The organism is Rhodococcus sp. NPDC057297 (genome assembly GCF_042667435.1).
In the GTDB taxonomy this organism is placed as follows: Bacteria; Actinomycetota; Actinomycetes; order Mycobacteriales; family Mycobacteriaceae; genus Rhodococcoides.
This window is the reverse complement of sequence record NZ_JBHUZE010000003.1, coordinates 563,524-619,398: the sequence shown is the minus strand read 5'-3', so window position 1 is coordinate 619,398 and position 55,875 is coordinate 563,524. Positions and strand designations below refer to the sequence as shown.

56 protein-coding genes (1 of these 56 only partly in view) are annotated in these 55,875 nt (G+C 64.3%); 20 read left to right on the top strand and 36 right to left on the bottom strand.

Going from position 1 to position 55,875, the window contains the following annotated elements; translation table 11 throughout:
- Nucleotides 1-51: 51 nt before the first annotated feature.
- Together aceA and ACFULT_RS12960 are read right to left on the bottom strand one after the other, a co-directional pair.
- Entirely contained in the window at nt 52-1,341 is a 1,290-nt protein-coding gene (gene aceA, locus ACFULT_RS12965) for an isocitrate lyase (RefSeq protein ID WP_037114069.1), read from the bottom strand.
- Between the two features lie 434 nt (nt 1,342-1,775).
- The gene (locus ACFULT_RS12960) at nt 1,776-2,174 is read right to left on the bottom strand and encodes a hypothetical protein (protein WP_037114066.1); all 399 of its coding nucleotides are present in this window, start codon (nt 2,172-2,174) and stop codon (nt 1,776-1,778) included.
- 173 nt (nt 2,175-2,347) lie between these two features.
- Between ACFULT_RS12960 and ramB the strand changes: the two genes are divergently transcribed.
- The gene (gene ramB, locus ACFULT_RS12955; RefSeq protein ID WP_037114063.1) at nt 2,348-3,760 is read left to right on the top strand and encodes an acetate metabolism transcriptional regulator RamB; all 1,413 of its coding nucleotides are present in this window, start codon (nt 2,348-2,350) and stop codon (nt 3,758-3,760) included.
- A gap of 25 nt (nt 3,761-3,785) precedes the next feature.
- On the opposite strand, the gene ACFULT_RS12950 is transcribed toward ramB, so the two are convergent.
- From ACFULT_RS12950 to ACFULT_RS12925, 6 genes are read right to left on the bottom strand one after another with little or no spacing between them, the layout of a single operon-like run.
- A complete protein-coding gene (locus ACFULT_RS12950; RefSeq protein WP_378481641.1) occupies nt 3,786-4,916 on the bottom strand; it encodes an LLM class flavin-dependent oxidoreductase in 1,131 nt (376 codons plus the stop codon).
- A gap of 16 nt (nt 4,917-4,932) precedes the next feature.
- On the bottom strand, nt 4,933-5,751 hold the full coding sequence (locus tag ACFULT_RS12945; RefSeq protein ID WP_378481640.1) for an NADPH-dependent oxidoreductase: 819 nt from the start codon (nt 5,749-5,751) through the stop codon (nt 4,933-4,935).
- Between the two features lie 45 nt (nt 5,752-5,796).
- A complete protein-coding gene (locus tag ACFULT_RS12940) occupies nt 5,797-6,786 on the bottom strand; it encodes an MBL fold metallo-hydrolase (RefSeq protein WP_378481639.1) in 990 nt (329 codons plus the stop codon).
- A 22-nt stretch (nt 6,787-6,808) separates the two neighbouring features.
- A complete protein-coding gene (locus ACFULT_RS12935) occupies nt 6,809-7,294 on the bottom strand; it encodes a hypothetical protein (protein ID WP_037114056.1) in 486 nt (161 codons plus the stop codon).
- Nucleotides 7,291-7,815, bottom strand: a complete 525-nt coding sequence (locus ACFULT_RS12930) for a hypothetical protein (RefSeq protein WP_020112556.1) — start codon at nt 7,813-7,815, stop codon at nt 7,291-7,293. Before ACFULT_RS12930 ends, ACFULT_RS12935 begins: the two co-directional genes overlap by 4 nt.
- 2 nt (nt 7,816-7,817) lie before the next feature.
- Nucleotides 7,818-8,042: a helix-turn-helix transcriptional regulator gene (locus ACFULT_RS12925; RefSeq protein WP_037114054.1), complete on the bottom strand. Its 225-nt coding sequence runs from the start codon at nt 8,040-8,042 to the stop codon at nt 7,818-7,820.
- Nucleotides 8,043-8,230: 188 nt separating this feature from the next.
- Here ACFULT_RS12925 and urtA point away from each other — a divergent pair, with 188 nt between their 5' ends.
- From urtA to ACFULT_RS12895, 6 genes are all read left to right on the top strand, one after another.
- Nucleotides 8,231-9,505, top strand: a complete 1,275-nt coding sequence (urtA, locus tag ACFULT_RS12920; protein WP_378481638.1) for an urea ABC transporter substrate-binding protein — start codon at nt 8,231-8,233, stop codon at nt 9,503-9,505.
- 79 nt (nt 9,506-9,584) lie between these two features.
- Nucleotides 9,585-10,469: an urea ABC transporter permease subunit UrtB gene (gene urtB, locus ACFULT_RS12915; RefSeq protein WP_037114051.1), complete on the top strand. Its 885-nt coding sequence runs from the start codon at nt 9,585-9,587 to the stop codon at nt 10,467-10,469.
- Nucleotides 10,466-11,554: an urea ABC transporter permease subunit UrtC gene (gene urtC / locus ACFULT_RS12910; protein WP_378481637.1), complete on the top strand. Its 1,089-nt coding sequence runs from the start codon at nt 10,466-10,468 to the stop codon at nt 11,552-11,554. The genes urtB and urtC overlap by 4 nt, the downstream gene beginning before the upstream one ends.
- A complete protein-coding gene (urtD, locus tag ACFULT_RS12905) occupies nt 11,551-12,381 on the top strand; it encodes an urea ABC transporter ATP-binding protein UrtD (protein ID WP_378481636.1) in 831 nt (276 codons plus the stop codon). The genes urtC and urtD overlap by 4 nt, the downstream gene beginning before the upstream one ends.
- The gene (urtE, locus tag ACFULT_RS12900; protein WP_020112559.1) at nt 12,374-13,066 is read left to right on the top strand and encodes an urea ABC transporter ATP-binding subunit UrtE; all 693 of its coding nucleotides are present in this window, start codon (nt 12,374-12,376) and stop codon (nt 13,064-13,066) included. Before urtD ends, urtE begins: the two co-directional genes overlap by 8 nt.
- Before the next feature lie 15 nt (nt 13,067-13,081).
- Nucleotides 13,082-13,786 carry a GntR family transcriptional regulator gene (locus ACFULT_RS12895; protein WP_378481635.1) on the top strand — a complete coding sequence of 235 codons (705 nt, stop codon included), beginning with the start codon at nt 13,082-13,084 and terminating at the stop codon, nt 13,784-13,786.
- A gap of 13 nt (nt 13,787-13,799) precedes the next feature.
- Here ACFULT_RS12895 and ACFULT_RS12890 read toward each other — a convergent pair whose 3' ends face one another.
- Genes ACFULT_RS12890 through prpD form a run of 3 tightly spaced genes read right to left on the bottom strand, consistent with a single transcriptional unit; the run spans nt 13,800 to nt 17,355 of the window.
- Nucleotides 13,800-14,945 (bottom strand): bifunctional 2-methylcitrate synthase/citrate synthase, encoded by a 1,146-nt coding sequence (locus tag ACFULT_RS12890; RefSeq protein ID WP_020112560.1) that lies wholly within the window; start codon nt 14,943-14,945, stop codon nt 13,800-13,802.
- A complete protein-coding gene (prpB, locus tag ACFULT_RS12885) occupies nt 14,942-15,853 on the bottom strand; it encodes a methylisocitrate lyase (protein ID WP_019666582.1) in 912 nt (303 codons plus the stop codon). Before prpB ends, ACFULT_RS12890 begins: the two co-directional genes overlap by 4 nt.
- Nucleotides 15,850-17,355, bottom strand: coding sequence for a 2-methylcitrate dehydratase PrpD (prpD, locus tag ACFULT_RS12880; RefSeq protein WP_019666583.1), 1,506 nt, complete (start codon nt 17,353-17,355; stop codon nt 15,850-15,852). Before prpD ends, prpB begins: the two co-directional genes overlap by 4 nt.
- A 166-nt stretch (nt 17,356-17,521) precedes the next feature.
- Between prpD and ACFULT_RS12875 the strand changes: the two genes are divergently transcribed.
- Nucleotides 17,522-18,991 (top strand): short-chain fatty acyl-CoA regulator family protein, encoded by a 1,470-nt coding sequence (locus ACFULT_RS12875; RefSeq protein ID WP_378481689.1) that lies wholly within the window; start codon nt 17,522-17,524, stop codon nt 18,989-18,991.
- A gap of 6 nt (nt 18,992-18,997) precedes the next feature.
- Here ACFULT_RS12875 and ACFULT_RS12870 read toward each other — a convergent pair whose 3' ends face one another.
- Nucleotides 18,998-19,939, bottom strand: a complete 942-nt coding sequence (locus ACFULT_RS12870; RefSeq protein ID WP_378481634.1) for an ABC transporter substrate-binding protein — start codon at nt 19,937-19,939, stop codon at nt 18,998-19,000.
- A 132-nt stretch (nt 19,940-20,071) separates the two neighbouring features.
- Here ACFULT_RS12870 and ACFULT_RS12865 point away from each other — a divergent pair, with 132 nt between their 5' ends.
- Together ACFULT_RS12865 and ACFULT_RS12860 are read left to right on the top strand one after the other, a co-directional pair.
- The gene (locus ACFULT_RS12865) at nt 20,072-21,121 is read left to right on the top strand and encodes a M48 family metallopeptidase (RefSeq protein WP_019666586.1); all 1,050 of its coding nucleotides are present in this window, start codon (nt 20,072-20,074) and stop codon (nt 21,119-21,121) included.
- Nucleotides 21,122-21,187: 66 nt separating this feature from the next.
- Entirely contained in the window at nt 21,188-21,736 is a 549-nt protein-coding gene (locus tag ACFULT_RS12860; RefSeq protein ID WP_037114034.1) for a carboxymuconolactone decarboxylase family protein, read from the top strand.
- 88 nt (nt 21,737-21,824) lie between these two features.
- On the opposite strand, the gene lpdA is transcribed toward ACFULT_RS12860, so the two are convergent.
- The 3 genes from lpdA to ACFULT_RS12845 are packed head-to-tail and all read right to left on the bottom strand — an operon-like array spanning nt 21,825 to nt 24,911.
- Complete coding sequence (gene lpdA / locus ACFULT_RS12855; protein ID WP_019666588.1) at nt 21,825-23,240, bottom strand: dihydrolipoyl dehydrogenase; 1,416 nt, start codon at nt 23,238-23,240, stop codon at nt 21,825-21,827.
- Between the two features lie 49 nt (nt 23,241-23,289).
- Nucleotides 23,290-24,270: a dipeptidase gene (locus ACFULT_RS12850; RefSeq protein ID WP_378481633.1), complete on the bottom strand. Its 981-nt coding sequence runs from the start codon at nt 24,268-24,270 to the stop codon at nt 23,290-23,292.
- Nucleotides 24,267-24,911, bottom strand: coding sequence for a GAP family protein (locus tag ACFULT_RS12845; protein WP_378481632.1), 645 nt, complete (start codon nt 24,909-24,911; stop codon nt 24,267-24,269). The genes ACFULT_RS12850 and ACFULT_RS12845 overlap by 4 nt, the downstream gene beginning before the upstream one ends.
- Nucleotides 24,912-24,949: 38 nt before the next feature.
- Here ACFULT_RS12845 and ACFULT_RS12840 point away from each other — a divergent pair, with 38 nt between their 5' ends.
- The gene (locus ACFULT_RS12840) at nt 24,950-26,977 is read left to right on the top strand and encodes a prolyl oligopeptidase family protein (protein WP_378481631.1); all 2,028 of its coding nucleotides are present in this window, start codon (nt 24,950-24,952) and stop codon (nt 26,975-26,977) included.
- Here ACFULT_RS12840 and ACFULT_RS12835 read toward each other — a convergent pair.
- The 4 genes from ACFULT_RS12835 to ppk2 all read right to left on the bottom strand — a co-directional run bounded on the left by ACFULT_RS12835 (nt 26,967) and on the right by ppk2 (nt 29,808).
- Nucleotides 26,967-27,803, bottom strand: a complete 837-nt coding sequence (locus tag ACFULT_RS12835) for an alpha/beta fold hydrolase (RefSeq protein ID WP_037114022.1) — start codon at nt 27,801-27,803, stop codon at nt 26,967-26,969. The two genes, ACFULT_RS12840 and ACFULT_RS12835, sit on opposite strands and share 11 nt — an antisense overlap.
- Before the next feature lie 79 nt (nt 27,804-27,882).
- A complete protein-coding gene (locus ACFULT_RS12830) occupies nt 27,883-28,005 on the bottom strand; it encodes a hypothetical protein (protein ID WP_254924961.1) in 123 nt (40 codons plus the stop codon).
- Between the two features lie 274 nt (nt 28,006-28,279).
- Nucleotides 28,280-28,408 carry a hypothetical protein gene (locus tag ACFULT_RS12825; protein WP_020112566.1) on the bottom strand — a complete coding sequence of 43 codons (129 nt, stop codon included), beginning with the start codon at nt 28,406-28,408 and terminating at the stop codon, nt 28,280-28,282.
- Nucleotides 28,409-28,896: 488 nt separating this feature from the next.
- Nucleotides 28,897-29,808, bottom strand: a complete 912-nt coding sequence (gene ppk2 / locus ACFULT_RS12820; protein ID WP_019666596.1) for a polyphosphate kinase 2 — start codon at nt 29,806-29,808, stop codon at nt 28,897-28,899.
- A gap of 160 nt (nt 29,809-29,968) precedes the next feature.
- Here ppk2 and ACFULT_RS12815 point away from each other — a divergent pair, with 160 nt between their 5' ends.
- Complete coding sequence (locus tag ACFULT_RS12815; RefSeq protein WP_378481630.1) at nt 29,969-30,169, top strand: PspC domain-containing protein; 201 nt, start codon at nt 29,969-29,971, stop codon at nt 30,167-30,169.
- Between the two features lie 20 nt (nt 30,170-30,189).
- On the opposite strand, the gene ACFULT_RS12810 is transcribed toward ACFULT_RS12815, so the two are convergent.
- Nucleotides 30,190-31,593, bottom strand: a complete 1,404-nt coding sequence (locus tag ACFULT_RS12810; RefSeq protein WP_037114019.1) for a glucose-6-phosphate dehydrogenase (NADP(+)) — start codon at nt 31,591-31,593, stop codon at nt 30,190-30,192.
- A 48-nt stretch (nt 31,594-31,641) separates the two neighbouring features.
- Here ACFULT_RS12810 and ACFULT_RS12805 point away from each other — a divergent pair, with 48 nt between their 5' ends.
- On the top strand, nt 31,642-32,244 hold the full coding sequence (locus tag ACFULT_RS12805; RefSeq protein ID WP_037114017.1) for a hypothetical protein: 603 nt from the start codon (nt 31,642-31,644) through the stop codon (nt 32,242-32,244).
- Here ACFULT_RS12805 and ACFULT_RS12800 read toward each other — a convergent pair.
- Nucleotides 32,241-32,813 carry an isochorismatase family protein gene (locus tag ACFULT_RS12800; RefSeq protein WP_378481629.1) on the bottom strand — a complete coding sequence of 191 codons (573 nt, stop codon included), beginning with the start codon at nt 32,811-32,813 and terminating at the stop codon, nt 32,241-32,243. The two genes, ACFULT_RS12805 and ACFULT_RS12800, sit on opposite strands and share 4 nt — an antisense overlap.
- A 22-nt stretch (nt 32,814-32,835) precedes the next feature.
- On the opposite strand from ACFULT_RS12800, the gene ACFULT_RS12795 reads away from it, so the two are divergent.
- Complete coding sequence (locus ACFULT_RS12795; protein WP_378481628.1) at nt 32,836-33,663, top strand: MOSC domain-containing protein; 828 nt, start codon at nt 32,836-32,838, stop codon at nt 33,661-33,663.
- Between the two features lie 69 nt (nt 33,664-33,732).
- Here the strand turns inward: ACFULT_RS12795 and ACFULT_RS12790 are convergent, their stop codons facing one another.
- The 3 genes from ACFULT_RS12790 to aspA are packed head-to-tail and all read right to left on the bottom strand — an operon-like array spanning nt 33,733 to nt 37,453.
- Nucleotides 33,733-34,584: an asparaginase gene (locus tag ACFULT_RS12790; protein WP_037114010.1), complete on the bottom strand. Its 852-nt coding sequence runs from the start codon at nt 34,582-34,584 to the stop codon at nt 33,733-33,735.
- Nucleotides 34,585-34,588: 4 nt separating this feature from the next.
- Nucleotides 34,589-36,007, bottom strand: coding sequence for an amino acid permease (locus tag ACFULT_RS12785; RefSeq protein ID WP_020112573.1), 1,419 nt, complete (start codon nt 36,005-36,007; stop codon nt 34,589-34,591).
- A 6-nt stretch (nt 36,008-36,013) separates the two neighbouring features.
- Nucleotides 36,014-37,453: an aspartate ammonia-lyase gene (aspA, locus tag ACFULT_RS12780; RefSeq protein ID WP_094720715.1), complete on the bottom strand. Its 1,440-nt coding sequence runs from the start codon at nt 37,451-37,453 to the stop codon at nt 36,014-36,016.
- 121 nt (nt 37,454-37,574) lie between these two features.
- Between aspA and ACFULT_RS12775 the strand changes: the two genes are divergently transcribed.
- Nucleotides 37,575-38,270: a FadR/GntR family transcriptional regulator gene (locus tag ACFULT_RS12775; RefSeq protein WP_094720714.1), complete on the top strand. Its 696-nt coding sequence runs from the start codon at nt 37,575-37,577 to the stop codon at nt 38,268-38,270.
- Here ACFULT_RS12775 and ACFULT_RS12770 read toward each other — a convergent pair.
- The 3 genes from ACFULT_RS12770 to groL all read right to left on the bottom strand — a co-directional run bounded on the left by ACFULT_RS12770 (nt 38,267) and on the right by groL (nt 41,805).
- Nucleotides 38,267-38,947 (bottom strand): hypothetical protein, encoded by a 681-nt coding sequence (locus tag ACFULT_RS12770; protein ID WP_378481627.1) that lies wholly within the window; start codon nt 38,945-38,947, stop codon nt 38,267-38,269. The two genes, ACFULT_RS12775 and ACFULT_RS12770, sit on opposite strands and share 4 nt — an antisense overlap.
- Nucleotides 38,948-39,056: 109 nt before the next feature.
- A complete protein-coding gene (ligD, locus tag ACFULT_RS12765) occupies nt 39,057-40,010 on the bottom strand; it encodes a non-homologous end-joining DNA ligase (RefSeq protein WP_037114001.1) in 954 nt (317 codons plus the stop codon).
- 169 nt (nt 40,011-40,179) lie between these two features.
- Nucleotides 40,180-41,805 carry a chaperonin GroEL gene (gene groL / locus ACFULT_RS12760; RefSeq protein ID WP_026348058.1) on the bottom strand — a complete coding sequence of 542 codons (1,626 nt, stop codon included), beginning with the start codon at nt 41,803-41,805 and terminating at the stop codon, nt 40,180-40,182.
- Nucleotides 41,806-42,236: 431 nt separating this feature from the next.
- Here groL and ACFULT_RS12755 point away from each other — a divergent pair, with 431 nt between their 5' ends.
- Entirely contained in the window at nt 42,237-43,724 is a 1,488-nt protein-coding gene (locus ACFULT_RS12755) for an amino acid permease (RefSeq protein WP_378481626.1), read from the top strand.
- A gap of 12 nt (nt 43,725-43,736) precedes the next feature.
- Here ACFULT_RS12755 and ACFULT_RS12750 read toward each other — a convergent pair whose 3' ends face one another.
- Both ACFULT_RS12750 and ACFULT_RS12745 read right to left on the bottom strand, forming a co-directional pair.
- On the bottom strand, nt 43,737-44,633 hold the full coding sequence (locus tag ACFULT_RS12750; RefSeq protein WP_037113997.1) for a serine/threonine-protein kinase: 897 nt from the start codon (nt 44,631-44,633) through the stop codon (nt 43,737-43,739).
- A complete protein-coding gene (locus ACFULT_RS12745; RefSeq protein WP_378481625.1) occupies nt 44,630-45,505 on the bottom strand; it encodes a DMT family transporter in 876 nt (291 codons plus the stop codon). Before ACFULT_RS12745 ends, ACFULT_RS12750 begins: the two co-directional genes overlap by 4 nt.
- A gap of 210 nt (nt 45,506-45,715) precedes the next feature.
- Here ACFULT_RS12745 and ACFULT_RS12740 point away from each other — a divergent pair, with 210 nt between their 5' ends.
- Both ACFULT_RS12740 and ACFULT_RS12735 read left to right on the top strand, forming a co-directional pair.
- Nucleotides 45,716-47,584: a BCCT family transporter gene (locus ACFULT_RS12740; RefSeq protein WP_037113992.1), complete on the top strand. Its 1,869-nt coding sequence runs from the start codon at nt 45,716-45,718 to the stop codon at nt 47,582-47,584.
- Between the two features lie 163 nt (nt 47,585-47,747).
- Nucleotides 47,748-48,158, top strand: a complete 411-nt coding sequence (locus ACFULT_RS12735) for a DoxX family protein (protein ID WP_230595777.1) — start codon at nt 47,748-47,750, stop codon at nt 48,156-48,158.
- Here the strand turns inward: ACFULT_RS12735 and ACFULT_RS12730 are convergent.
- Genes ACFULT_RS12730 through ACFULT_RS12705 form a run of 6 tightly spaced genes read right to left on the bottom strand, consistent with a single transcriptional unit; the run spans nt 48,144 to nt 53,340 of the window.
- Entirely contained in the window at nt 48,144-48,737 is a 594-nt protein-coding gene (locus ACFULT_RS12730; RefSeq protein ID WP_019666614.1) for a DJ-1/PfpI family protein, read from the bottom strand. The two genes, ACFULT_RS12735 and ACFULT_RS12730, sit on opposite strands and share 15 nt — an antisense overlap.
- A 33-nt stretch (nt 48,738-48,770) precedes the next feature.
- Nucleotides 48,771-49,445 (bottom strand): GPP34 family phosphoprotein, encoded by a 675-nt coding sequence (locus ACFULT_RS12725; RefSeq protein WP_019666615.1) that lies wholly within the window; start codon nt 49,443-49,445, stop codon nt 48,771-48,773.
- Complete coding sequence (locus tag ACFULT_RS12720; RefSeq protein ID WP_019666616.1) at nt 49,442-49,861, bottom strand: DUF1801 domain-containing protein; 420 nt, start codon at nt 49,859-49,861, stop codon at nt 49,442-49,444. The genes ACFULT_RS12725 and ACFULT_RS12720 overlap by 4 nt, the downstream gene beginning before the upstream one ends.
- 1 nt (nt 49,862) lies before the next feature.
- Nucleotides 49,863-50,213 carry a UBP-type zinc finger domain-containing protein gene (locus ACFULT_RS12715; protein WP_037113984.1) on the bottom strand — a complete coding sequence of 117 codons (351 nt, stop codon included), beginning with the start codon at nt 50,211-50,213 and terminating at the stop codon, nt 49,863-49,865.
- The gene (locus ACFULT_RS12710) at nt 50,210-51,688 is read right to left on the bottom strand and encodes an ATP-binding protein (RefSeq protein ID WP_378481624.1); all 1,479 of its coding nucleotides are present in this window, start codon (nt 51,686-51,688) and stop codon (nt 50,210-50,212) included. The genes ACFULT_RS12715 and ACFULT_RS12710 overlap by 4 nt, the downstream gene beginning before the upstream one ends.
- Entirely contained in the window at nt 51,685-53,340 is a 1,656-nt protein-coding gene (locus tag ACFULT_RS12705) for an FAD-dependent oxidoreductase (protein WP_378481623.1), read from the bottom strand. The genes ACFULT_RS12710 and ACFULT_RS12705 overlap by 4 nt, the downstream gene beginning before the upstream one ends.
- Nucleotides 53,341-53,758: 418 nt before the next feature.
- Here ACFULT_RS12705 and ACFULT_RS12700 point away from each other — a divergent pair, with 418 nt between their 5' ends.
- Nucleotides 53,759-54,550, top strand: a complete 792-nt coding sequence (locus tag ACFULT_RS12700) for a DUF1206 domain-containing protein (RefSeq protein WP_037113975.1) — start codon at nt 53,759-53,761, stop codon at nt 54,548-54,550.
- Nucleotides 54,551-54,555: 5 nt separating this feature from the next.
- On the opposite strand, the gene ACFULT_RS12695 is transcribed toward ACFULT_RS12700, so the two are convergent.
- Nucleotides 54,556-55,497 carry a YafY family protein gene (locus ACFULT_RS12695; RefSeq protein WP_094720702.1) on the bottom strand — a complete coding sequence of 314 codons (942 nt, stop codon included), beginning with the start codon at nt 55,495-55,497 and terminating at the stop codon, nt 54,556-54,558.
- A gap of 86 nt (nt 55,498-55,583) precedes the next feature.
- On the opposite strand from ACFULT_RS12695, the gene ACFULT_RS12690 reads away from it, so the two are divergent.
- On the top strand, nt 55,584-55,875 hold the 5' portion of the coding sequence (locus tag ACFULT_RS12690; RefSeq protein ID WP_037113971.1) for a VOC family protein. The gene runs 113 nt beyond the window's last position; 292 of the gene's 405 nt are visible here — the first part of the coding sequence; its start codon is at nt 55,584-55,586; its stop codon lies beyond the right edge, outside the window.

Here is a 55,875-nt window from a genome sequence, read left to right as displayed (position 1 = left end):
ACGCTGGGACCGCCTGACTGGTGCGCTGACTATCCGGGGAGGCGGACTAGCTCAGTGGAACTGGCCCTCTTCGGTGGAGCCCTTCAGCGCTGCGGTCGAGGTGTTGGGGTCGACCGTGGTGGCGATGGAGTCGAAGTAGCCTGCGCCGACCTCACGCTGGTGCTTGATGGCGGTGAAGCCACGCTCTGCTGCAGCCTTGAACTCGCGCTCCTGCAGGTCGACGAACGCGGTCATGCCTTCGCGGGCATAGCCGTGTGCCAGGTCGAACATGCCGTAGTTGAGCGAGTGGAAGCCCGCGAGGGTGATGAACTGGAACTTGAAGCCCATCGCTCCGAGCTCACGCTGGAACTTCGCGATGGTCGCGTCGTCCAGGTGCTGCTTCCAGTTGAAGGACGGCGAGCAGTTGTACGCCAGGAGCTGGTCCGGGAACTCCGAGCGAACCGACTCCGAGAAGTGCTTGGCGACCTCGAGGTCCGGCACGCCGGTCTCCATCCAGATGAGGTCTGCGTACGGCGCGTAAGCCTTGGCGCGCGCGATGCAGGGCTCGACACCGTTCTTGATGCCGTAGAAGCCTTCTGCTGTGCGGGTGCCGTCGAGGAACGGCTGGTCGCGCTCGTCGACGTCGGACGTCAGAAGCGTGGCGGCCTCGGCGTCGGTGCGGGCGATGACGACGGTCGGAACGTCCGCGACGTCGGCAGCAAGACGCGCCGAGGTCAGCGTGCGGATGTGCTGCTGGGTCGGGATGAGCACCTTGCCACCGAGGTGGCCGCACTTCTTCTCCGAGGCGAGCTGGTCCTCCCAGTGCGATCCGGCGACGCCGGCCGCGATCATGGCCTTCTGCAGCTCGTACACGTTGAGGGCACCACCGAAGCCGGCTTCGCCGTCGGCGACGATCGGAGCGAGCCAGTTGTCGACCGACGTGTCACCCTCGACGCGGGCGATCTCGTCGGCGCGCAGCAGTGCGTTGTTGATGCGACGAACGACCTGCGGCACCGAGTTGGCCGGGTACAGGCTCTGGTCGGGGTAGGTGTGTCCGGACAGGTTGGCGTCGCCTGCGACCTGCCAACCGGAGAGGTAGATGGCCTTGAGGCCTGCGCGGACCTGCTGAACGGCCTGGTTGCCGGTCAGTGCGCCGAGCGAGTTGATGTAGTCCTCGTTGTTGACGAGGTCCCAAAGAATTTCGGAGCCGCGGCGAGCAAGGGTTGCTTCCTCGACGACGGAGCCTTGCAGCTTGGAAACCTGCTCGGCGGTGTAGTTGCGCGTCACGCCCTTCCAGCGAGGGTTGGTGTCCCAATCCTTCTGGATTTCTTCTGTAGTTTTCGGGGTGCCGGTGGTCGACATCTCAGCTCCAGTCTCTATCGGATGTGCGATACGGCCGACTCGGTGCTCGAATTCTTCACATCGTTGCCAGGCCGTGCGGGTGTTCTTCCACAGAGTGGCACACCCAAAAAGGGCCGTCCACCTGTTACAAGTGCCAATCTTGGTTAGGTTTCAATCAACCCTTGCTAACTTTGCGAAGATCGACGCTGGATCGCCACCGCCCGATCGGAGAGCTTTGCTACTCGCCAGTAGGACGAAAGCGCAGTTCATGAACGCAATTTACGAAAACCGTCCGACCGTTCCAACCGGACAAACGTACTGTTTTCATGAAATCGTCTGAATCGAGCCAGATGACAGCAGCTGTGACCAGTATCACACACAGTCGCTCGGTCCCGTACGCAGAAAGCAGCCCCGGCATCGTGCCGGGGCTGCTTTCGGTCGAGAAGTGAACAGCGTCAGCTACGCACCCGCACACGTCCGGGGGACGACGCCAGGAGCACGCTCGGCCGGATGTCACTCCGGCCGGTTGCTACGCCGAGAACACCCATTGCCGCAATGACGACGCCGCCGACGAGCGCGAACAGATCTGCCGTGACGAGTCCCGCCGGGAACGCGAGCACTACCGGCGACACAGCGAGAGCCGCTCCGAGTACGACATGCGCCCAATGACTCGACCGCGACGCCGCGGACATCGCCCACAGCGCGGTGCCTGCGGACAGCAGACCGAGAATCAGAATGGCTCCGGATACGCCGGTGTCACCGTCGACCGGAAGCCAGATGGTCGAGGCCACCAAAACGATGCCTGCCACGAGCACGACGGCGTCGCGGACGAGTTCACGAAAATTGTCGGACATGATGGGCCTCCCTCTTAATTACTTATGCGAAACAACACCTATCGGTATACGCCTCCCGGCGCCCGGTTGTTCCGCTCAGGCCCCGAATTGTGATCCACGGACCACCGCGAATTTGTTCGTGCACTGCAGGCAAAGCCTGTTAACGCATTTCTTCGCAGGCGTAACCTGAGCGCATGCCCAAGACGTTCGTCGGCGTGCGCCTGCGCCAACTACGCACGGAACGCAAGATGAGTCAGGTCGCACTTGCCGGACAGCTCGAGATCTCCGCGAGCTACCTGAACCAGATCGAACACGACGTGCGGCCTCTCACCGTCCCGGTCCTGCTGCGAATTTCCGAGGTGTTCGGCGTCGACACGTCGTTCTTCTCGTCCGAGGACGACACCAGGCTGGTGGCCGAGTTGCGCGAAGTCGCGCTGGATCAGGACATGGGCATCGTCGCCGACGCACACGAGATCGCGCAGATGGTGTCCTCCCATCCGCAGTTGGCACGAGCGATGGTCAACATGCATCGTCGGTATCGCAACACCACCGCTCAGCTCGCCGCGGCGACCGAGGAGCGGTTCGCCGACGGTAGTGGCAGCGGGTCGATCAGCAAGCCGCACGAGGAGGTACGTGACTACTTCTATCAGCGGCAGAACTATCTCCACGAATTGGACACAGCGGCAGAGGAATTGACGTCGCGGATCCGCTTCCACCGGGCCGACGTCGGTAACGAGATCGCCAAACGCCTACGCACGGTGCACGAGGTGCAGATCGTCAATCGGATCGATCTGGGCGAGAACGTTCTGCACCGGTTCGACCCGAAGACTCGGCTGCTGGAGATCTCGCCCCACCTGTCCGGCGGGCAGCGGGTGTTCAAGTTCGCGGCAGAATTGGCCTACCTGGAGTGCGCGGACCTGCTCGAGCAGATGGTCGAGGAGGGCGGTTTCACGTCCGAGGCGTCCAAGAAGCTCGCGAAGCTGGGGTTCGCCAACTACTTCGCCGCCGCGACCGTTCTGCCGTATCACCAGTTCCACGACATCGCCGAGGATTTCCGCTACGACGTGGAACGATTGTCGGCCTTCTTCTCGGTGAGCTTCGAGACGATATGCCATCGCTTGTCGACGCTGCAGCGGCCGAAGCTCCGCGGAGTTCCGTTCTCCTTCGTCCGGGTCGACCGCGCCGGGAACATGTCGAAACGGCAGTCGGCGACAGGCTTTCACTTCTCGTCGAGCGGCGGAACGTGCCCGCTCTGGAACGTGTACGAGACGTTCGCCTACCCGGGCAAGATCATGACTCAGATCGCGGAGATGCCCGACGGGCGCAGTTATCTGTGGATCGCTCGGACCGTCGAGCGCCGCGCGGCGCGGTACGGCCAACCGGGCAAGACCTTCGCCATCGGTCTCGGGTGCGAACTCCGCCATGCGAGCCGATTGGTCTACGCGGACGGGTTGGATCTACACGGATCGTCGGTGGCCACGCCCATCGGAGCGGGTTGCCGTGTCTGCGAGCGGGCGAACTGCCCTCAACGCGCCTTCCCTCCCCTGGGCAAGGACCTGGACATCGACGAGCATCGTAGTTCTGTGTCTCCCTACCTCGTTCGCTGAGCGGCGTCGCCGCACTCGCAGCGGGTCAGGAGGCGGTGAAGCCCTTGGCTCGGTCGGCGTCGAACGGACTCCACAGTGTCGTGGACAGTTCCTTCTTCACCAGAGGGATCACTTCCTCCGCGAAGCGGCGAAGCGTGTCCTTCTGCTGCTCGAAGTCCAGCACATGATTCACCGACACAGACTGCAGATCGTGCCCGTAACTGTTGTGGTAGTCGAGAATCTTCTCCGCAACCCTGTCCGGGGATCCCATTAGTGCCGGGCCGCGCTCGACGGCATCCTCGATGGTCCGGAAACTCGTCACCTTCCCCTTCGCGGCCGGGTCGTGCTTGCCACCGAGGTCACTCCGCAGGCTACGCTCCAGCCGCTTGTCCTGCTGGGCCACGAACCCTTCGTAGATCGGCCGGAACTCGTCGGTTGCCTGTTCGGTGGTGTCGGCGAGGAACAGCCCGCCGGAACCCGATCCGACGTAGAGCTTCTCCGGGTCGTGGCCGTGTGCGAGGTACTGCTCCCGGTATCGATCGATGAGAACCTTGTAGTTCTCTCGCGGCTGCAGTGCGTTGGCGGTGACGATGGGATCTCCCCACTTCGCGGCCAGGTCCACCGCCTCCACCGACGTCGCGGATCCGTGCCAGATTCGAAACGGCCCGTCGAACGGCCGTGGAAGGGTGGTCGCGTCGACGAGTGGGTGCCGGTGCGTCCCGTTCCAGTCGACGTGCTCTTCACGAACGAGCCGCCGGAGCAGTTCGTAGTTCTCGGTGAGGTACTCGTACTGCTTGGAGATGTCGAGGCCGAACAGTGGGTACTGCAGTGCTTCGTTGCCTTTACCGATGACGGGTTCGAATCGTCCGCGGCTGAGTTGATCGATCGTCGCGAAGTCCTCGGCGACACGGATCGGATCGAGGACGGCGACGACGGATACTCCGGTCGACAGCAGGATCCGGTCGGTCGCGTGGGCGATGGCCCCGAGAATCACCGCCGGCGACGAGGACAGGACGTCCCCGGCGTGACGTTCTCCGACGGAGAAGGAATCGAAGCCGAGTTCTTCGGCGAGAACTGCCGTTTCGACGACGCGACCCAGCCTGTCCGACGGATGGACGACCTCCCCGGTCACCGGGTGCGGTGGGTTGAAGATGATGTCCAGAATCTGAAATCGCACGTCGAATGTCTTTCTGTTATTTGGAGAGCAAGCCTCGGGCGGAGAGTGAATCCCGAATGGTGTCGCGCCCTTTCAGCGATGTCGCGTCGCGCAGCCGCGCGAGCACGGCGGTGGTCCATGCCGTCGTGCGCCCCTGTTCGCGGTTGTACTCCCCCAGTCGTTCGTCGTAGACGTCGATGCCGGAGTCGGCCGTCTCGGCGTCGTAGACGTCGTGATGGAGAACCGACGCCAGCGGCAGTCGAGGCTTGATACCGGGACCGGTGCCGTCGGTGGCGACAGCGGAGCGGCCGACGGACAGCCCGAACACCGGGAACGCCGCGGGAGGCAGGTCGAGCTCGTCGGAGATCTCTTCGGGCGCGTTGCGGACGGCTCCCACGTACACCGTCCCCCAACCGAGTGACTCCGCGGCGACGACGGCGTTCTGCGCGGCCAATGCTGCGTCGATCGCACCCAGGAGCGTCGAGTCCAGGTAGTCGGCACCCTCCGACGGCACACCCCGGCGTTCGGCCAGGCGCCGGACACGGCCCAGGTCGGCGAGAAACACCAGGAACACCGGAGCTTGGGCGATGAAGGCTTGGTCACCTGCCAGCGTCGCGATCCGGGCCTTGCGTTCCGGATCACGGACGGCGACGACGCTCCAGGCCTGCAGGTTGGACGACGTCGGCGCGGACTGTGCTGCTGCGACGATGGTCTCGATGGTGGCGGTGTCGATCGGGTCCGAGGTGAAACTGCGCACCGAGCGATGGGAGAGCAGCACCTCCAGCGTCTCGTTCCGGTGCGCGAGCTCGCGTAGGTCCGGATTGCGGTAGCGCTGAAATACTGGAGCAGGAGTCACTCGGACGATGATTGCCGCGTCGGTGCGGCGTGCACAGTGTTGGACTCAGCGTGATTCCATTGTCCGCAGCAGCGCCCCTGCGTCGGCGAACGCTCGTGCGCGGCGCAGCAGGGTCGGCGGGGCTGCAGGCTCACCCTTCCACAGTCGGTAGAGGGTGGACATGGTGAGCACGAGCCGTTCGGGCGAGCCCCACGCCTGATACGGCTGAAAGTCCCTCGACTGCATCATGTTTCGTGCCGCGTACGCATACTCGACACCGGCGTCGAAGTGTCGGCGGCCGGCGTCGTCGACCCAGGTCCAGTACTCGCGGACCGCGCGGATCTCGTCGGCACCGCACAGTGGTCCGTGACCGGGCACGTACACGGCGGCGTCGAGCGCCAGTAGATGATCGAGTGCATCGATCCAGTTGGACAAGGGTCCGTGCCACAGGATGGGCGTCGAACCGATGAACAGTAGGTCACCGCTGAACACCACACCGACGTCGGGCACGTGGGCGATCAGGTCTCCCGCCGTGTGCGCGGGCCCCAGATATCTGAGTTGTACGGCTCTGGTTCCGACGTCGATCCGTTCCGTCACGTCGAATGTGTGATTCGGTAGCCGCGGCGAGGTACGGGGAAAGGTCGCCCCGCCCCGCACACGGTCCATGTAAGTCCCGGTTGCTCCGACCGGCCCGGGCAACCGGCCCGCCAGTGCCCCCAACGACGCGAACAGGTGCACGCCCGACGGGGGCGTCTCCTCCTTCATCGCATGCAACGACGCTGCGCTCGTGATGATTCTGGCGTCCGACGGAACCGTGTCGTTGCCCCACCAATGGTCGCCGTCCGAGTGCGTGTTGACCACGTCGGTGACCGGTGATCGTCGTGTGAGAGAGCGATTTTCGGATGCGATGGCGTCGGCCCTGCCCGTGTCCCAGACGGTGTCGATCACCATCGACGCCGCACCGTCGTCGACGATCAGGCCGGTGTTCGTCTGACCCCAGCCTCCAGGCGTCCACAGGTGAGCCCAGGTACCGTCGGCGATCTGCTGTGCGTTCATGCACTCGACCCTAGCTACCGGGTCACTGGTCCGCCTCGGCTTCGAAGCGGGCGTTGCGACGACGCATCCACCACACCCCGAGCCCGACGACTCCACCGCCGACGACGGCCCCGACGACACCGCCTGCCCAGGAACTCGCGTCGGAGAACGTGTCCGGTTGCACCCTGATCAACGCCCCGACGTATCCGATGACCAGCACCACCGCGACGACGAGTCCGCGCACCCGGTTGATCTTGGACGCGGTGTACAGGTTGACCTTCCGCGCCGCCGAGTAACCGATGGTCAGGACGTTGATCACGGTGAGGGTGACGAGGATGCCGAGGCCGACCCATGCCCCGGTGGTGCCTGCCACCCACGGCAACACCGCGGCAGAGACGAGCGAGGCCCACTGGAAGAGCTGAAACCCTATGGCCGACGCTTCGTTCCACACATCACGCTGTCGTTCGTCGTCGTAGAACTCGTCGTCCAGATCGCCGACGAATCGGAGTGCTTTCACGAACGCATTCATATCTGCTCCTTCGTCAGTTCCTGCAGCTCGGTTGCTTCGGCAGCAGCTTCGGCCTCGCGGTCGAGTCGACGCTTGCGAACGAGGCCGTGCACCCCGCACCCGACGCCGACGCACGCTCCGATGGCCATACCGACGAACACGGCTGCACCTCCTGCGCTCAGGTATTCGGAAGCCAGGGTGATCATCGCGCCGAACGCCGCGATCAGGTACACGCCGGTGCACAGGTAGATCCGTGGGCGAGCCAGTGATTGGGAGGTGTACATGTCGAGGCCTCGGGCCTTCGCGTACATCAGAACCATCGACGACACCGTGAAGAACACGGCCAGCACGCCGAGCGTGATCCAACTGCCTGTCACGCCTGCCACCCATGGGAGAACGGATCCGGCGATCAGCAGAGTCCAGACGAACAGCTGAAACCCTATGGCCGAGGCCTCGTTCCACACATCGCGCTGACGTTCGTCGTCGTAGAACTCGTCGTCCAGATCGCCGATGTACTGCATCGCCGCTGTGAAGGTGCTCATCTCTACTCCGTTTCGAAGAGTGTTTCGACGGTCGTTCCCAGTGCTTTTGCCAGCTTGATCGCGAGGTAGACGCTCGGGGCGTAATCGCCGCCCTCGACCGACACGATGCTCTGCCTGCTGACTCCGCAGATCTTGCCCAGCTCGGCCTGGGTGAGCCGCGCCGCTTTGCGGTGCTCGCGCACCGAGTTGATCTTCAGCGCGTCGGTGGTCTTCGCCGCGTCTCTCATAGGTAAAAGTCAAGCGAACTTGTCACCGCATGTCAACCCTGCTTGTCATTTCGATCGACGGCCGGTTGTTTACACCCGCGTAATCCGTGCAACGAACTCGTCACCGCGGAACATATCAACGCAATACTTGCCCTTTACTGTCTGCAATCGCGAATACAACTCCGTATACAAGCGAAAGGGCTTCCGCGATGCCTGCTCTTCCTTCCAGCAAGTTCGCCACAAAGGCACTGGTGCTCCCCGCAGCGCTGGCGATGGTCGGACTGACCCTCACCGCATGTGGCAGCAGGGCCGGTGACACGGCATCGGGCGAGGGTGGCGGGGCCACCGAATCCTGCGTCGACACCTCGGGCGACACCGTCAAGGTCGGTTCGCTGAACTCCCTGTCCGGCACGATGGCGATCAGTGAAGTGACGGTACGTGATTCGATCGCCCTGGCCGTGGAGGAGATCAACGCGTCGGGAGGCGTCAACGGAAAGCAGATCGAGGTGGTCGCAGAGGACGGCGCGTCCGAGCCCACCGTGTTCGCGGAGAAGGCCGAGAAGCTCATCAGCAGTGACTGTGTCGCAGCAGTATTCGGCGGGTGGACGTCGTCGTCGCGCAAGGCCATGCTTCCGGTCTTCGAGGACAACGACGCACTCCTGTACTACCCGGTGCAATACGAGGGCCTCGAGGCGTCGGACAACATCTTCTACACCGGCGCCACGACCAATCAACAGATCATCCCCGCCCTGGATTACCTGAAGGAGCAGGGCGTCACCTCGCTGTACCTGGTCGGTAGCGACTATGTCTTCCCGCAGACCGCCAACCGCGAGATCAAGGCGTACGCCGCAGCCAACGGCATCGAGATCAAGGGCGAGGACTACACGCCGCTCGGGTCCACCGACTTCTCCACCATCGTCAACAAGGTTCGATCCGCCGACGCGGACGCCGTGTTCAACACGCTCAACGGCGACTCCAACGTCGCGTTCTTCCGTGAATACACCAATGCCGGCCTCAATGCCGCTGACATGCCGGTGATTTCGGTGTCCATTGCCGAGGAAGAGGTCGCGGGCATCGGCGCGCAGAACATCGCGGGCCAGTTGACGGCGTGGAACTACTACCAGACGGTCGACACACCGGAGAACTCGAAGTTCGTCGCCGATTACAAGGCCACGTACGGCGCCGACAAGCCGACTTCCGATCCGATGGAAGCCGCGTACACCTCGGTGTACCTGTGGAAGAACACCGTCGAGAAGGCAGATTCGTTCGCAGTCGCCGACATTCAGGCCGCGGCGGACGGCGTGAGCTTCGCAGCCCCCGAGGGTGAAGTGGTCATCAACGGCGACAACCACCACATCTCCAAGACCGCGCGCATCGGTGAAATCCGTCCCGACGGCCTGATCTACACGGTCTGGGAGTCGCCGGCACCGATCGAGCCCGACCCGTTCCTGGAGACCTACGACTGGGCCGCCGACCTCAACTGACCCCGGTCCCCGCTGTGCGCGCACATGTAGGCCAGGGTCGGCATGTGCGCGCACGGAGGGGCCTGTAAAGGAGCCTTACATGGATGTCGTAGTCGGGCAGCTGTTCACCGGCCTGAGTATCGGATCGATTCTCTTGCTCGCCGCTCTGGGACTCTCGCTGACGTTCGGTCAGATGGGCGTCATCAACATGGCTCATGGTGAGTTCATCATGGCCGGTTCGTACACCGCGTACGTCGTGCAGCAGATCGTCTCCACCGGCGGAGCGTCGCTGTTCATCTCTCTGATCGTCGGATTCCTCGTCGGCGGCGCCATGGGCGTCCTGCTCGAGGTCACGCTCATCCAGCGCATGTATCACCGGCCGTTGGACACACTGCTCGTCACCTTCGGTGTCGGTCTGGTTCTCCAGCAGCTCGCCCGCGACATCTTCGGCGCTCCGGCCGTCAACGTCGTCTCCCCCGGCTGGTTGTCCGGCGGTGTCGACATCCTCGGAGCCGTCGTCCCCAAGACGAGAATCTTCATTCTCGTTCTCGCCGTACTCTGCGTTCTCGCACTGTCGTTCGCGCTCAAGACGACACCGATGGGTCGACGCATCCGCGCGGTCGTGCAGAACCGCGATCTCGCCGAGACGTCGGGTATCTCGTCCCGCAAGACCGACATCTCGACGTTCTTCATCGGGTCCGGCCTCGCCGGCGTCGCCGGTGTGGCGTTGACGCTGATCGGCTCCACCAGTTCCACCGTCGGGCAGAGCTATCTGATCGACGCGTTCCTGGTGGTCGTCGTCGGCGGCCTCGGCCAGATCAAGGGCGCGGTGATCGCCGCGTTCACACTCGGCATCGTCAACTCGTTCATCGAGTACAACACGACGGCGTCCATTGCCAAGGTCATTCTGTTCGTCCTCATCGTGATCTTCCTCCAAGCCCGCCCGCAGGGTCTGTTCGCGGTCAAGACAAGGAGTTTGGTGTGAAAACCTTCGTCGCGAAACGTGGAGCATGGCTGGGTTTCGCCATCGCCGCGATCCTCCTGTTCGCCGTCGCACCGGCTGTTCTGAGCGAGTTCAGGCTCAATCTTCTCGGCAAGTTCATCTGCTACGCCATCGTTGCGGTAGGCATCGGATTGGCATGGGGCCGAGGCGGAATGCTCACCCTCGGTCAGGGTGTGTTCTTCGGGCTCGGTGCGTACATCATGGCGATGCACCTCAAGATCTCCGACGCCGACATCCGCGGCGACGCGGTCCCGGACTTCATGTCCATCGCCGGTATTCGCGAGCTACCGTCGTACTGGGTTCCGTTCCAGTCTCCGCTCGTCACGATCCTCGGCATCCTGTTCATCCCGGCTTTCGTCGCACTCGTCCTCGGTCTCGGCGTCTTCAAGCGTCGGGTCAAGGGTGCGTACTTCGCCATCCTCAGTCAGGCGCTGGCCGCTGCGTTCGCCATCCTGCTGATCGGTCAGCAGAGCACCGGTGGATCCAACGGACTCAACCGATTCCGGACGTTCTTCGGGTTCAACCTGAACGACCCGGCCAACAAGCAGATGCTGTTCTTCATCGCGGCCGGTGTTCTGCTCGCGGTCGTCGCCATCACTCGCCAGCTGATGTACTCGCGGTACGGTGAGCTGCTCGTCGCCGTTCGCGACCAGGAGGAGCGCGTCCGCTTCCTCGGATACGATCCCGCGAACGTCAAGATCGTCGCCTACGTCGCCGCTGCGTTCTTCGCCGGCCTCGCCGGAGCCCTGTTCGTGCCCATCGTCGGGATCGTCTCACCGAACGACGTCGGCATCGTCCCGTCCATCGCCTTCCTGATCGGCGTTGCGATCGGCGGACGCACCACACTTCTGGGGCCGGTGCTGGGCGCGCTCGGCGTCGCGTGGGCCCAGACCACACTCTCGGAGCAGTTCCCGTCCGGGTGGACCTACGCACAGGGATTGCTGTTCATCGTCGTCGTCGGATTCTTCCCCGCGGGTGTGGCCGGTCTGTTCGCACTCCGGAAACGAAAGAAGGCAGGTGACGACGTGGTCACCGTCGACACCGCGGAGAAGGAGCTCGTCAAATGATCCACGTGGAGGGGAATCAGCCCACGTTCGGTGGCAATGCAGGCATGTCGAGCCAGTACCTGGAAGTCCGCGGTCTCACCGTCAGTTTCGACGGCTTCAAGGCGAACACCGACGTCGATCTCACTCTCATGCAGGGCGATCTCCGATTTCTCATCGGACCGAACGGTGCAGGCAAGACGACGCTGATCGACGCCATCACCGGACTCGTCCCAGCAACGGGATCGGTCACCAAGTCCGGCGTCGAACTGCTCGGCAAGAAGGTGCACCAGATCGCACGGCTCGGCGTCGGTCGAACGTTCCAGACTGCCAGCATCTTCGAGCAGCTCACCGTGTTGCAGAACCTCGACATCGCAGCGGGGTCGAAACGCACGTGGTCGACGATGCTCCGCAAACGCAAGACGGTGTCGGACGAGATCGAGGAGGCGCTCGAGACGATCGGCCTGAAGGCGCACCGGGACAAGCCGGCGGGCATTCTCGCGCACGGCCAGAAGCAGTGGCTCGAGATCGGAATGTTGTTGGTGCAGAACGCCGATGTGCTTCTGCTCGACGAGCCCGTTGCCGGTATGAGTCACGAGGAGCGGGAGGAGACAGGTGAACTGCTGCGCCGCATCGGCGGTGAGCGCACGGTCGTCGTCGTCGAGCACGACATGGACTTCATGCGCGCGTTCGCGACGTCGGTGACGGTCCTCGCCGGAGGCCGAATCCTGTCGGAGGGCACCGTCGCCGAGGTCCAGGCCGACCCGAAGGTCCAGGAGGTGTATCTCGGTACCGCAGCGGCGGGCGAGGAACTCGATCAGATCGCAGAAGAAGGAGACAGTCATGCTTGAGCTGATCGACGTACGCACCGGGTACGGCCGGAGCGAGGTCATCCACGGTGCGTCGCTCACCGTTCCGGCCGACGGCGTCGCCGCCGTCATGGGACACAACGGTGCAGGGAAGACGACGCTGCTCCGCGCCGCTGTCGGACTGCTGAAGGTCACCTCGGGCAAGGTCATGTTCGACGGTGAGGACGTCAGCGCGCTACGCCCGAGTGCCCGCGTCGCGCGTGGTCTCGCCTACGTCCCCCAGGGGCAACAGTCCTTCGGGCAGTTGACGACGGCCGAGAACCTGCAGGTCGTCGCCGACGGCCGTAAGCGCGGAAAAGCGCTGATCGACGAGGCCCTCGACCTCTTCCCCGCGTTGAAGGAGCTCCTCACCCGTCGTGCCGGACTGTTGTCCGGCGGGCAGCGTCAGCAGTTGGCGATCGCCCGGGCACTCATCACCGAACCGAAGATGCTGATTCTCGACGAGCCCACCGAGGGCATCCAGCCGTCGGTCGTCGCCGAGATCGAGCGCACCATCCTGGATCTGACCCGGCGCGGCGGTCTCGGTGTCCTGTTGGTGGAGCAGCACATCGGCTTCGCTCTGGAATCCGCACAGAACTACTACATTCTCGAGGCCGGCCGAATCACGTCGAGCGGCACCGGCGGGGCCGATTCGGAAGCCGACGTTCGTGCAGCGATGGCGATCTGAGCGGCGACCACGAACATGACAGATGTGCCCTACACCGCGATCAGCGGCGGAGGACCTCTGCGCGAACAGGTGTACGTCGCGCTCCGTCAGGATCTGATGGCGGGGGTGTTCGACCCGACGACGCGCCTCGGCGAGGAGAAACTCGCCGAGGCGTACGGGGTGTCGCGCACGCCCGTCCGAGAAGCGATGGCGCGTCTTCTCGCCGACGGGTTGGTGCAGCGACTCGACGCGGGCCTCTTTCCGTACCGGCCACGTCTCGACGATCTGGCCGACCTCTACGAACTCCGAACGACTTTGGAGCTCCGAGGTATCGACCGGGTCGACACCGAGCCGCACGACGCCACCGCGGTCCGCGAGGTCCTGAAGGACTGGACGCAGGCGAGGTCGTCACTTCCGCATCCGGACGCGGAGTTCGTCGCGCGGGACGAATCGTTCCACGTGACGCTGCTGGCGGCGTCGGGCAATCCTGCGTTGGCCGAGGCTCTTCGTGCGGTGAACGCGCGGATACGACCGGTGCGGATGTTCGATTCCCTGACTCGGGAGCGCATCGCGTCCACCGTCGACGAACACGTTGCCATCTGTGCGGCCGTCGTGGAGGGGGATCTCGCTGCGGCACGCGCGTTGCTGCTGGCGCACATCGACCTCGCGCAGCGGATCGTCATCGACCGTGCGACTCAGGCTCTGTCGATGGCGAAGATAGCACTGGCAGTGCAGAATTGAAGCTCGGACGGCGTCATGCACCGACGGCGCGCTGCGGAACGCCTGAGTAGTCGCTGAGCGGACGGATGAGCGCATTGGATGCACCCTGCTCGATGATGTGGGCCGTCCAACCGGTGATTCGGCTCATCACGAAGATCGGGGTGAAGACGTCGATGTCGAAGCCCATCAGGTAGTACGTCGGCCCGGTGGGGAAGTCGAGGTTCGGCTCGATCGAGGTCTCCTCGTTCATCGTGCGTTCGAGTACGTCGTACATCCGTACCCATTTGCGGCCGTTCGTTGCTTCGGCCACGTCCTGGAAGGCTGCTCGCATCGTCGGCACCCGGGAGTCGCCGTTCTTGTAGACACGGTGCCCGAAGCCCATCACTTTCTCCTTGGCCGCGAGCTTGTCCAGGAGCCACTGCCTCGCCAAGTGCGGTTCGCCGATGTCGAGCATGGCGTGCATGACCGCTTCGTTGGCCCCGCCGTGCAACGTTCCCTTCAGTGCGCCTATCGCCGCGGTGACGGCACTGTAGATGTCCGACAGTGTCGAGGTCACGACTCGGGCTGCGAACGTCGACGCATTGAAGCTGTGCTCCGCGTACAGGATCAGTGACACCTCGAACGCCTCGACGATCTTCGGGTCGGGCACGCTCCCGAAGCACATGTTCAGGAAGTTCTCGGCGAACCCCAGGTGGGTGTGCGGTGCGATCGGATCGAGGCCGCGTCGACGACGGTGATCCGCGGCGACGATGGTCGGTAGTACGGCGGTCATCCGAAGCGCCTTGTTCAGGTTCGCCGACGCCGAATTGTCCTCTTCCGCCGGGTCTTCCGCGCCCAGATAACTGATCGCGGTGCGCACGACGTCCATCGGGTGGCAGTTGTCCGGCATCTTCGCCACCAGCGACAACAACGATCGGTCGGCGCGGCGGTGAGCCCGCTCTCGCTGCGAGAACAGCTCGAGTTGCGGGTTCGTCGGTAGCTCGCCGTTCCACAGCAGGTACGCCACTTCCTCGAAGCTGCAGTGCTCCGCGAGGTCCTGCACGGCGTACCCGCGGTAGGTCAGGGAGTTGGTCTCCGGGACCACCTTGGAGATGGCCGTCGTGTCGACGACCACTCCGGCCAGGCCTTTGTGGATCGTCTTCGTCTCGGCCAGGGCAGCTCTCGTTGTCGGATAGGTCATCTCGCGTCCCTCGTGTAGGTGAAGATCCCTCGATCGAATCGGTTGTACTGGTCGTACTCGAGCAGTTCGTAGAGGCGGCTGCGGTGTTGCATGCGGTCCAGGTCGGCGGCTTGTGTTCCGGTGGAGGCGATCTCACGTAGCCCGTTCTCGACGGCGAACATCGCCAGCCGCAGCGTCGTGACCGGGTAGATGACCGCGTTGTACCCCAGGTCCTGGAGTACGTGTGCCGGTATCAGCTCGGATTTGCCGAATTCGGTCATGTTGGCGAGCAACGGCGTGGTGACGGCACCGCGGAACGCGGCGAACTCGGCCTCGTCGGCCAATGCTTCGGTGAAGATGAGGTCGGCCCCGGCGTCGGCGTATGCCTTCGCCCGCGTGATCGCGGCGTCGATTCCCTCGATCGCGCGCGCGTCGGTGCGCGCGCAGATCACGAAGTTCGGGTCGCGCCGCGCAGACACCGCGGCCCGGATGCGCTGCACCATCGTCTCGGTGTCGACGACGGCTTTGCCGTCCAGGTGGCCACAGCGCTTGGGATTGACCTGGTCCTCGAGGTGGCAGCCGGCGATGCCTGCATCCTCGAGCATCGTGACGGTGCGTGCGGCGCTCATCGGTTCACCGAAGCCCGTGTCGGCGTCGATCAATACCGGCAGGTCGGTCACGCGTGCGATCTGCTGTCCTCGGCCCGCGACCTCGCTCAGTGTCGTCAGTCCGATGTCGGGCAGTCCGAGGTCCGCGGACAGCACTGCACCGGAGACGTACACACCCTCGAACCCGATTTCCTGCACCAGTTTCGCGACGAGAGGCGAGAAGGCACCGGGCAACCGCTGGATCGTGCCCGAGGCGAGACCGGCGCGAAACGCCGCCCGCTTGTCCGACGCCGACGTCGATGCGGCAATGAGGCCGGTCATCGGAAGATGCCCTTCGGGGTCTTCGGCGCCCGGGCCAGCACGTCGCCGCCGACCGTGAACGTGAGTCGGTCGAGCTCCCCGGCCGCCAGCGTCGGCGCGTTCTGCGCAGCGGTGAGGAAGCGGTCCTGCTCGTCGGGAGACACGATCCCGTCGGCGAGTGTCCTGAACTTGTCGATGTACTGCTCACGGGCGAACGGCCGGGCGCCCAGCGGATGGGCGTCGGCGACCGCGAGTTCGTCGACGATGACGGTCCCGTCCTTCAGCGTGATCTCGGCACGAGCGCCGAAAGCCTTCTCGTCCGGGTCGGTCGAGTGGTACCGGCGGGTCCACTCCGGATCCTCCGCCGTCGAGATCTTGTTCCACAGTTCGATGGTCGCCGGTCGCTGCGCACGCTCGGGAGCGTAGGACCGCTCGTGGTGCCACTCGCCGTCTTCGAGCGCCACGGCGAAGATGTACATCACCGAGTGGTCGAGCGTCTCCCGGGATGCTGTGGGATCGAACTTCTGCGGATCGTTCGACCCGGTGCCGATGACGTAGTGCGTGTGGTGGCTGGTGTGCAGCACGATCGTCTCGATCCGGTCGAGATCGTCGATGCGGGAGCGCATTCGGCGGGCCAGGTCGATCGGCGCCTGACTCTGGTACTCGGCCGAGTGCTCCTTGGTGTAGCTGTCGAGAATTGCGCGCTTGGCTTCGCCAGGTCCGGGCAACGGCACCTGGTATTCGGCGTCGGGTCCACCGAGAAGCCATGCGATGACGCCGTCCTCGCCCTCCCAGATCGGCGACGGTGCCCCCTCGCCGCGCAGCGCCCGGTCGACGGCTTCGACGGCGACCTTTCCGGCCAGAGCCGGCGCGTACGCCTTCCAACTCGAGATTGCGCCCTTGCGTGACTGACGGGTGGCGGTCGTGGTGTGCAGTGCCTGGCCGACGGCTTGGTAGATGGTCTCGGTGTCGAGTCCGAGGAGCGTTCCGATACCCGCTGCTGCCGACGGACCGAGGTGGGCGACGTGATCGATCTTGTGTTCGTGCAACGAGATCGCTCGTACGAGGTCGATCTGGATCTCGTAGCCGGTGGCGAGTCCGCGGATCAGGTCTCGGCCGGAGCACCCGGAATGCTGGGCGACGGCGAGGATCGGCGGAATGTTGTCGCCGGGGTGCGAGTACTCCGCCGCGAGGAACGTGTCGTGGAAGTCGAGTTCACGCACGGCGACGCCGTTGGCCCAGGCCGCCCACTCCGGTGAGAACGTGCCGGGTACGCCGAACACGGTCGCACCGGGGCTGTACGGATGCGCCTGCGCTTGGGTGCGCGCACTCGTGACCGGTCGACGCACCAGGGAGGCCGCGGCCACCGACGCGTTGTCGATGATGCGGTTCACGATCATGTCGGTCGTGTCCTCGGGTACCGGGACGGCATCGGCCGCCACCTCCGCGACTTTCCACGCCAGGTGCTCGGACCGGGGGAAGTCCTCGGCGGATCGACGGGTACGTACCAGATGGGTCTTCACTGACTGGTCCTCTTCTGCTGTGCGGTCACGCTTCTTTTGCAAACGTACGCACCTGGCCTCACCTGCGAAAGGTGTGGCCCGTGCCTATTTTTGCGATGCGCAGGGTGCAAATTTGCGAATGTTGCGAATGCCCGTCGGATACTCTCTCCAGCACGAGGAGGTCGCAGTGCAGAAGATCTACGCCGGCAGTCGCCTGCGACGGTTGCGCGCCGACCGCGGGTTGACTCAGCTCGCCCTGGCCAGGACGCTCGAGCTGTCGCCGAGTTATCTGAATCAGCTCGAGAACGATCAGCGTCCGCTCACCGTGCCGGTCCTGCTGCGCCTGAACAGCACGTTCGACCTGGATCCCACGTTCTTCGCCACCGACACCGACGCCAGGTTGGTCGCCGATCTGCACGACGTGCTCGCCGAGACCTCGGACGACGGTGAAGTCTCCATGTCGGAAGTGCAGGAGTTGGTGTCGCGGATGCCGGACATCGGCCGCACACTCGTCGGTCTGCATCGCCGTTTGCACGCCACGACGGATCGATTGGAACGTCTCACCGCGGGTGTCGACGGCCGGGGCACCGATCTGCCCGTCGACGGTTCGCCGATGCCCTACGAGGAGGTGCGCGATTTCTTCTACGATCGGCGCAATCACATACCGGAGCTGGACCTCGCGGCCGAGGAATTGTTCGCACGCGAGGGCTTGACCATCGGCGCTCTCGATCTACAGCTGGCCCGTGTCATCGAGGCGAACTACGGCGTCACCGTCGACATCGAGGACGACGGCGATGGACGGCTGGGACCCAAAGGACGGCTGGGCCCCAAGGAACAGCTGGGCCTCAAACAGCTGGGCCCCAAGCGCATCTACTCGCAGGGAAGGCTCACTCTCGCCAGGCGATTGACCGCGGGCCAGCGGGCGTACCAGATCGCCACTCAACTGGCGTTTCTGTCGCAGGCCACGATGATCGACGCTCTCGTCGACGCCGATTCGTCGTTGAGCGCACCCGCACGCGAGCTCGCCCGAGTGGGTCTCGCCCATTACTTCGCAGGTGCGCTCCTGCTCCCCTACGAGACTTTTCTGGACGCGGCGGAGTCGGTGCGCTACGACATCGAGTTGCTGTCGCTGACGTTCGAAGTGGGATTCGAGACCGTCTGCCATCGACTCTCGACTCTGCAACGACGCGGCGCCAAAGGCGTCCCGTTCTTCTTCGTCCGCACCGATCGCGCCGGGAACATCTCGAAGCGCCAGTCCGCTACCGCATTTCACTTCTCCCGGGTCGGCGGAAGCTGCCCGCTGTGGGTGATTCACGACGCCTTCGCGGCGTCCGGAAGAATTCTCACCCAGGTCGCGACGATGCCCGACGACCGCAGTTATCTGTGGATCGCCCGCACCACCGAGAGCGGTGGGCTCGGGTTTCGCTCACCCCGCAAGCACTTCGCCATCGGGCTCGGCTGCGACATCGCGTACGCGAGCCGAGTCGTCTACGCGGACGGGTTGCCGCTGGACTCCGGCGCCGCCGCGGTGCCCATCGGCCCGGGATGCAAGGTGTGCGAACGCACCTCGTGCGCGCAGCGGGCATTCCCACAGCTGGGGCGGCAGGTCCACGTCGACGAGAACGTCGACACCGACCTGCCGTACCCCTACACGTGATACGTCTCAGTTCGGCTGCGAGAGAATGCGTTCGATGTCGTCGAGGACTGCTTGCCCGCCCTTCGGTCCGACTCCGGTGATCCAGTAGGACTGATCGACGGCCTGCGGGTTCGGCAGGGCTCCCGGGTTCGCCGTGATCGCGGCGGGGATCGCCGCCGGGTCGGACGGATCGGTTGCGGTGACGACGATGACGTCGGCGCGCGCCTCGGTGACGAGCTCGGGAGACAGGTCGACGGAGATCTCGTCGGCCCATTCCGGCCGCGGCGGTGTGGTGAAGCCTGCGCATTCCAGCGTGCTGCCGGCGAAGGACAGCGGACCGTACAGCGTGAGCACGTCGTCTCGAGGCCGGATCAACTGCGCGGTGCGACCTTCGGTGTCGAATCGAGTTGCGATGTCGGAGCAGCGGTCTCGATATTCCCCGAGCAGGGCCTGCGCGTCGTCCTCCCTGCCCAGCGTACGACCGACGAAGTCGACGTTGTCCTGCCACGGATCGGACTGCGAGGCCATGAACACCGTCGGCGCGATGGCCGCGAGTTGGTCGTAGTACTCGGAATGCCTCGTCTCGGTCCCGAGGATGAGATCCGGCTTCAACGCAGCGATGGATTCGATCCTCGGCTCGGCGACGGTCCCGACCGTCTCGATCGACGCGGCCTCGTCGCCCAGATATGCCGGGACACCGGTCGCTTCGCTGAGAACTGCGGTGCCGACCGGGACGACACCGAGCGCGACGGACGTATCCAACTCGACCGGCTCCAACGTCACGATGCGCGTCGGACTGTTCGGAACCTCGACGTTGCCGCGAACGGTCTCGACGGTCCGCGTGCCCTGCTCGTCGGCGCTGCCGTTGGACTCGCTCGCCGATCCCCCGCCGCCCGACGAGCACGCGACGAGGCCGAAGGCCAGTATTCCGACCGCTACCGCCACGCCGCGGTAATCAGACCTCGACATCGTGCATTCCTCCGTACCTCGATGAGTGAAAGTTCAATGAAGGTTAGCCTGTCTTGCGTAGCCGATGGGCAGACCATGTAGCCCGTTTTACTGATACTTTGGACTGCGAATCTTCGACGCTGGGAGAACCGCTTGACTGCCGCACCGGACCGCACCCGTATCGAGTTTCCGGACATCAGCTCGCGAGCGTGGGAACACCCCTCGGACAGAGCCGCGCTCGTGACCCTGCGCAGCTTGAAGGGTTTCGACACCGTGCTCCGCACCCTCTCCGGGCTGCTCAGGGAACGCCAGCACCGGCTGATGTACCTCGCCACGGCCGTACGCGTCGACGACAAGCAGTTCAAGGATCTGAACGATCTTCGCTCCGACTGCGTGAGCATTCTCGGCGCGGATCAGACGCCCGAACTGTTCGTCATGCAGTCGCCCGTGGTCAACGCGTTCACGATCGGAATGGACCGCCCGTTCATCGTCGTGACCACCGGCCTGCTGGACATCATGACGTACGAGGAACAGAGATTCGTCGTCGGTCACGAGCTGGGGCACGCACTGTCCGGACACGCCGTCTACCGCACCGTTCTGATGCACCTCATGCGTCTCGCCGGAACCATCGGATGGATACCCGTCGGCGGCTGGGCCCTGCGGGCGATCATCGCAGGCTTGATGGAATGGCAACGCAAATCCGAACTTTCGGGTGACCGCGCCGGGCTCCTCTGCGGCCAGGACGTCCACACCGCCATCCGCGTGCAACTCAAGCTGGCAGGCGGTGCCCGCATCAGCGAAATCGACGTCGACGCGTTCCTTGCGCAGGCCGCCGAGTACGAGTCCAGCGGCGACCTACGCGACGGCGTCCTCAAACTCCTCAACATCGAGCTGCTGTCCCACCCGTTCTCGGTTCTCCGCGCAGCGGAGCTGAAGAAGTGGGTGGACAGCGGAGAGTACGCCGCCGTGCTCCGCGGTGAATACCCGCTCAAATCTCAGGACCACCGAGCCAAGGCGTCGGAGGAATTCAAGAACGCGGCAAGAACCTACAAGCAGAACTTCGACGAGTCGGAAGACCCCTTGATCAAGACGATCCGCGATCTCGGTGGCGGCTTCACCGGCGCCGTCGATGCCGTCGGAAACGGAATCGGCGACGTGGCGTCGGACATCAAGGAACGCTTCGACCATTGGCGGAAGTCCTGACTCGTTCCACGCCGACGACTCGCGTTACCTGGTGCGGGGTGGGGGTCGGGCGGTAGCGTCGGTCCGGTGACGACACCCCGCCTCTCCACACCTCGAATTCCGACAGGCACGTTCAAGGAGCTGGGCCCGATCAACTGGGCGTTGTGTCGGATTCTCTCGAAAGTCGCAGGCACACCCAACGCTCACCTGTTCAGCACTCTCGGCCGCAACAAAGGCCTGTTCCGGGGATGGCTGTTCTTCAGCGGGCGCTTGATGCCGGGTGGCCGCATCTCGAAGAAGGAAACCGAACTGGTCATCAACCGCGTCGCTCACCTACGGGACTGCGGCTACGAGATGGACCACCACAGCCGCATCGGACGCCGATTCGGCGTGACGAAAGAACTTCTCGCACAGGTGAAAGAGGGGCCGGAGTCCCCGGGTCTGACCCCCCGGTACCGAACCATCCTCACGGCAACCGACGAACTCCTGAAGACCAAGAACCTGTCCGACCCGACCTGGACCCTCCTGGCCCAGGAATTCGACGAACGCCAACTCATCGAATTCCTGTTGCTGGTAAGCCAATACGACGGCTTGGCCACCACCATCGGCACCCTTCGCATCGAGCGCGATTTCTGAGCTTTCGCCCGGGGAGCACCCGACCGAAAAACGAGAACATCCGCCCACGGCCGAGGCTGTGGGCGGATGTTCTTCGGTGAACGCTGGATCAGAAGTTGATCATGTGTCCGGCTAGGCCGTGGATGGCTTCCTGCAGTGCTTCCGACAGGGTCGGGTGCGTGTGCACGTTGCGAGCCAACTCGTTGACCGTCAGGTCCCACTTCTGCGCCAGCGTCAGTTCCGGCAGCAGCTCGGAAACGTCGGGGCCGATGAGGTGGCCACCGAGCAGTTCGCCGTGCTCGGTGTCGGCGATGAGCTTGACGAAGCCGGTGGCGTCGCCGAGACCGTGTGCCTTGCCGTTGGCTGCGAACGGGAAGTTCGCGACCTTGATGTCCGAGCCACGAGCCTGAGCCTCTTCACGGGCCTGGTCTTCGGTGAGACCGAAGCTGGCGACCTGAGGCTGGCAGAACGTCGCGCGCGGCATCATGCGGTAATCGTCGATCGGGAGCGTCTCGGCACCGCCGATGGTCTCCGCAGCCACGACGGCCTGAGCTTCCGCCACGTGTGCGAGCTGCAGCTTCGCGGTCACGTCGCCGATGGCGTAGATGTGCGGGACGTTGGTCTGCATCGTGTTGGTGATGCCGATGGCGCCGCGGTCGGTGAGCTCGACGCCGGTCTTCTCGAGGCCGAAGCCTTCGACGCGGGGTGCGAAGCCGACGGACTGCATGACCTTGTCGACGGTGAAGGTTTCGCTCTCACCGGACTTGTTGTGCTTGATCTCGACGGTGACCTTGGAGCCGTCGTCGTCGATGCTCTGCACTCCCGCGCCGGTGATGACCTTGACGCCCAGCTTCTTGTACTGCTTCTCGATTTCCTTCGAGACGTCCTTGTCCTCGTTCGGCAGCGCGCGATCGAGGTACTCGACGATGGTGACGTCGACACCGTAGTTCTTGAGGACGTAGCCGAACTCCATGCCGATGGCGCCCGCGCCGACGATGAGGATGGAGCCCGGGAGCTCCTTCGTCATGATCTGCTCTTCGTACGTCACGACGTTCTTGCTCAGCTCGGTACCGGGCAGCAACTTGGTGGTACTGCCGGTCGAGATGATGGCATTGTCGAACGTGATGGTCTCGGTGCCGCCCTTGGTGAGCTCGACCTCGATGGTGTTGGCGTCGGTGAACGTGCCCTTGCCGTCGTACTCGGGGATCTTGTTCTTCTTCATCAAGAAGTGGATTCCCTTGACGCGGCCCTCGGCAACCTTGCGGCTGCGATCGAACGCTGCGCCGAAGTCGAAGGACGCTTCACCGGAGATGCCGAACAGCTTCGCCTCTTTGGTGAAGAGGTGCGCCAGCTCGGCGTTACGGAGAAGAGCCTTCGAGGGGATGCAGCCGACGTTCAGGCAGACACCGCCCCAGTACTTCTGCTCGATGATGGCAGTGCTCAGTCCGAGTTGTGCCGCGCGGATAGCAGCGACGTACCCACCGGGACCGGCTCCGAGGACAACGACGTCATAGTGTGAGGTCACGATTCCCCAGGATAGTCCCGTCGTGTATCACTGTCTCCAGACGGTCCGGTTACCGGCCGGTAGCACGGCTTCGGACGGCAACCCGCGCAAAGTTTCCTCCGTACACGGCGGCGATCGACGCCTCGTCGAACCCTCGATCACGCAACACAGCAGGCAGCGTCACGACGTCCTCCGGCGGCACCCACTGCAGCATCCCGTACTTGGTGTACTCCTCCGAGAAGGCCTCGGGATGCGTCGCGAGTTCCAGATTGAAATCCTCGTGATCGAACGAGTAGTCCGAGCCGATTCCGATGTGGTCGATACCGAGCAGGTCGACGCCGTACTCGATGTGGTCGGCCATGGCCTGGACTCGCTGCGCACCCTCGTCCCGTCCGTTCGGTCCGAGAAAGATGCCGACGCCGTTGATGCCGACGACTCCTCCGGTCCGAGCGCATTCGACTGCCTGTTCGTCGGTGATGTTGCGCGGATGCTCCCAGAGCGCAGAGAAGTTCGAATGGCTGTAGATCATCGGAACCTGCGTCGCCGACGCCAGGTCGAGGCCGGTTCGCGTCGAACAGTGCGAGCCGTCGACCACCATGCCGACACGGTTCATCTCCGCGACGAGGTCGCGTCCGTAGCCGGTGAGGCCGGTGTCGTCGGCGTCGAGGCATCCGCAGCCTGCCGCGTTGGCCCAGTTGTACGACGGAAGCATCGATCGGACACCGAGGCGGTGGAAGTGCGCGACGTTGTCGAGGTCCCCTTCGAGCGGACCGGAATCCTCCAGGTCGAAGGCGAGCGTGATCAGGTTGTCGTCGGGCACCTCGTCGACCATTCGAAATCGACCGTCCAACAGCGCTTTACGACGAAACTCCTCGGCCAACGCCGTCGCGACGGCATACGAGTGCGGCGAGAACCCGACGTTCACCGACACGTACGAACCGAGCGGATACCGGGCGACCTCCGCGATGTCGGCGCCACTTTCATCCGACGAGGCGGTCACCAGAGGCAGACAGCAGTGCTGTTCCCACAGCTTCGCATCCCGCACGTTCATACAGACGCTCCCCCTTTGACAATCAACACCACCGATACCAGTCCGAGCACCAGGCAGACGATCGCAGAACTGTGCTTCACGAGCCATTCTCGCCAGGACTGCTGGACGGCAGCGGAGTTGCGGCCCGACCTCGCCAGCACCACGAGAGGAGTGACGACCCCGAGCGTCGCGACCACGACCCACACCACCGCAGCGGCGACGGCTTCCGCGCCGTGCAACTCCCACAGCGACAGTTCGGCCACGGCCACCGTCACCAGCATGTAATTGGGCACCCACAAGCCCAGCACGAACGCCGCGATCACCGACAACCGATCGAGACCTCTCAGCCACTTCGGTGTCTGCCCCGCCGTGCGCCGCCCACGGATCCACAGGACCAGGACAGACAACGCCAGGACGAGGCCGACGGCGAGCTCGAACCAGGCAAGGGCGTGAGACGTCGACTTCGCCCGCGGCCCCGGCGGCAGCAGAGTTGCCGCGAGGACCATCACGACGGCGAGGGCGAGGACGTACCCGAGGACGTACGCGACAAGCTTTCTCGGACCGTTGTCGGTGGCCGCGAGCAGAAACGCGGGCACCACCGACCACGGCCACACCATGACGACAAGACCCACGAGTGCGAACGTCAGCGCATGGCCGGCCATGACCTACGGACAGTACTCGCAGACGGTAGAAATGGTGCATGAGCAACGCGATCGATCCGTACCTCTGGCTCGAAGAAGTCACCGCCGACGAGGCCCTCGACTGGGTCCGCACTCGCAACACCGCGACCACTGCAGCACTCGCCGGAGACGAGTTCGACGCCACCGAAGCGCGGATCCTCGAGGTCCTGGACACCGACGCGCGGATTCCGTACGCGCGCCGGCGCGGCGAGTTCCTCTACAACTTCTGGCGCGACGCATCCCACGTCCGAGGTATCTGGCGTCGCACGACCATGGACGACTATCGCAAGGACGAGCCCGAGTGGGACGTCCTCCTCGATCTCGACGCCGTCGCCGCCGCGGAGGGCGAGAACTGGGTGTGGAGCGGCGCGCAGGTTCTGCGTCCCGATCAGAAGACCGCGCTGGTGACGATGTCCCGGGGCGGCGCCGACGCCACCGTCGTGCGCGAGTTCGATCTGGAGTCGAGGAGTTTTCGCGGCGACGGGTTCTTCGTTCCGGAGGCCAAGACCGACGTCGGGTACATCGACGCGGACACCGTCTACGTCGGAACCGATTTCGGCGACGGTTCCCTGACCGATTCGGGCTATCCGCGGATCGCCAAGCGCTGGCACCGTGGCACTCCCCTGGCCGAGGCGACGACGGTCTTCGAGGGCGAGGCGTCGGACATCTCGATCTCGGCGTGGCACGACAGGACGCCCGGTTTCGAACGCGACTTCGTTCAGCGTGCCACCGACTTCTACAACGCGGAGCTGTACCTCCTCGAGGGGGACGCACTCACGCTCGTCGAGACCCCGACCGACGCAACCACTTCGGTGCACAAGCAGTGGCTTCTGATCCGCACGATGACCGCGTGGACCGTCGGCGACGTGACGTACCCGTCGGGCGCGTTGCTCGCCACGAACTTCGACGACTTCGTCGGTGGTAGCCGCGACATCACGGTCCTCTTCCGGCCCGACGCCCATCGGTCGTTGCATCAGTGGGCGTGGACCGAGAACCACCTGCTCGTCGTCACCCTCGTCGACGTCGCCACCGAAATCGGCATCTACACCCCGAGCGCCGACGGATGGAGCGACACACCACTCACCGGCCTGCCGGAGCTGACGTCGATCGAGATCGTCGGCACCGACGGCGAAGAGAACGGCGACGAGTTCTTCCTGTCGTCGAGCGGATATCTGACGCCCGCCACGCTGCTGTTCGGAACCGTCGGCGGCGACGTGGAGGCCCTCAAGCAGGCCCCGTCCTTCTTCGACACCGACGGCCTGACCGTCGCACAGCACTTCGCCACGTCCCTCGACGGCACTGCGATCCCTTACTTCGTCGTCCGGAAGGAGCCCACCGACGGCTCACCGGCCCCGACCCTGCTGTACGGCTACGGCGGCTTCGAGATCTCGCTGACCCCGTCGTACAGCGGAGCCACCGGGCTGGCCTGGCTGGAAAAGGGCGGGACCTACGTCGTCGCCAACATCCGCGGCGGTGGTGAGTACGGCCCGGACTGGCACACACAGGTCCTCCGCGCGGGACGCCACAAGGTGCACGAGGACTTCGCAGCGGTGGCTCGCGACCTCGTCGACCGGGGTATCACGACGCCGAATCAACTGGGCGCGCAGGGCGGAAGCAACGGTGGCCTGCTGATGGGCATCATGATCACCAAGTACCCCGAGTTGTTCGGTGCGATCGTCTGCCAGGTTCCGCTTCTCGACATGAAGCGCTACCACCTGTTGCTGGCCGGGGCGTCGTGGGTCGCGGAGTACGGAAACCCCGACGACCCGGACGAGTGGGCGTTCATTTCCGAGTACTCGCCGTATCAGAACATCGTGTCACCCACCGAGAAGAAGTACCCACCCATCCTGATCGCCACCTCCACCCGCGACGACCGAGTCCATCCGGGTCACGCCCGCAAGATGGCGGCTCGGCTCGAAGAAGCAGGGCACACCGTCAGCTACTTCGAGAACATCGAAGGCGGGCACGGCGGCGCAGCCGACAACGCGCAACTCGCGTTCAAGACCGCGCTGACGTACCAGTTCCTGTGGAACACCCTCAGCGACTGAACCAAGCCTCGATCTCCGCGACGACCGTCGCCGGCTGTCGAATCCATTCGTTGTGTCCGCGCGGCGACGAGAGGTGCCGTGTGGTGATCTCCGCGCGCGGGAACTTCTTCAACAGGTTGGCCATCGACGCGCGCGGTGCGAGGTCGTCACCGGCGAGCGTGACCGCGAGGATCGGGAGCGTCAACCGAGCGATGCGTTCCTCGTAGTCGATGTCCGCGCCCGTCGGTTCGATCCGCCCGGTGCGGGCGAACCTCGACCAGTCCTCGATGAGTACTTTCGATTGGCGTCCGAACCCGCCGACGTCGATGCGATCACCGGGCCAGAACCCGGCGATGTTGCTGGTCAACGACATCGCCGCTGCGCCGAGGAACAGCGACGCCCCGCGGGCCACACCGAACCCGCGATGGAACGGCGAACCGGACGCGACCAGGATCAACCCGCCGAGCCGTCCCCGAATCCTCGACGCGTACAGGGAACTGAGCTGGCCACCCATGCTGTGACCGAGCGCGTACGGCGTGGCGTCGGGAAACCGTTCCCGGACCACCTCGAAGATTGCGGGAAAATCCACCGAGACGAGCTCCTGATAGCCGTACGTGCTGACCCCGCTCGGCTTCGGTCTGCTGTCTCCCTGTCCTCGGAGGTCGGCCGTCGCGGCGTGGAATCCCCGTTCCGCGAGAGCCTGCGCGAACAGCGCGTAGTACCCACCGGGGATGCCGAGGCCGGGCACTACGACGATGACCGGCAGGTCGGACCTCGGAGTCTCGGCTTCGAACAAGCGAACAGGGACGCTCGTCCCGTCGGGCATCTGAATCGGCACTGTCTCCACGTCGACACCTTAGGCCCAGACAGTCGAACAGCCGGCTCGCGTGACGCGAGCCGGCTGTTCGTGTGCCTCGAAGCGTGGGTCAGCCGCCCAGCAGACCACCGAGCAGCCCACCGATCACCGTGAGCAGCCCACCGTCGGTGTCGGCGCCTTCGGAGCTTCCGGCGCTACCGGTGGCGAGGAGGGAAAGAAGTGCAGCAAGCATGAGGATCTCCTTGAGGGGGAAGGCCATGCCACGAATGGGCGGGCTGAGGAAAGTTCTACCAATCGGACCGACCGTGAGGAAAGCGAAGAGATCACAATTGCGTCGTTCGAATGAATGCTTACCGGATCAAATAATCCGTATCGACCGACAAACCTTCGTGAAGTTTTTTTCCGCGCGAGGATTCGGTGCGAATACAAAAACGTCAGCCCGAACCGGATCGCGGTTCGGGCTGACGGAAGATGTTGCGCGGAGACCGCAGAGTGCGGTCGGCCGATCAGCTGACGGGAGGCGTGCCAGGAATGGTCGCCTCGCTCGATCCGCTGTCCGAGCTGCCCGTGGAAAGGAGGGCCAGAAGGCCGAGAAGTTCGGAAAGTTCGATCTTGTTCGACGGCTTGATGGACATCCTGTGAGCTCCTTCGATTCGAGGTCAGGTACTCGGAATGTGAAAGTCACGAAACGATCACTTCCGAATACATTCCTACCAACCGAATATCGAATTGGCTACAGCCACAACGATAAAAAACCGAATGCACTCAAATCGACAGTAAACAGGAAACTTGTTTTCACTGATAACTATCGAATCACCGCGGCCCCCGACACCGCGCGTGATTCAACCGGTCAGGCTGCGCTGCCCGAGGTCAGGACGCCGACGATCTGATCGACGATGGCGTCGACGATGCCGTCGTACACGCCGCTGACGATGTCACCGATGAAGCCTGCTGCAGAACCCATGAGATCTCCTTGAATTTGGAAACGAGCCGATCGATCACGACCCATGTACGTTTTTACCGTATTAACGGGCGGTCTCGGCTCCAACCCCGTTAAATCCAGAAACAAACTTGGTAACGGCTGAGCACCACAACGGTTCGATCACCTGCTTGAACTGCGCATTCACTCACCGATCACGTCGCGAGCCCGGCCGACGAGCAGCGGGTCTGTTTCCCCGACGATCTCGGGGTCCTTGTTCGCGTAGTCGTACTTGTTGAGGATGAACCGCATCGCGTTGATACGAGCACGCTTCTTGTCGTTGCTCTTGACGACGGTCCACGGTGCGACGTCGGTGTCGGTGGCCCTGAAGTTCTCCTCCTTCGCCGCGGTATACGCATCCCATTTGTCCAACGACGCGAGGTCCATCGGCGAGAGCTTCCACTGGCGAACAGGATCGACCTGACGGATGGCGAACCGAGTGCGCTGCTCGAGCTGCGACACCGAGAACCAGAATTTGGTGAGACTCACCCCGTCGTCGACGAGCATCTGCTCGAACAGCGGTGCCTGACGAACGAATCGAGCGTGCTGGTCCTCGGTGCAGAAGCCCATGACGCGCTCGACGCCTGCACGGTTGTACCAGGAGCGGTCGAACATCACGATCTCGCCCGCGGCAGGCAGATGCTGAATGTACCTCTGGAAGTACCACTCCGTGGACTCGCGAACCGACGGCTTCTCCAGCGCGACGACGCGTGCGCCACGGGGATTCATGTGCTCCATGAATCGCTTGATGGTGCCGCCCTTGCCTGCGGCGTCGCGGCCCTCGAAGACGATGACGTGACGCTGGCCGGTGTCCTTGATCCACATCTGCAGCTTCAGCAGCTCGATCTGCAACAACCGCTTCTGCAGGTCGTACTCGGCCCGCGTCATCCGCTCCGAGTACGGGTAGTCCTCACGCCAGGTGTCGACGATCCGACCGTCGGGGACGGTCAGAAGAACGGGGTCGTCGTCGTCGTTGTCGTCCACGACGAACCCGGAGGTGTCCGTCAGGTCGACCGCCGTGGCCAGGTCGCCGAGGAGGCTGAAATCTTGCGTCATGACCGCAGAAGCTAGCCGGATACGGAAACGAACCGGTGACACTTCGGTGAACGACGGACGCGGTTCACCCCGAGAAGCGTGGACATGCGCTACGAATCAGGGTCGAGATGGGGGTTGTTCCCGATGTGCCGGGGCCCTGACATCGCGCAGACTTCGTGTCATGACTTACACCAACGCCCCCAAGGAATTCGTTCGCTCCGACTCGCAGAAGATGATCGCCGGTGTATGTGGCGGTGTCGCCGAGTACTTCGAGATCGACCCGAACCTCGTTCGAGTGCTCGCCGTCATCGGTGCATTCGTCTCGGCCGGCACCGTCGCCCTCGTCTACCTCGCGGCGTGGATGCTGATGCCCCAGCGCTGACCTTCCACCTGGTACAGCGGTCAGTGCACCAACCAGCCGCACGGCGCGGCGAGGTCGTCTGCCTCCTTCGGTCCCATCGACCCCGGTGCATACGACTTCACTGCGGGAGGATCGTTCAGCAGCGGCGCGGCGACCTCCCACACGTGAGCCAAGCCGTCGGGCCGGGTGAACAGCGACCGGTCTCCGTTCAGCACGTCGAGGATCAGACGTGAGTAGGGGGACAACGGCTCGGCATCGGGCACCGACGGCAGCGGCAGGGACAGGTGGCCGACGGACAGGTCGAAGTCCGGGCCCGGTTCCTTCACCGTCATCGCGACGTCGATCGCACCGTTGCCGGACAGGTCGAAGGACAACACCGCACCGTCGCGGGGCAGGTCCTTCACTGGACTGTTCGCCGGAGTCCTGAACACCAGCGACACGCGCTGGGCACCGACCCCCAGCATCTTTCCGGTGCGCAGCAAGAAGGGGACTCCACGCCATCGGTCGGTGTCGACCCACAGCGTCGCGGCGACGAACGTGTCCACGATCGAATCGTCGGCCACGCCCTCGACGTCGCGGTACCCGTCGTACTGACCGAGCACCACTTCGGAGGTGTCGATCGGCCTGAAACACCCGATGACGGATTCGCGCGCGGACTGCAGGTCCTCCGCATCGAGCGTCGCGGGCGGTTCCATCGCGACCTCCGCGGCAACCTGGAACAGGTGCGTCACCAGCATGTCCAGTACGGCACCGGTGCTGTCGTAGAACTCGGCCCGGTCGTCGATGTTCAGCGTTTCCGGTACGTCGATCTGCACCTGCTCGACGTGCTCGGAGTTCCAGATCCCGTCGATCATGCCGTTCGCGAATCTCAGCACGTGCAGGTTCTGCGTCGCTTCCTTGCCCAGGAAGTGATCGATCCGGTAGATCTGCTTCTCGTCCAACACGTCGTGCACAGCCTTGTCGAGCTGCTCGAATGCCTTCTGCGACGTGCCGAACGGCTTCTCGTACACCACCCGTGCGCCGTCGGCGAGGCCGTGTGCACCCAGCGCGGCCGTGTAATCCTCGAACGTGCTCGGCGGCAGTGCGATGTAGTGCACGAGCTGCGCGTCGCCGATGTCCTCACGAGCCTTCGCGACGACGTCGACGAGATCACCCGGGTCGTCCACGGTGAACCCGTTGCCTGCGAACCGAATTCGCTCGGAGAACGAATCCCAGTCGTCCGCCCCTGAGCCGAACTCCTCGAGTGCACTACGCACGTGATCCCGGAACTCGTCGTCGGACGTGTCGTGCCTGCCGTTGCCGACGAGAAGCCACTCCTCCGGGAGCAGTCCTTCGACATGGAGTTGGTGGAACGACGGCAGGACCATGCGCTTGGCAAGGTCGCCTGTCGCACCGAACAGGACGAAGATCGTGGGTTGCTGCGAATCGGAACGCGTGGACGCCATGAATCCATCATGCACCCAGAACAACGCCGCAGGGTTACAGTCGGTGTGATGGGAAGATCACGGTTTCACGGTGAGATATTCGGAGTAGGTACCTCGTCGGGCGTACGCATCGTCGTCGGGCACTGGACCCGATCTCCGCTCGGAGAGTTCACCGACGTCATGATCCAGTTCTCCGGCGGCCACCGCCTTCTGCTCGCACCGGACGACAACGTACGCGAATTCGTCACCGCGACATACACGTTCGACGACGTGTCACTGACCCCGGTCGTCTTCACACGAGTCGGCGACACCGTGACCGTGAACACCGACGCCCTACGACTCACCCTGAGAACGGGACGCTCCACCGCACTCGGCGCACTCCTCGCGGTGGTCCCGTCCTCCATCTCCACCGCACCGTGGTTCTGCCGCATCTCCGATCCCATCGCACGGGTCGTCCTCCGAGGTGTACGCACCCGCGGCAGTGCAGGAAACGACAGGCGCGAGTACTACGGCGCGAAGCACCAACACCGAATCATCGGCGCCTCCGCGTCCTGGCGCGGCGATGACCTGGGCCACCTGACGCCCGTCACTCCCCCGGTCACTTTCGGGTTCGGCAGTACCCCGGCGGCACCGTCGGTCACGTCGATCACGACCACCATCGACACGCCCTAGGCCAGCACGGCACCGGCGTCGGACAGTTCTTTCAGGGCGGTCTCGGAGGACTCCGGCGCGACCCCTGCAACGAACTCGGTCAGAATTCGGACGGTCAGGCCATGGTGGATCGCGTCCAGGGCGGAGGCCCGCACGCAGTAGTCGGTCGCGATGCCGACGACGTCGATGTCGGTGACCTCGTTGGCATCCAGCACGTCTCGCAGCGCAGTGCCGTCCTCGGTGCTGCCCTCGAACGCGGAGTAGGACGCCTCGCCCTGCCCCTTCAGGACATGCACGTCGACCGAGTCCGTCGCGAACTCCGGGTGGTACTCGGCGCCGCCAGTGCCCGCAACACAGTGCACCGGCCACGTCGTCACGAAGTCGGGCTGCTCGTCGGTGGCGAAGTGGCCACCGTTGTCACTGTCGGCATCGTGCCAGTCACGCGATGCGACGATGACGTCGTACGTGTCGCCCTGCCGCGCGAGAAGTCCGCTGATCCGACGCGCGACATCTGCACCGCCCACGACTCCGAGAGCACCGCCTTCGGTGAAATCGTTCTGAACATCGACTACCAACAATGCACGTGTCATGGCCCCCAGTATCCTCGCCGGTGTGAGTGCCACAGGTCGGAGTGCCACAGTGTCCGAATTGGTCTGCTACCCGGTCAAGGGTTGCGCCGGGCAATCACTCGATACCGCACGGATGACGGTCCGCGGGATCGAACACGATCGAGAATTCATGATCGTCGACGACGACTTCGCGTTCCGCAGCCAACGCAGCGACCCCGTCCTCGCCGTGGTGACGCCGTCGATCGACGGTGACGAACTGACGCTCACGCACGAGGAATTCGGATCGGTCACCTGCACGATCGATCGACGGTCACGGCCGATCGACGTCACCATGTTCCGCGCGCCGTTCCTCGGCATCGATCAGGGCGACGACGTCGCGTCGTGGTTGAGCGAGGTCGTCGGCGAGGCGTCGCGGTTGGTTGCCGTCCCCTCCGACTTCCACCGCGTCACCGACGGAATCACCCCAGGGACAGCGGCATTCGCGGACAGCTCCGCGGTCCACATCCTCTCGGAGTCCACACTGGACGGATTGAACACCCGGATGGACGCGCCGCTTCCGATGAATCGATTCCGGCCGAACATCGTCGTCACCGGCTGGGACGACCCCCACACCGAGGACCTCGTCCGCGACATCTCGATCGGAGAGACAGAGCTCGCCTACACCAAACTCGCGATCCGCTGCCCCGTCACCACTGTCGACCAGGCGCGCGGAGTGCGGGACGGACGCGAACCACTGAAAACCCTCGGCACGTACCGAAAGGCACGGCAGAAGGGCGTTGCCTTCGGCGCGAAATTCAGCGTGGTCGACGGCGGCACACTCTCCGTCGGGGACAGCGTGAACGTCACGACCTGGGGCGAATCGGAACTGTAGGCGGGCCTGACGCTCCACTTTGGAGGCCGATACGACCGATCCTGCCCGGAATCGACCGATAATGGAGCGTCAGGCCCGGTGTGCGATCTGTACCGCGAGCACCACCCGCGCCTGTCCCGCGCGTAGCAACGGCGAGAACACGGCCCCGGCGTCCACGAGATCCGCTCCGCCGCCGCCACCGCCGTACGTGGGCTCGATGGTCCCGACGGGCACGCGAGTGGTGACGACGACCGGTACACCCGCGCTCTTCACCGCGGCCACGATGGACGGATTGGTGTTACCGGACCCGGTGGCCTCCAGGACGATGCCCTGGGCGCCTGCCGCGACGAATGCGTCGATGGCCACCGCGTCGGCGCCGGGGTACAGCGCCACGATGTCCACGCGGACACCGGAGATCGGAGTCCGAGGCACGACATCGCGCGGCTCACCGGAGCTGACGAATGCGTCGAGTTCCGTTGTGTGCCACTTGGACAGTCCCCGCGCAGGCAGCGTCCGTCCACCGAACACGACGAGTACACCGCGGCCACGGTTCGCCTCGTCGAGAACGGCGTCGACGGCCGCGGCGACGTTGCCCGGACCGTCCGCGTCCGCGTGGTCGGACGTGCGCTGTGCACCGGTGAACACCACGGGCCTCGGGTCCCCGTGGAACAGATCCACCAACAGCGAGGACTCTTCCATCGTGTCCGTGCCGTGCAGCACCACCACACCCAGGCAGGCCGGGTCGTCGAGCTCGTCGAACACGGCGTCGACGATGCGGTCCAGGTCCGCGAAGTCGAACGCCGAGCTGTCCTTGGACATCAGGGTGCGGACCCGTACTTCGCCCGGCAGGTCGAAACCCACGGAGCCGGGCCTCGAGATGCCGTCCTCGTCGCGGCTGCTCCCGATGGTTCCGCCTGTTGTCAGCAGGGCAATGTGAGACAAGCCGTCATCCCTCTCGTTCTTCGGCCACTGCGGCAATCCGATTGCGGCACAGGAACCATCCGCCGACGAGCAACGGTGCGATGATCAGGATCGACGCGATGGTCCAGGTACCGACCGGCTTGTCGAACGCCATCAGAATCAACACGGCGAGGAGGAAGACCAACGTCGCGATACCGGTGTAGGGAGCGCCGAACATCCGGAACTTCGGCCGGGCGAGGTCTCCCGAGCGAGAGCGCGACCACAGCTTCAGTTGACACAGAATGATCACCGCCCATGCGCTGATGATACCGAGGGCCGCGAAGTTCAACACGATCTCGAACGCCTGTGCCGGTACTGCAGCGTTGAGTCCGACGCCGGCGAGCGCCACCAACGCTGTCAAGGCGATTCCGCCGTAGGGAACTCCGGCCTTGTTCATCCGAGCCGCGAACTTCGGTGCGGATCCGGCGACGGCCATCGAGTGGAGGATGCGGCCCGTCGAATACAGCCCGGCGTTCAGCGAGGACAGTGCTGCGGTGAGCACCACGAGGTTCATGATGGCGTCGGCGCCCTGCACGTCGATCGCGCCGAAGAACGTGACGAACGGACTTTCCCCTGCGTGATATGCGCTGTACGGCAACAGAAGCGACAGCAGTAGCACCGAACCCACGTAGAACACCAGGATCCTGACGATCACCGTGTTGATCGCCTTGGGTATGACCTTCTCCGGGTTCGCGGTCTCTCCCGCCGCGGTGCCGACGAGCTCGATCGACGCATACGCGAACACGACGCCCTGCACCACGACGATCGCGGGCAGCAGCCCGTTGGGGATCAGTCCGCCGTTGTCGGTGATGACCGACAAGCCTGGAGCCTGACCGTCGATGGGAGTTCCGAAGATGACGTAGTACACGCCGACGACCAGGAAGGTGACCAAGGCGAGAACCTTGATGAGCGCGAACCAGAACTCGAGCTCTCCGAAGACCTTGACCGACACCAGATTCAGACCGAGTACGAGAACCAGGCCGATCAGCGCGAAGACCCACTGGTCCACATCTCCGAGTGGCGCCCAGTACTTCTTGAAGAAATTCATGTACAGCGCAACCGCTGTCACGTCGACCACGGCCGTCATGGCCCAGTTCATCCAGTACAGCCAGCCGGCCGCGAACGCCATCTTCTCCCCGAAGAATTCGCGTGCGTAGGACACGAAGCTTCCCGACGACGGTCGGTGCATCACCAGTTCGCCGAGCGCGCGGAGGATCAGGAAAGCGAAGAACCCGCAGAGAGCGTAGACGAGCACCAGGGCCGGACCGGAGTCGTGCAACCGTCCGCCTGCGCCCATGAAGAGGCCGGTTCCGATCGCACCTCCGATGGCGATCATCTGAATCTGTCTCGGTACCAGAGCTTTACGGTATCCGAGGTCTTCCGAATGTCGAGTGTCGACTGTCATGTGCGGCTACCTTGTCGAAGTTTCGGGGGCATCGGCGTGCGGTGCAGGCGCGACGCGGAGATTGGCGAGATGTTGCGGGCTGAGCAGACGATCCAGTTCTTCACGGGCCAGTAGCTTCTTCTCGAGCACGAGGTCGACGACATTGCGGCCACTGACCAACGCCTCCTGGGCGATCGTCGTGGACTCGACGTAACCGAGGTACGGGCTCAGTGCGGTGACGAGGCCGATGGAGTTCTCCACACGCTCGCGGAGCAGATCGGCGTTGGCGGTGATGCCGTCCACGCATCGCGTCGCGACGGTACGGCAGGCTGCGCCGAGATGCGCCATGCCTTCGGACAGCGACTTCACGATGATCGGCTCGAAGGCGTTGAGCTGCAGCTGCCCCGCCTCGGCGGCCATCGTGATGGTGACGTCGTGGCCGATCACCTCGTAAGCCACTTGATTGAGGACTTCCGGGATCACCGGGTTGACCTTGCCCGGCATGATCGACGAACCCGCCTGCATCGGAGGCAGATTGATCTCGTTCAGACCGGCCCGAGGACCCGAGGACAGCAGACGCAGATCGTTGCAGATCTTCGAGAGCTTCACCGCGATCCGCTTGAGCACGCCGGACAAGTGAACGAACTGCCCCACGTCCTGCGTCGCCTCGATCAGATCGGTCGCCGTGACCAGCGGAAGGCCCGTCTTGGCGCGCAGATGCTCGCATGCGGCCGCGGTGTATCCGGCGGGTGCATTGAGACCCGTACCGATGGCCGTTGCACCGAGATTGATCTCGTGCACCAGCAGCGCAGCTTCCTCCAGCCGCGAGCAATCCTCGTCGATCATGATCGCGTACGTTCCGAACTCCTGACCGAGCGTCATCGGAACCGCGTCCTGCAACTGAGTGCGTCCCATCTTCACGACGGTGGCGAACTCGGATGCCTTGCGGCGGAACGCGTCGCGCAGAAACTTCATGGACTCGATCAGCTCGTGAGCCGCATAGATCGTCGCGATGTTCACGGCCGTCGGGTACACGTCGTTGGTGGACTGACTGGCGTTGACGTGCTCGTTGGGATGCAGATGACTGTAGTCACCGTGCGCATGACCGAGAATCTCGAGCGCACGGTTGGCGATCACCTCGTTGGCGTTCATGTTGGTGGAGGTGCCCGCACCGCCCTGAACGACGTCCACGACGAACTCGTCGTGCCACTGCCCGTCCAGAATCTCGTCGCATGCCCGACGGATCGCGTCACTTCGGGTGGCGTCGAGAATCCCCAGATCCTCGTTGGCGGAGGCCGCGGCCCACTTCACGGCAGCCAGGCCGCGGATCAGGTGGGCGTTGGTACCTATCGAACGTCCCGTGATGGGGAAGTTCTCCAGAGCGCGCAGGGTGTGTATGCCCCAGTACGCCTCCGCGGGTATCTCGCGTTCACCGAGAAGGTCCTTCTCGATTCGAGTCTCCACCACGTCCTGCTCCTTCTGATGTCCGGCTGTCCGGCTGTCTGACAGGTTAGAGTGTGAACCAAGACACGTCCGTCCGTCAACCGTCACCTTGACTCCCCCGCCGCAGGAAGAGGACTATTCAGACATGAACCTGTCGGACAGCTGGGCGGTCAGTCAGCCGACCGCAACGAGACTGAGCGCAGCAGAGGCCGTGTTCGCCGACATCCGCGACGCCATCGTCGCCGGCCAGATCGCCATCGGCGAACGACTCCCCGCCGAGAGCGCACTGGCCACCAGATACGCCGTCAGCCGATCCGTGATCCGAGAGGCACTTCGATCGTGCAACGCACTCGGGCTCACCGAAACCAAAACGGGCCGCGGCACTTTCGTCACCCGAGATCGCGTCACCGGCGATCTCGACATCGGCAACTACGACGCCCGGGAACTGATGGAAGCCCGCCCCCACGTGGAAATCCCGTCGGCCGGCTGGGCAGCCGAGCGTCGCACCGACGAAGACCTGGCCGTCCTCGAAGGGCTCACCGACGAAATGCGAGGCGAGGACGACCACCAGGCCTGGGTTCTGCTCGACGGCCAATTCCACACCGCCATCGCCCGAGCCAGCAAGAACCGCGTGTTCGAAGCGATCATCGTCGACATCCGCGGCGCGCTCACCCGCCAATCGGAGACGCTCAACCTCGTCGCCCGACGCCAGCAGAAGTCCAACACCGAACACGACCTCATCGTCGAGGGCATTCGGTCCGGCAGCTACGAGAAGGCCGCCGAGGCCATGGCCGCGCACCTCGACGCCGTCCGGGGCGCCGTGGAATCGCTCCGCCGTTAGCTCCAGCTCACGTTCCAGTCACGCGCGAACATGAACGCGCCTTCGGTTCCCCAGCAGGTGACGCCGAACATCTCGTCGGATTCGCACACCACGCCGACCGCGGACAACACCTGACCGTATTCGAGCACTCGAGGTTCGTCGGCCGTGTAGATCCCTTGCGTCGTGCAGATGTGTTGCGCCCCACCGTCGTTGACCCGCACTGCGTACTTGTCGTTCTCGGCATTGGTGCATGTGCGGCCTTCGAACGGCGCGACACTCGTCTGCGCCTGACAACCCACCTGGCCTGCAGGTGATCCCCCAGCCCAGATCCCGCACTGAACATTGCCCGAGGGCGTGGTGAAGTTGTACTGGTACAGATCGGTAGCGAACAGTGCCGGGTCGACATTGCCGGAATCGAGGCTCGGCCGCGGCTGATTCCACGGGAACAGATCCGACACTTCCTCGGGTGTCCGCGTCGTCGCCGACGCCGCGGCCTGCTGCTGGGGCTCGGGTGTCGGCGCAGCTTGGACGTCGGATTGCGACGGCGGCGCGGCTGCCTCCGTCGTGGCAACGGCCGACGTGTCGGTTGTTGCAGCACCGTCCGGTGCAGCAGCGTCGGAATCCGCGCCGGAGCAGGCGCTTACAGCCAAGACAGCAGACAGTGCAGCAACAAGTGCAGTCTTTCGAGCGACGGACATCGGTTCTCCTCGTCCCGAGCCGGCCGCGCGCCCACTCGTCTACCCGTCCTATCGGTCTGTTTTACGAAGCCATTAACCGATCACGGATAACGATGGAGACTCGAATCGGTTACTCCGACGGTTCCGTCAGCCCTTCTCGCTCGTCGCGCTCTGCCCACTCCAGCAAGGGGTCGAGCGAGAACACCGCCTCGTCGATGCCGTCGTGCAGGTCGCCGAGTGTCGCGAACCGCTCCGGCACCGTGAAGATCGTGAAGTCACGCGGATCGACGTCCGGCACCTCGTTCCAGGAAATCGGCGTCGACACCGTCGCTTGCTGATTGCCTCGCACCGAGTAAGCGCTGGCAATGGTGTGGTCCCGCGCGTTCTGGTTGTAATCGACGAACAGCTTCGTCGGATCGCGGTCCTTGCGCCACCACACCGTCGTCACGTCGTCGGGGGCGCGGCGCTCCACCTCACGGGCGAACGCGAGCGCAGCGCGTCGAACATCCTTGAATCCGTACTCCGGCGCAATCCGCACGTAGATGTGCAGCCCATGTCCACCAGATGTCTTCGGCCAGCCCGTCGCACCCAGATCTTCGAGGACCTCGGCGGCGACGCCGGCGACTCGGCGAACCCGATCGAACGGGCAGTCCGGCATGGGATCGAGATCGATGCGCCACTCGTCGGGCATCTCCACGTCCGCGCGTCGGGAGTTCCAGGGGTGGAACTCCACCGTCGACATCTGTACCGCCCATACGACGTGCGCCAACTCGGTGACGCACAGTTCGTCGGCGGTTCGGTTGTAGCGCGGGAACGTCACCCGCACGGTCTCGAGCCAGTCCGGGGCGCCGTTCGGCACACGCTTCTGGTGAACCTTGTCTCCCGCCAAGCCTTTCGGGAACCGGTGCATCATGCACGGCCGCTCCCGTAGAGCACGGACGATGCCGTCGCCGACGCCGAGGTAGTAGTTCACCAGATCGAGCTTGGTGGCCCCGCTCTCGGGGAAGTACACCCGGTCGGGGTTGGAGACACGCACGATGCGCTCCCCCACCTCGAGTTCGATCGCCTCCGACGCTGCTGCCATCCCTCGAGCCTAGACATCCAGCGCCTAGCTGCACACAGATCGAGCTCCGGAGTCACATCCGGCCTTGCGAACCCGATTTGTGTGCATCCAGGGCACACGTACACCCAGGCCACGAGCACGAAAAAGCCCGACCCCACCGAAGTGGAGTCGGGCCGATTCGAGAGACGGACTAGAAGTCCATGCCGCCCATGCCACCGGTCGGGTCGCCTGCGGGCGCTCCGGCCTTCTCGGGCTTGTCGGCGACGACGGCCTCGGTCGTCAGGAACAGAGCCGCGATGGACGCTGCGTTCTGCAGTGCCGAGCGGGTGACCTTGACCGGGTCGTTGATGCCTGCAGCGAGCAGGTCCTCGTACTCGTTGGTCGAGGCGTTGAGGCCGTGACCGGACGGGAGGTTGCGGACCTTCTCTGCGACGACGCCGGGCTCGAGGCCTGCGTTGAACGCGATCTGCTTGAGCGGTGCTTCGAGGGCGACGCGGACGATGTTCACGCCGGTTGCCTCGTCGCCGTCGAGCTTCAGGTTGTCGAGTGCGGGCGAAGCCTGCAGCAGCGCGACGCCACCACCTGCGACGATGCCCTCTTCGACGGCAGCCTTGGCGTTACGCACTGCGTCTTCGATGCGGTGCTTGCGCTCCTTGAGCTCGACCTCGGTCGCTGCTCCGGCCTTGATGACTGCAACGCCACCGGCCAGCTTGGCCAGGCGCTCCTGCAGCTTCTCGCGGTCGTAGTCGGAGTCGGAGTTCTCGATCTCGGCGCGGATCTGGCTGACGCGTCCGGCGATGGCGTCGGAGTCGCCCGAGCCCTCGACGATGGTGGTCTCGTCCTTGGTGATGACGACCTTGCGTGCCTGACCGAGGAGCTCGAGGCCTGCGGTCTCCAGCGAGAGGCCGACCTCTTCGCTGATGACCTCGCCACCCGTGAGGATGGCGATGTCGGCGAGCTGAGCCTTGCGGCGGTCACCGAAGCCGGGAGCCTTGACGGCAACGGACTTGAAGGTGCCACGGATCTTGTTCACGACGAGGGTGGAGAGAGCTTCGCCCTCGACGTCCTCGGCGATGATGACGAGCGGCTTGCCCGACTGGATGACCTTCTCGAGCAGCGGCAGCAGGTCCTTGACCGTGGAGATCTTGGAGCTGACGAGCAGGATGTACGCGTCTTCGAGGACGGCTTCCTGGCGCTCTGCATCGGTGGCGAAGTACGCCGAGATGTAGCCCTTGTCGAAGCGCATGCCCTCGGTGAGCTCGAGCTGCAGGCCGAAGGTGTTGGACTCCTCGACCGTGATGACGCCTTCCTTGCCGACCTTGTCCATGGCCTCGGCGATGAGCTCGCCGATGGACGGGTCGCCTGCGGAGATGCCGGCGGTAGCAGCGATCTGCTCCTTGGTGTCGATCTCCTTGGCGGAAGCGAGCAGCGACTCGGTGACGGCTGCGACAGCCTTCTCGATGCCGCGCTTCAGGCCGAGCGGGTTCGCGCCGGCTGCGACGTTGCGCAGGCCTTCACGAACGAGTGCCTGGGCGAGAACGGTAGCGGTGGTGGTGCCGTCGCCTGCGACGTCGTCGGTCTTCTTGGCGACCTCTTTGACGAGCTCGGCGCCGATCTTCTCGTAGGGATCCTCGAGCTCGATCTCCTTGGCGATGGAGACGCCGTCGTTGGTGATCGTGGGGGCGCCCCACTTCTTCTCGAGCACGACGTTGCGACCCTTGGGGCCCAACGTCACCTTTACTGCGTCGGCGAGGGCGTTGAGGCCTCGCTCGAGGCCACGGCGTGCCTCTTCGTCGAACGCGATGATCTTGGCCATTGCGAAGTGATCCTCCGGATTGGGGGTGACACGCAGAGCGACCGTGTTCAGTCGCTCTTCTGCACTTGCTCGGCCGAGTTCGGTGCCCGCGACGGACGACCAGGGGTGTCGATGATTCCCAGCCTCACCGTCCCGACCTGGCACTCACAAGGCGCGAGTGCCAACTGCATTTCTAGCACTCGACCATGGCGAGTGCAAGGTCGTCGCCGAACTGTTCGCCTACGGCGCAGAAGCGCGGCCGAGTCCGACGCCACGGCTGGGCTCGAGCAGATGCTCACGCTTTCACGCACTGTTTACATGCAGGCGCGTTGTTTACATTCCACGCCTTTCGGCTCGATGCAATACGGAAATAACGTTCGGGGACAGCAACATTCACCACTAGTCATTTCGGACAAAACACCCATACACGCATCGACAGCAAGGATCGTCACATGTCCGATTCGGTCGACACGAAGTACGACAACTCCGCCATGGACCACGAGGAAGAGGGCTACCACAAGGGCCTCAAACCTCGTCAGCTCCAGATGATCGCCATCGGTGGCGCCATCGGCACCGGCCTGTTCCTCGGCGCAGGTGGGCGACTCGCCAGCGCAGGCCCCGGCCTGTTCCTCGCCTACGCCCTGTGCGGCATCTTCGTCTTCTTCATTCTCCGCGCCCTCGGCGAACTGGTCCTGCACCGCCCGTCGTCGGGATCGTTCGTCTCGTACGCCCGTGAATTCTTCGGCGAGAAAGCCGCATTCGTCGCAGGCTGGATGTACTTCCTCAACTGGGCGATGACGGCCATCGTCGACGTGACGGCCATCGCCACCTACATGCACTATTGGGGATCGTTCGAGGTGATCCCGCAGTGGGTCATTGCACTGATCGCGCTCGTGCTGGTCATGAGCCTCAACCTGGTCTCGGTCAAGTGGTTCGGCGAGATGGAGTTCTGGGCGGCGATGATCAAGGTCGTCGCGCTCGTGACGTTCCTGATCGTCGGCATCGTCTTCCTCGCCGGACGCATCCCCGTCGGCAGTGAGATGCCCGGCATCAGCCTCATCACCGACAACGGCGGGCTGTTCCCGTCGGGTGCGTGGCCGCTGGTCATCGTCATCTCCGGCGTCGTGTTCGCGTACGCCGCCGTCGAACTGGTCGGCACCGCCGCCGGTGAGACCGAGAACCCGGCGAAGATCATGCCGCGCGCGATCAACTCGGTGATCGCGCGTATCGCGCTGTTCTACGTCGGCTCACTCGTCCTGCTGGCGCTGCTGCTCCCGTACACGGCGTACACAGCAGGAACATCACCTTTCGTGACGTTCTTCTCGAGCATCGGCCTCGGCGGCGCAGGCACCATCATGAACATCGTCGTGCTCACCGCTGCTCTGTCCTCGTTGAACGCCGGCCTCTACTCGACGGGTCGCATCCTTCGTTCGATGGCCATGAACGGCAGCGCCCCGGAGTTCACCAAGAAGATGAGCAAGGGCGGCGTTCCGTTCGGCGGCATTTTGCTGACGTGCTTCATCACGCTGTTCGGCGTCGCGCTCAACGCCATCGCACCGGGTGAGGCGTTCGAGATCGTGCTCAACATGTCCGCCCTCGGCATCATCGCGAGTTGGGCGACGATCGTGCTGTGCCAGATCCAGCTCTACCGCTGGTCCAAGAAGGGCATCCTCGAGCGTCCGAAGTTCCGTCTCTTCGGCGCTCCGTACACCAGTTACGCGACGCTGGTGTTCCTGTTCGGCGTGCTGGTTCTGATGGCCTTCGACGCGCCGATCGGGTCGTGGACGATCGCCACCCTCGTCGTCATCATCCCGGCACTGATCGGCGGTTGGTTCCTGGTGAGGACGAAGGTCCTCGCCGTCGCCGAGGAGCGTCTCGGCTACACCGGGCAGTACCCCGTCGTCGCCAACCGACCACTCGACGACGACCCAGATAACTGACGGGCCAGACAACTAGAACCTCCGACGCCACCCCGCCCCGAAGGGCGACTTTCGGGGCGGGGGCTCCGGAGCGGGGGCAGCAAGGGCGGCGGCGACGGCATCGCTGAGCTCCTTGCACGTCGCGAAACGATCTTCCGGCTTCTTGGCCAACGCGGTTGCGACGACGCCGTCGAGCCCCTTCCGCAGGTCTCGTCGGCGCGCGGTCACCGACGGAGGCGACGCGTTCAGCTGGGCGTCCGTGATCGCGAGCGGCGTCGCGAGAGGATACGGGGGCTTGCCGGTGAGCAATTCCACGAGCGTTGCACCCAACGCGTAGATGTCGGTGCGGGCGGACAGACGCTCACCGCGCAGCAGTTCCGGCGCGGCGTACTGGATGGACGCGAAGACCGATCCGCCTCGCGCAACCGGCCCGGCGTCGAGGAACCGCGCGATCCCCCAGTCCGACACCATCACCTGCTCGAAACCGCCGCTGGGTTCGGTACTGATCAGGATGTTCGACGGTTTCACGTCGCGGTGCAGTACGCCCTGACCGTGGGCGTAGTCCAGGCCCTTCGCCACTTCGCTGACGATGCGGGCAGCACGGTCGACGTCCAGGGCGATCTGGCCGCGTGCGACGAGCCTCGCCGCGCTGTATCCCTCGACGTAGTGCATCGTCATCCAGAGCCGGCCGCCGAACTCGCCGTGAGCGTGCACGGACACGATGTTCGGGTGATGGAGCCGCGCCGCGATCTCCGCTTCCATGACGAACTTCGCCCGGAGCTGCTCGTCACCCGACGCGTCGGCGTCGAGAATCTTGAGCGTCTCACGGCCGTCGACGAGGTACACCTCGCTCATCCCACCCACCCCGAGCAGCCGTTCGACCGTGTATCCGGCGAACGTCTGTCCCGGCGACAAGCGGCCGCGGGTCACGGCGAGTTCACTGCGGGCGCTTCGTCGCGTGCCGACGATCGGGCGAGTGCAACCGTGGCGGCGACCATCGCGACGAGAGCGACCACGAGGACCGCACCGCCTCCTCTGCCCGTGGCGAGGTACTCCCCGAGGACCACGAACCCGAGCGCGGACGCCACCACCGGTTCCATCACTGTGGTGGCGGGAAGCGAGGCCTGCAGAGCGCCGGCTTGAAAAGCGGACTGCTGCAGGGTGATCGCCGCGACCGCCACGGCTATCAGCGCGTACAACTCGACGGAGGTCAACAGAGGAACGACTCCGCGGCTCACGAGGTGGACCACGCCTTTGGTCAGCACGGCGGCGACGCCGAACAGTGCACCCCCGGAGATGCCGAGCAGCAACGCTTTTCGAGGACCGCTCGCCTTACGCGACGCAAGGACGCACAGTGCGACGAACGGTAGTCCGATCAGGCAGACGACGATCCAGTGCCGAGTCTCGGCCCTCTCCACTCCGGGCTTCGGGTCCCCGACCACGACGAGGATCGCAACCGAGGCGGTCAGTGCTGCGGCCCACATCCACTCTGCCGCGGAGATCGTTCGGTGGGCGAAACGTGCGCCGAGCGGAAGCGCGAACAGCAACGACAACACCAGCAGAGGCTGGACCAACAACAACGATCCCATTCCGAGCGCGGCCGCCTGCAACGCGTAACCGCCGATCCCGACGACGGTGCCTACCCACCAGATCGGCTGCTTGACCAGCGACCCGATAGGTCCCAGTGCGCCGTTGGACTCCATCGGGATCTGCGCGGCCGTGCGCTGGCGAACCACTGTCCCGACTGCGATGCACAGCGCTGCACCCAGTGCGAGGACCACCACCGTCAATGTTTGCGGCACGACGAAACATTAACGGCAGATGGCCACGTCAGCGAGTTCTCGGTCGAATGCCGAATTCGCTCGAGCCGAACAGGTCGGTTATCGTGTTTACCGGCACTTGACCAATAGAACGCATAAGTAAGAGAAACGACATGTGGTCGGCCCGGTCTCGACTGCATCGGAAGCCGCCCATGATTCGGATACGAAAATCGTGAGGACGGAAGACTCGACGTGAATCTGGACAAGAAGCCCAACGCGGTGAAAGAAGCGTGGGACGGGCTTCGAAAGCCCGTCTTCATCCCCGCCTCCATCGTCATCTTCGTGATGATCGCCTTCGCCGTGATCTACTCCAGCACCGCTGCCGACGCGTTCTCGACCCTGAATTCGGCGATCACCGACGGCGTCGGCTGGTGGTACATACTCGCGACGACGGGATTCGTCGTCTTCGCCGTGTACTGCGGTGTCAGCCGCGTCGGAAACATCCGACTCGGACGCGACGACGAGAAGCCCGAATTCGGGGTGTTGTCCTGGTTCGCGATGCTGTTCAGCGCGGGCATGGGCATCGGCCTCGTCTTCTACGGTGTCGCAGAGCCCCTCTCGCACTACGTCGTTCCGCCGGAGGCCGGTGGAGTCGCCGGGTCGACGGACGCCGCGGCGAACCAGGCCATGGAACTGACACTGTTCCACTGGGGCCTGCACGCGTGGGCGATCTACGTGGTCGTCGGGCTCGGCCTGGCGTACATGACGTACCGCAAGGGCCGGCCGTTGTCGGTGCGTTGGCTGCTCGAGCCATTGCTCGGGCGCAAGCGGATCGAAGGCGGAATCGGGCACGCCATCGACGCGGTCGCCATCATCGGAACGCTGTTCGGCGTCGCGACGTCGCTCGGTTTCGGTGTGCAGCAGATCGCAGCCGGCCTCGAATACCTGGGCTGGGTCGACACCAACAATTGGGTCACGGTCCTGCTCATCGCCGGCATCACCGGCATCGCCACGTACTCGGTGGTCTCCGGCGTCAAGCGCGGCCTGAAGTGGCTGTCCAACATCAACATGGCACTCGCAGCCGGACTTGCCGTCTTCGTGCTCATCGCGGGCCCGACGCTGTTTCTCATGCAGTCCTGGGTTCAGAACCTCGGCGGGTACATCCAGGCGATGCCGGAGTTGATGCTGCGCACCTCCCCCTTCTCCGACGACGGCTGGGCAGGCGCGTGGACCATCTTCTACTGGGGTTGGTGGATGAGCTGGGCGCCCTTCGTCGGCATGTTCATCGCGCGCATCTCGCGTGGACGCACCATCCGTGAGTTCGTCTTCGGCGTTCTGCTGGCCCCGACGATCATCGGTTCGCTGTGGTTCACCATCTTCGGCGACGCAGGCATTCTTCGTCAGCGTGAGCAGGGCGATCTCCTCGTCGACGGCGCGGTGAACACCAACACCTCGCTCTTCCAGCTGCTCGACGGCTTGCCTCTGGCCACGATCAGCAGCTTGCTCGCGATCTTCGTCATCGTGTTCTTCTTCGTCACGTCCTCGGACTCGGGATCGCTCGTCATCGACATTCTGTCCACCGGAGGCGATCTGGAACCGCCGAAGATCACGCGTGTCTACTGGTCGATCCTCGAGGGCACCGCGGCGACGATTCTGCTTCTCGTCGGCGGCGCCGGGTCACTGACCGCACTACAGACGATGTCCATCGCGACGGCTGTTCCGTTCTCGATAATCCTCGTGCTGGCGTGCGTGTCCATGTTGAAGGCGTTCCGATACGACGTCGCGACGACGCCGCGGTACGTCCGGGTCACCGCGACACCGACCGCAGACGTCGACAGTTCCGGTACCAGCGCGGAAACACAGAAACGTCGCCGGGGAGGCGGTATCTCGTCGACGTTCTCGGGACTCGGACCGTCGCAGATCGGCCTGGCTACGCCGACCGACGGCGCAGTCGTCCTCGCCGTGCACGAAGTGTCGACGGAATCGCTCGAGGTCGATCCCGACACCGGCGCAGTCGAGTACTCGGCGGACAGCGGTCCCGTCGATCCGCTCGGAGGCGAAGTATTCGACACTCCCGAATTCGCCGATTCCCACGAGGGACAGACGCAGTCGAATTCCTGAGCGAGAAGTAGAAAAAGGGGCCCGGTTCGACCGGGCCCCTTTTTCGTGTCTTCCGGCGGCGACAGGTTGTCGTGGACCCGGACAGTGAGCGCGCCGACTATTTCCCAGACGGCGGGTGGAAGGCCATACTGGTCGTCGACATCGGACACCCCGGTGAAAACCCATGGTTCGATCGCCTGTCGCGATCGGATCCCGCCGACACACTCGATTGGGCCTGACCACCATGTTCGCTGCAACCGTTGTCGTTTCGATCTTTCTTGCCGTGTCACTGACCTTCTCCGCAGTCGGCAAGTTGACCAAGAATCCGTCCGTCATCCCCATCATGGAGAAGGTCGGCGTTCCGGCGGACAAGATTCCTGTCCTCGCTTACCTCGAAATCGCCGGCGGCGTCGGCCTGATCGTCGGACTCTTCTGGTGGCCCATCGGAGCGGCCGCAGCCGTCGGCGTCATCCTGTACTTCGTCGGGGCCGTGATCTCGCACCTTCGGGTCAAGGACACCGCAGGCATCGGACCGTCGGCCTTCCTGACGGTCGTCGCTGTCGCAGCACTGGTCCTGCGTTTACTGACCGTCTGACCATTCGTACTGCATCTGCCGAGCGGTGCTCGTTGCGACGTCCGGACTCACCAGTCGCGAGACCAGGTGCAGCGCCAGGTCCAGTCCTGCACTGATGCCCGCGGACGTCGCGATGTCGCCGTGATCGAGATACCGGACACCCTCGCGGACATCGAGACTCGGCCACCGCCGCCGGAGGTCGTCGACGTCTTCCCAGTGCGTCGTCACCGGACGTGCATCCAGCACCCCGGCGTCGGCCAGCAGAAACGCACCGGTGCACACCGACGCGGTCACTTCCGTTGTGCCGAACTGCGTGTGGATCCACGCCGCAGCGGCCGCAGGTACCTCGTCGACGACACCACCGGGCACGAGCACCACGTCGTAACGCCTGGTGTCGTCGATCGTGGTGTCCACCGCGATGCGCATGCCACCGCGGGCATGCACCGGACCGTCGTCGACTCCGACGAGCACCACGTCGAACGCGCGCACTCCCCCGTCGCGCGTGGTGATTCGGTTCGCCACCGAGAAGACTTCGAACGGCCCGCATGCGTCGAGCACCTCGACGTCGTCGAACATCAGAATGGCGAGAGATCGCGTCATCGCACGATCATCGCAGGACCTGCTGCCCAGTGCTCAGCTACCGGACGCAGCGATGGCGGGGACGACGATCGCCACCGCCAGCGCGGCGTTCACATCCTGCACTGCCTTCCGGACGGCCTCGCCCGCCCAGTCGCCCTCGGCGATGTCCTTCGCTCGACGTTTCGCCGCTCGCTTGTCGGCGGCAGGCAACACCTTGTGGACCGCGTCGATCGCGGACAACATCGACACGACAGCCGATATCTCCGGCAACGGCGTCGTACCGTCGACGATCGCGCTGTGAATCCACTGGATCAGCCATGCTGTGCGTGTGGTGTCACGGGCAGGCCAGGACGTCGTCGGGAACAGGCCGAGGATTCTGTCCTCGTGCTGTGTGACCGCACCTCGATGCGCCAGGCGGAGACCGATCTCCTGTTTCAGGTTCTTGTGGAGCTTCTCGATGACTTTCTGCGGTTTCGGCGGGTTGTTCTCGGTTCCGATGAACGCGTGGACCCGCGCGAGAAGCGGATCCTGCGGGGGCGGCCCCGACACCACGAGCCTGCCGTCCTTGACCGCTTCACCCTTCGCGGTGATGCGTACGGCGCCGTTCATGGCCAGCTCGAGCACCAACGCACCCGCCAGCACACGCGGGAATTTCGTACTGTCGACGATCGGCTTACCCGTCACGTCGTCGACCAGAACCAGAAACAGATCCTCCGCGATCAGAGTCATGTGCCGAGCGTACCCACCACGTACGGATACGACAGCTCGATCATCTTCTCCAACACCGCCGAGTCGACGTCGGCGAGCTTGTTGACGTACAGACATCCGGCCCCGGGCTTGTGTTTGCCCAGTTCGTTCAGCAGTGCCTGGGATTCGGGAGCGTACGTCAACCCGTACAGCACGAGAGAGGTCCTACGGGGCGAGAACCCGACCGCGAGTGCGTCGCCTTCCCGGCCACTGTCGTATCGGTAGTGGTACCGGCCGTAACCCACCATCGACGGACCCCACATGACGGCAGGTTCCCCGGTGACACGTGTGAACAGCCGGTGCAACGCCAACCCGTCGGCGCGGCGCACCGGATGCTCGACGCTCTCGAGCCACGCGACCACGTCCGTCGCCGTCGGCCCGGTCTTGCTCTCGCTCATGTCAGTTGAGGTAGTTCTGCCACCCCGACGGCACGCGGTCCGCGGGCCCCGGCGTCGACTGGTCGAGCGGATGATGCTGCGGCGGAGCAAGTTCCGGCCCGTCGTACATCTGCTCGTCGGCGTAGCTGTAGTACCAGGTCTCACCCGGCTCGAAGCTCCTGATGAACTGATGGCCGGTGCTTTCGGCGTGCTTGCTCGCGTGCTGCGACGGTGACGAATCGCAGCATCCGATGTGCCCACACTGCGCACACCGGCGAAGGTGGAACCACCATCCTTCGGTGGCCGAACACTCGAGACACCCCGGTCCCGACGGCTCGGCGGTGACATCGATTCCAGGAATCGGCTCGGTCATGACTCCCCTTCTGTCGTTTCTGTTGTGGGCTCTGCTTCCGTTGCGGGCTCGACAGGAAGCCTGACGACGAAACGTGTGTTGCCCGGCTCGGACTCGACGCGCAGATCACCGTGATGTTTCTTGACGACGATGCGCCACGAGATGTCGAGTCCGAGGCCGGTTCCCTCACCGACGGGTTTGGTGGTGAAGAAAGGCTCGAAGATTCGAGAGCGGATGTCCTCCGGCACTCCAGGCCCGGTGTCGCCGATTTCGACCAACACGTGATCGTGATCGAGTCTCGTTGCCACGGTCAGTGTTCCGACTCCGTTCATCGCCTGCACGGCGTTGTCGACGAGGTTGGTCCACACCTGATTCAGTTCCGCCGCGTAGGCGGGGATCGGAGGCACTGCCGGGTCGTATTCCTTGACCACGGAAATATCGTCGCCGATCTTCCGTGCGAGCATCACCAGAGTGCTGTCGAGCAGTTCGCGTAAGTCGATCGTCTGGTACGGCGCTCGGTCCATCTGCGAATACTGTTTGGCCGCACCGACGAGCGTCGACACGCGGGTCGTCGAATCGGCGATCTCGTTCATCAGCAATTCGGTCTCGACGGTGTAGTTGAGCCAGCGGATGGCACCTTCGAGCGTCTTGGACTCGTCGACGGTGGCCGCGACCTTGTCCAACCACGCGATGTCGAGTCCGGCTTGTACGAACGTCGGAGCCAGGTCCCACCCGCCCGCGATGCCGTGATCGTCCAACCAGTCCCCCAGTTCGTCCTCCGCATCCGACGCCTCCAGCGGCGACAGCTTGGGAGCCTTCGCGACCAGTTCGACGGCTTCCTCCTGCAACCCGACCAGCGACGTCAGCGACGCCGGGTCGAGCGAACCGTTTGCCATCATCTTCAGCTTCTGACGCATGTGGGCAACACGATCCCGCAGCGCATCCGTCGCCCGAACCGCTGCCGCGGCCGGGTTGTTCAGCTCGTGCGTCAAGCCGGCGGACAACGACCCGAGGGCCAAGAGACGCTCACGCTGGTCGACGATCTGCTTGGTGTTGAGGGCACCGACGAACAAGCCCTCGAGCAGATGCAACGCCATCGGGAACCACTCCTCGACGATCTCCGCGAAGCACTCCGCGTCGAGCACGAAGAACCGTGACGTCTCGGTCGTACGCATCGAACTCGGATAGGTCTGCGGCACCCGATCACGTAGATACGCCTGCCACGCTCCCGCGTACACACCTCGTTGAGACGTCCGGCTGATCACCATCTCCTCGCCACCGGAGTTCTTCGTCAGTACCAACGAACCGTCCATCAGCACGTAGAAACACGTCGCCGGCTCACCTTCGCTGAACACCGGACCCGGCTCGATGATCTCGATGTGCCCCTCGCGGCACAGCTTCTCCACCTGCTCGTCCGACAACTTCTCGAACAGGAACAGCGTCTTCAGCTCTTCCGGGCTACAGCGCAGCGACCCGAGACCGCTCTGCAGGCTCATGGGTTCGCCAGGTATCTGTGCACCAGCATCACGGCCATCGCTCCCTCTCCCACAGCCGACGCGACGCGTTTCGCCGAGTCGGATCGCACGTCACCGGCCGCGAACACGCCGGGAACACTGGTCTCGAGATGGTGCGGCAGCCTGTCGCGATCCCATCCCGTCGGTCCCTTGCCGTCGACCACCAGATCGGGCCCCGTGACGACGAAGCCGTGCTCGTCGCGCACCACGACACCGTCGAGCCACTCCGTCCGAGGAGCCGCACCGATGAACAAGAACAGGTACTGCCCGGGAACCGTCTCGTCGGTGCCGGTCGCACGGTTGTGCAGGGTGATGGACTCCAGGTGATCGTCGCCGCCGACGCCCACGACCTCGGTGCACGTCCGCACCGTGATCCGCGGATGATCCTCGATCTGCTTGATCAGGTAGTACGACATCGATGCTTCGAGCGACTGTGCACGGATCAGAATCGTCACCGACTTCGCTCCGCGGGCCAGGTACACCGCTGCCTGACCGGCCGAGTTGGCGCCGCCGACGATGTAGACGTCCTGCTCCGCGCAGCGCGCGGCCTCCGTCATCGCCGATCCGTAGAACACTCCGCGGCCGGTGAACTTCTCGATGCCCGGCGTCGCCAACTGCCGGTACGCCACCCCCGTCGACAGAATCACGGTCTGAGCGTCGATGCTCCGACCGTCCGCGAACCGGATCGTCCTGGCCGAACCGTTGGCCTCGAGACCGACGACGTCCTGCGTCGTCACCACCTCAGCGCCGAACTTCAACGCTTGCCGACGCGCACGCTCGGCCAACTGAGCGCCGGACACACCGTCGGGGAATCCCAGGTAGTTCTCGATGCGGGAACTCTGGCCTGCCTGCCCACCCGTCGCGGTGCGCTCGATGAGTGTCGTGCGCAGTCCTTCCGACGCGCCGTACAACGCCGCACCGAGACCCGCCGGGCCACCACCGATGACAACCAGATCGTAGAACTCACCGGACGGTGTCGTCGTCAGACCGAGATGGCTGCCGAGTTCCGAATCGGACGGCGCACACAATGCTGTGCCATCCGCGGTCACGATCACCGGGCACACCGTGTCGTCGACACCCGCCGACGTCAGTAGCCGCACTCCCTCGGGATCGTCGGCCATGTACCAGCGATACGGCAGCTGATTGCGGGCCAGGAATTCGCGGACCTCCGACGACCGCGCGGACCAACGGTGACCGATGACCCGGGTTTCCTCCACCGGCCGATGATCACTCGACACCCACGCCTCCAGCTGCGCGTCGAGCACCGGGTAGAGCTTCTCCTCCGGCGGATCCCACGGCTTGAGGAGGTAGTAGTCGAGGTCGATGACGTTGATGGCGTCGATGGCCGCGTCGGTGTCGGCGTACGCGGTCAGCAGGACTCGACGAGCCGACGGATACAGGTCCATCGCCTGCTCGAGAAATTCCATGCCGTTCATCTGCGGCATCCGATAGTCGGCCAGCAGGATCGCGACAGGCCGGCCGCGCAGTTTCAGTTCCTTCAGCGCATCGAGAGCCTGAGCACCGGACTCGGCGCGGATGATGCGGTAGTTCTCGCCGTAGTGGCGACGAAGATCGCGTGCGACGGATCGGGATACACCCGGATCGTCGTCGACGCTGAGAATTGCAGGCTTCATGACCCTCCCGGTCGGGCAGCTACTCGAGGACAAGTATGCCGCGCCGGGCGTCACCGCGCCTTGGTGCCAGCAGGGGGTGTCAGACCTGCCCGCGCCGAATGAGGTCGATTTCCTGGGCGGTCAACAAGCGCTCGAGCTTTTCGCTCGGCCACTTCCTTGGACTTCCGCTCATCCGCGCCGATTCGAGCAGCGGCACGCCCGAGCCTGGACGACGCAAGATCGAATGAAGGTTCACGATCGATCACTCCGAACAAAATTCGTTTTGGCCTGATTCCTCGTTCGTTGCATCGCCCAGTGTTCGCCTCTCGTTACCGTTCGCGGGTGAGGCGCGCTGAAGAAGTTTCGACGTAGGTGCGTTTCGTCGGGTTCACAGCCGGGTAAAGAGGTGGATTACCAATCGACAAGTCGGGGGCACGAAATGAGCGCAACAGGCGCCGCGGAAACGGTCCAGAACAACACGTGGTTCGAACGAGCAGCCCGAGCCGGCCACTTCGTCAGCGGGCTGCTGCACATCCTCATCGGCTACATCGCCATTCGACTCGCCTTCGGACAGGGCGGCAACGCCGACCAATCCGGTGCCCTCGCCGAGCTGGGCAGCAAACCCGGAGGCGCCATCGCCTTGTGGATTGCCGTCGTCGCATTCCTCGCACTCGCACTGTGGCGAGTCATGGAAGCGATCGTCGGCAAGAAGTCGGACCAGGACGAGGGCAGCGCGATGGACCGGCTCAAGGCCGGCGCACTCGCCGTCGTCTATCTTGCATTCGCCTGGTCGACATTCGGCTTCGCCAAAGGATCCGGCGAATCGAGCGGCCAGCAGAACGCAGGCATGACCGCACGATTGATGGAGAACGGATTCGGCAAGGTCGTGCTGATCGTCGTCGGACTCGTCGTGATCGGCGTCGGTGGCTACCACGTCTACAAAGGCGTATCGAAGAACTTCCTCGACGACCTCGAGGGCAACCAGAGCAAAGGCGTCGAATACCTCGGCATCGCCGGTTACGCAGCCAAGGGTGCCGCATTGATCGGCGCAGGCGCGCTGGTCGTCGTCGCGGTGTTCACCTCCGACCCCAGCAAGGCCACCGGCATCGACGGAGCCGTCAAGACGCTCGGTGAACAACCGTTCGGCCAGGTGCTGCTCGTCCTCGCCGGTGTCGGCATCGCGCTCTACGGCCTGTACGCCTTCGTCCTCGCTCGTCACGCACGCATGTAAGACAGTTACCCGTAGAGGGACGTGAGCTCGGATCCGATTCGCGCGAGCTCGGCTCGCACCGAATCGGATTCGACGACCTCGAGCTCGGCACCCCAGCCCGCGACATGCTGGGCGATCATCACCGGCGCAGGCGCGGAGACCGTCGCCCTCAGCCGTCCGTCGACGACGTGCTGCACCACGCAGTGCTTGCCGAACTGCGCCTGCAGCACCGACAGCAACTTCTCCGGGATCTCGACGACGGCCGACGTCGCGCGCTGCCGGTCTTCCACCGTCTCGACGACGGACGCCCACGCGTCGGCGAGATCGAAATCCGCCGGACGCGAGAACACCGAGTCGGTGAGCGCGACCTCGGACATCCGGTCGAGGCGAAACGTGCGCAGGCCGTGAGCCGTCGAGGCGATCAAATACCAGTGCCCGTTCTTGTCCACCAGCCCGAGTGGACCGACCTCGCGGTGCCCGGGCCCGGTGTGACCGAACGTCTTGTAACCGAACGTCACGTTCACTCGCCGAACCACCGCGCGCTGCAGCAGTCCGACATGCTCCGAGCCTGCGGACAACTCCTGCCCCCACCTGGCGGGATCGATCGTCGTCGCATCGGCCGCGGCTTGCGCATCGACCCGGAAGGGTTCGGGCAACGCCTTCACCAGCTTGCGCACCGCGGCCTTGGCGTCCGGCGACAACGCGGCGCCCGGACCGACCAACGTGAACAAAGCCTGCGCTTCCGTGGAACTGAGTCCGGTCAAGTCCGTTCGCGCGCCACCGATCAGTTGCCATCCGCCGTTGCGACCCGGTTGTGGGTAGACGGGGATTCCGGCGGACGACAGCGATTCCAGGTCCCGGCGCGCAGTCGAGGCCGACACCTCCAGTTCCTCGGCGACCTCGGCTGCGGTGATCCGCCCGCGGGTCTGCATCAGAAGAAGTGTTGCCACCAGCCGGTCTGCGCGCATGCCCGAAGTATCCCTTCCAAAGTGCTCAGAAGATGAGCACTTTGTCGTGGATAGTCGTTTCCACACCACCGCAAAAGGAGAACGCAATGCTCAGAGGACTCAGCAACATCAGCTTCTATGCAGACGACGTCGCCGCAGCCGGCGACTGGTACACCGACATTCTCGGAATCGCTCCGTACTTTCGCCGCGACAACCCGGACGGAACACCGGGATACATCGAGTTCCGAGTAGGCGACTTCCAGCACGAGCTGGGCATCGTCGACCGCACGTACGCGATCCCGGGAACGTCGAGGTCCGAATCCATCACCTTCTGGCACGTCGACGACCTCGCCGGATCACTCGAGAAGCTTCTCGCCGCAGGCGCAACACTGCACGACG

What these genes read in the sequence shown, in the direction of transcription:
- aceA (WP_037114069.1), bottom strand. Translation starts at nt 1,341, where the DNA reads ATGTCGACCACCGGCACCCCGAAAACTACAGAAGAAATCCAGAAGGAT.
- ACFULT_RS12960 (WP_037114066.1), bottom strand. Translation starts at nt 2,174, where the DNA reads ATGTCCGACAATTTTCGTGAACTCGTCCGCGACGCCGTCGTGCTCGTG.
- ramB (WP_037114063.1), top strand. Translation starts at nt 2,348, where the DNA reads ATGCCCAAGACGTTCGTCGGCGTGCGCCTGCGCCAACTACGCACGGAA.
- ACFULT_RS12940 (WP_378481639.1), bottom strand. Translation starts at nt 6,786, where the DNA reads ATGAACGCACAGCAGATCGCCGACGGTACCTGGGCTCACCTGTGGACG.
- ACFULT_RS12935 (WP_037114056.1), bottom strand. Translation starts at nt 7,294, where the DNA reads ATGAATGCGTTCGTGAAAGCACTCCGATTCGTCGGCGATCTGGACGAC.
- ACFULT_RS12930 (WP_020112556.1), bottom strand. Translation starts at nt 7,815, where the DNA reads ATGAGCACCTTCACAGCGGCGATGCAGTACATCGGCGATCTGGACGAC.
- ACFULT_RS12925 (WP_037114054.1), bottom strand. Translation starts at nt 8,042, where the DNA reads ATGAGAGACGCGGCGAAGACCACCGACGCGCTGAAGATCAACTCGGTG.
- urtA (WP_378481638.1), top strand. Translation starts at nt 8,231, where the DNA reads ATGCCTGCTCTTCCTTCCAGCAAGTTCGCCACAAAGGCACTGGTGCTC.
- urtB (WP_037114051.1), top strand. Translation starts at nt 9,585, where the DNA reads ATGGATGTCGTAGTCGGGCAGCTGTTCACCGGCCTGAGTATCGGATCG.
- urtD (WP_378481636.1), top strand. Translation starts at nt 11,551, where the DNA reads ATGATCCACGTGGAGGGGAATCAGCCCACGTTCGGTGGCAATGCAGGC.
- urtE (WP_020112559.1), top strand. Translation starts at nt 12,374, where the DNA reads ATGCTTGAGCTGATCGACGTACGCACCGGGTACGGCCGGAGCGAGGTC.
- ACFULT_RS12895 (WP_378481635.1), top strand. Translation starts at nt 13,082, where the DNA reads ATGACAGATGTGCCCTACACCGCGATCAGCGGCGGAGGACCTCTGCGC.
- ACFULT_RS12890 (WP_020112560.1), bottom strand. Translation starts at nt 14,945, where the DNA reads ATGACCTATCCGACAACGAGAGCTGCCCTGGCCGAGACGAAGACGATC.
- prpB (WP_019666582.1), bottom strand. Translation starts at nt 15,853, where the DNA reads ATGACCGGCCTCATTGCCGCATCGACGTCGGCGTCGGACAAGCGGGCG.
- ACFULT_RS12870 (WP_378481634.1), bottom strand. Translation starts at nt 19,939, where the DNA reads ATGTCGAGGTCTGATTACCGCGGCGTGGCGGTAGCGGTCGGAATACTG.
- ACFULT_RS12850 (WP_378481633.1), bottom strand. Translation starts at nt 24,270, where the DNA reads ATGAACGTGCGGGATGCGAAGCTGTGGGAACAGCACTGCTGTCTGCCT.
- ACFULT_RS12845 (WP_378481632.1), bottom strand. Translation starts at nt 24,911, where the DNA reads ATGGCCGGCCATGCGCTGACGTTCGCACTCGTGGGTCTTGTCGTCATG.
- ACFULT_RS12840 (WP_378481631.1), top strand. Translation starts at nt 24,950, where the DNA reads ATGAGCAACGCGATCGATCCGTACCTCTGGCTCGAAGAAGTCACCGCC.
- ACFULT_RS12830 (WP_254924961.1), bottom strand. Translation starts at nt 28,005, where the DNA reads ATGCTTGCTGCACTTCTTTCCCTCCTCGCCACCGGTAGCGCCGGAAGC.
- ACFULT_RS12825 (WP_020112566.1), bottom strand. Translation starts at nt 28,408, where the DNA reads ATGTCCATCAAGCCGTCGAACAAGATCGAACTTTCCGAACTTCTCGGC.
- ppk2 (WP_019666596.1), bottom strand. Translation starts at nt 29,808, where the DNA reads ATGACGCAAGATTTCAGCCTCCTCGGCGACCTGGCCACGGCGGTCGAC.
- ACFULT_RS12815 (WP_378481630.1), top strand. Translation starts at nt 29,969, where the DNA reads ATGACTTACACCAACGCCCCCAAGGAATTCGTTCGCTCCGACTCGCAG.
- ACFULT_RS12810 (WP_037114019.1), bottom strand. Translation starts at nt 31,593, where the DNA reads ATGGCGTCCACGCGTTCCGATTCGCAGCAACCCACGATCTTCGTCCTG.
- ACFULT_RS12805 (WP_037114017.1), top strand. Translation starts at nt 31,642, where the DNA reads ATGGGAAGATCACGGTTTCACGGTGAGATATTCGGAGTAGGTACCTCG.
- ACFULT_RS12800 (WP_378481629.1), bottom strand. Translation starts at nt 32,813, where the DNA reads ATGACACGTGCATTGTTGGTAGTCGATGTTCAGAACGATTTCACCGAA.
- ACFULT_RS12785 (WP_020112573.1), bottom strand. Translation starts at nt 36,007, where the DNA reads ATGACAGTCGACACTCGACATTCGGAAGACCTCGGATACCGTAAAGCT.
- ACFULT_RS12775 (WP_094720714.1), top strand. Translation starts at nt 37,575, where the DNA reads ATGAACCTGTCGGACAGCTGGGCGGTCAGTCAGCCGACCGCAACGAGA.
- ACFULT_RS12770 (WP_378481627.1), bottom strand. Translation starts at nt 38,947, where the DNA reads ATGTCCGTCGCTCGAAAGACTGCACTTGTTGCTGCACTGTCTGCTGTC.
- ligD (WP_037114001.1), bottom strand. Translation starts at nt 40,010, where the DNA reads ATGGCAGCAGCGTCGGAGGCGATCGAACTCGAGGTGGGGGAGCGCATC.
- groL (WP_026348058.1), bottom strand. Translation starts at nt 41,805, where the DNA reads ATGGCCAAGATCATCGCGTTCGACGAAGAGGCACGCCGTGGCCTCGAG.
- ACFULT_RS12755 (WP_378481626.1), top strand. Translation starts at nt 42,237, where the DNA reads ATGTCCGATTCGGTCGACACGAAGTACGACAACTCCGCCATGGACCAC.
- ACFULT_RS12735 (WP_230595777.1), top strand. Translation starts at nt 47,748, where the DNA reads ATGGTTCGATCGCCTGTCGCGATCGGATCCCGCCGACACACTCGATTG.
- ACFULT_RS12730 (WP_019666614.1), bottom strand. Translation starts at nt 48,737, where the DNA reads ATGACGCGATCTCTCGCCATTCTGATGTTCGACGACGTCGAGGTGCTC.
- ACFULT_RS12725 (WP_019666615.1), bottom strand. Translation starts at nt 49,445, where the DNA reads ATGACTCTGATCGCGGAGGATCTGTTTCTGGTTCTGGTCGACGACGTG.
- ACFULT_RS12720 (WP_019666616.1), bottom strand. Translation starts at nt 49,861, where the DNA reads ATGAGCGAGAGCAAGACCGGGCCGACGGCGACGGACGTGGTCGCGTGG.
- ACFULT_RS12715 (WP_037113984.1), bottom strand. Translation starts at nt 50,213, where the DNA reads ATGACCGAGCCGATTCCTGGAATCGATGTCACCGCCGAGCCGTCGGGA.
- ACFULT_RS12710 (WP_378481624.1), bottom strand. Translation starts at nt 51,688, where the DNA reads ATGAGCCTGCAGAGCGGTCTCGGGTCGCTGCGCTGTAGCCCGGAAGAG.
- ACFULT_RS12705 (WP_378481623.1), bottom strand. Translation starts at nt 53,340, where the DNA reads ATGAAGCCTGCAATTCTCAGCGTCGACGACGATCCGGGTGTATCCCGA.
- ACFULT_RS12700 (WP_037113975.1), top strand. Translation starts at nt 53,759, where the DNA reads ATGAGCGCAACAGGCGCCGCGGAAACGGTCCAGAACAACACGTGGTTC.
- ACFULT_RS12695 (WP_094720702.1), bottom strand. Translation starts at nt 55,497, where the DNA reads ATGCGCGCAGACCGGCTGGTGGCAACACTTCTTCTGATGCAGACCCGC.